Consider the following 54,406-nt stretch of genomic DNA (forward strand, 5'->3'; position numbering starts at 1 on the left):
GCTGCTCCCCGCGCACGCGGGAGTGATCCCGCGCGCTCTTGTTCGGGGTACTGGAGCTCGCGCTGCTCCCCGCGCACGCGGGGGTGATCCCCGGCAGATCAACCACATCGAAGCTGCGATCGACTGCTCCCCTTGCACGCGGGGGTAATCGCGGATCTTGAAGGCGACGCCGGAGCGGCCGACGGTGGGAGGCGTAGCGGCGATGGTACCGCCCTCAGTACCGTCGGCTCGTGCCGTCCATAGCCAAGATCGTTGCAGCGATGCGAAGCAACCAGCAGAACGTTGCCTACAGCGATCTCTACGCGGTGTGCGAGCACTACTTCGGGAAGCCCCGACAGGCCGGCACCTCTCACGCGGTGTTCAAGATGCCCTGGGCGGGTGACCCACGAGTCAATATCCAGAACGACAAAGGCAAGGCCAAGGCATGCCAGGTACGGCAGGTGCTCAAGGCGATCGACAAGAAGGAGGCCGTGTGATGGACCCCGAAACCCATCTTGACATCACCCACTACACCTACCGCGTCACCTGGTCCGCCGAGGATCGTGAGTTCGTCGCGACCTGTGCCGAGTTCCCGTCGCTCTCCTGGCTCGCGTCTTCCCAGATCGAAGCGCTTCAAGGGCTTCAGGACCTGCTGCGCGAGGTGATCGCGGACCTGGCGGAGCAGGGCGAGCAGGTGCCGCAGCCGATCGCCGACCGCAGCTACTCGGGCAAGTTCAACCTCCGCGTCGGCGAGAGCCTGCATCGCGAACTCGCCATCCAGGCTGCCGAGGACGGGATGAGCCTCAACCAGTACGTCATTCGGAAGCTCAGAGCCGCCTGATCATTCCGCGCTCGACGGCGGGTGCGTGGTCGCCGCATGCCGTCGTCGTAGCGTCAGCTCGTGGCGGTACGGTGACCTTCCATGGCCCGATCGGGTCGTGCTCACAGGGAGGTGCGCGATGGGAGCGCCGGACGTGGTGGCCCAGCCGGTCGCCGGGCCCGCCGAGGTCGACCGGCCGCTGTTCACCTTCTGTGACGACGCGACCGGCGAGCGGGTCGACCTGAGCGCCGCTGACCTGGGTGGCTGGGCGGCGCGCACCGCGGGGCTGTTGCGCGACGGCTGCGGGCTGGCCCCGGGCAGCCGGGTCGCGGTGCTGCTGCCGCCGCACTGGCGTACCGCCGCCGTGTTGTTGGGTGCCTGGTCGGTGGGGCTGGCCGTGTCGGTCCGACCCCGGGCCACCGCCGGGCTGCCGGTCCTGGAGCCGGGCGGCGACCGGCCGTACGACGCGGTGTTCGTCACCCCGCAGCGGCTCGACGACTGGCTGGAGGACGTGCCCGACGGGGTGCACCGCTACCTGGTCGGCACCGGGCGCGGCCCGCTGACGGACGTGCCGGTGGGCTGGCTCGACTGGGACGCCGAGGTGCTCCGGCACACCGAGACGCCGCCCGACTACGCGGGCGTCCATCCGGCGGAGGCGGCCACCCCCGACGGCACGAGCTTCGGCGCGTGGGGTCGGCTCGCCCGGGAGGTGGCCGACCAGTTCGGCCTGCGGTCCGGCGACCGGCTGCTGGTCGACGCGGTCGAGCACGAGCAACCACTCAAGTGGCTCCTGGCCCCGCTGTCGGTCGGCGCGTCGGTGGTCGTCTGCGCCAACCTCGACCGGTCCCGCCTCGACGCCCGGGTCGCCGCCGAGGAGATCACCCGGGTGCTCTGACCGACGACGCCATGCCGGGCAGGTGGGGGTATCCGAGCGGCGGGATACCGCCACCTGCCCGGCATCCGGGCAGAGGAGCGGGGCGTCAGCGGCGGCCGAAGACCTTTGCGGCGGGGCCGAGCCGGAGCAGGACCGTCTCGCCCGTGGCGTCCTGGACGCCGTCGTTGTCGGTGATGGCGTACACCTGGCCGTTGCCGGCCACGGTCAGGCCCTCCAGCTTCTCCTGGGTCCAGCCGTTGGTGGCCCGCAGCGCCGGCAGCACGTCGACGGCGAGCGTCTTCGGCAGCACCGCCAGCGGGCCCGGCGCGGCCGGGCCGGCGGGCATCGGCACCGTGTAGACGCGCTTGAGCGCGGCGGCCGGGCCGTTCAGCTTGTCCCGCTCGATGACGGCGAGCCGGTTGCCGACCACGGTCACCTCGGACAGCCCGATCCAGTCGCCGGGGACGCTGGTGGATTCCAGCGGGTAGCCGAACCAGCTCCACGTCCCGGCGGTCACGTCGTACCGGCCGATGCGGGCGACGCCCGCCGGGTCGGTGGACACCTCGCGCTGGAGCACCGCCCAGACGATCTCCCGGCCGTGCCGGTCGGTGCCGGCGGCGACCCCCTCGAAGCCCTGCTTGCCGAGCCCGGCGGCGACCTCCGCCGGCAGGGGCACGGTCTGCCGGGTCCGCCCATCGGCGTCGAGCCGGACCAGCTTGTTCTCCGCGCCCTTGGCGCCCTCGACCGCGAGCCAGAAGCCGCCCTGCGGGCGGGCGAAGATCCCCTCCGCGTCGTAGGCGGCCGGGTTGCCGTCGGCGTCGGTCACGGGCAGGGAGTCGGTGATCACCGCCGGGGACCGGCCGGCGTCGACCGTCAGGATCCGGGTCGGGGTGTACGCCGCGTCGGTGACGCTGTAGAGCTGCTGCGGCTTGCCCGGCGCGGCGGAGAGGGCACCGAGCGCCCCCCAGCCGATCGGTGCGCCCTGCGCGTCGTCGGCCGACACGAGGCTCGGGAAGCCGGGGGTGCCCCCGCCCAGCCGGTAGAGCGACACGGAGGCGCGTACGCCCGCGTCGGCGTCGTCGGTCTCGCTGGAGACCGCGAGCAGCCCCCGCGACGGGATCGGCAGCAGCCCTTCCGGGCCGTTGGTGGTGGGCAGGACCTGCCGGAAGACCGGGGCGGTGGGCCGGCTGAGGTCGTAGACGGCGACGAAGTTGCTCCGCTCCGAGCCGACGAACGCGTACCGCACGCCGCCGTACTCGGCGATCGCCACGCCCTCCGGCTCGGTGCCCTTCTTCGCGGCCCGGTCCTCGTTGTGCAGGCCGTGGCGGACGGCGAGGCGCTCGAAGGTGTTGCCGGCGTCCCAGGCCACCTGGCCGGTGCGGCTGTCGAAGACGGACCAGCCGCGGGTGCCGCCCCGCCAGTCGCCCTCGTTGGCGGTGGCCAGGTAGCGGTCGTCCACCCACGCGACGGCGTCGGGCTCGCGGGGCACGTCGGTGATCGAGCCGGTCAGCTCGATCCGGCCGTCCTTCGCGGTGTCGATGCCGCCGACCGAGGCGGTGCCGGCGCTGAAGGCCCGGGTGACCCGGCCGGTGGGCACGTCCACCAGGACGACGCCGTTGTTCTCCTGCAGGGTGACCGCGAGCTGGTTGCGCCCGTTGATCGAGACGTACTCGGGTTCCGGGTCGGTGGGCTCGGTGATCCCGGCGGCGGCCAGCGCCGGGAGGGCCTGCCCGTCGGCGGCGGTCAGCGGCACGGTCCGCAGCTTCCACCGCTGCGGCGTCGACCTGCCGTCGAGGTCGAGGATCTGCACGAAGCCGGCGGGGGCCTGCGGCAGGTCGCCCTTCTTCCGGCCGGGCGGGGTGGCGTCCTCGTCGCGCTCGTTCTCGATGGCGATCGCCGCGTACCGCTGGTCGTGGCTGATGGCGATCGAGTCCGGCTGGCCGCCGAGGTCGATGCTGCGGACCCGCTGGCGGGTGGCCAGCTCGATGACGTCGAGGCGGCCGGAGGGGGCGGTATAGCTGGCGCTGGTGTTGACGACGACCAGGACGTACCGGCCGAGGACCGCCACCGAGGTGGGCTCGTCCTCGGCGTCGCCGAGCTGGGCGAGGGAGAGCGTGCCGAGCCCGCGCGGCCGGTCCGGGCGGGAGATGTCGAGGAAGCCGATCCGGCGGGCCGCCGCGTCGGTGTAGACCAGGGTGCGGCCGTCGGGGCTGACCGCCGAGATCTCGGCGACGGTCTCCGTCGCCGGGTCCTCGCCGGCCGGCCGGTTCTGGAACACGGGGTAGGTGGCGGTGCGGTCGAAGGTGGGGCCCCCGGCGGGGTGGTGCCGGCCGGCGTCGGCGGGGCCGGCGGCGGCCGTGCCGGTGACGGCCAGCGTGCCGGCGATGGCCAGCGCGGCGGCGGCGATGCCGGCCGTCGGGGTGAGAGTGCGTTTCGGTGTCACGTCGTCCTCCGTCTTATCGCTGCGACGGAGGCTGGCACGCAGGGCCGAGCGGGAGCTGGCCCGGCCGTGAACGGCGGGCGAACAACCTCAGGCCAGGCCCTGCGTGAGGGCCACGACCGGTGAGAGGGGTGGGGCTTCAGCAGGTGGTGTTGCCGCCCGGGACCCAGCCGTCGATCGCCGGGTCTTCGGCGCCGTGGCCGTAGATCCAGACGTCGTCGTCCTCCGCCCACACCTGGCCGTGCCAGCGGAAGCCCCGCCCGGCGGTCAGGGTGCGCAGGACCTGGGCGTGCGGGGCGGCCCGCAGCCAGGTGTTCTGCGTGAGGTTGCAGACGATGCCCCACGCGTCGCTCGCCGAGGCGGCCGTGGGGGCCACGGCGGAGCCGGCGAGAGCGACGGTGGCGACCGTCAGTGCGGACAGGATTCGGCGCTTCACTCGGGTCCCTTCCGGCGGGTGTCGGTGACGGTCCCCAATTGTGCCACTGTGGACGGACGTCGGGGTGCCCGTGCAGGACGACTCGGTCAGGTTGGCGTCAGTCGAGGGCGGCGGCGAACATGCCGGGCTGATAGGCGCCGCCCCGCTGGTGCACGATCACGGCCAGCCGGTTGGCAGCGTTGATCAGGGCGACCAGGCAGACCAGCGCGGCGATCTGGTCGTCGTCGTAGTGCTTGCGCACCTGGGCCCAGGTCTCGTCGGACACGCCCTGGTGGGCGTCGGCGAGCCGGCTGCCCTCCTCGGCGAGCGCCAGCGCGGCCCGCTCCGCCTCCGTGAAGACCGTCGACTCGCGCCAGGCGGCGACCAGGTGCAGCCGGACCTGACTCTCACCGGCGGCGGCCGCCTCCTCGGTGTGCATGTCGATGCACCAGCCGCAGCCGTTGATCTGGCTGGCCCGCAGCGACACCAGCTCCTGCGTGGCCTTCGGCAGCGGCGACTGGTGGATCACCATGCCGGCGTTGGCGAACCGCTTGGCGAACCTCGTGGCCAGCTCGTTGCTGAACAGGTCGAATCGGGTGTCCATGGCTTCCGTCCTTCGCTCGTTCGCTCGTCGCCCCGGAGAGGGGACGAACACGAGATGCCGGCGCCCGGCTCCACGTGACGGCCCGAGCTGGGTGACGATCGCCACAGGCGGAGGTGTCACACGGCGGCGGGGACCGGCGTCTGATGGGCGACCAGCCGAAAGCGAACCGACGCAGCCGAGAACGAACGGGGGCCGACCATGGCGGGCACATCGCAGACCGCAGCCGACGCCGGCCGGGGCGCCGGCTCGCCGGACCCGGCCACCGAGGCGTTCCTCGCCCACCGGAACCTGCTCTTCACCGTCGCGTACGAGCTGCTCGGCTCGGCCGCCGACGCGGAGGACGTCCTGCAGGAGACGTGGCTGCGGTGGGTGGGCGTCGACCTCGGTGTGGTGCGGGACCAGCGCGCCTACCTCGTCCGGATCGCCACCCGCCAGGCGCTCACCCGGCTGCGTGCGCTCGGCCGCCGCCGGGAGTCCTACGTCGGCCCCTGGCTGCCCGAACCACTGCTCACCGCGCCCGACGTGGCCGACGATGTCGCGCTCGCCGACAGCGTCTCGATGGCGATGCTGCTGGTGCTGGAGACCCTCGGGCCGACCGAACGGGCGGTGTTCGTGCTGCGCGAGGTGTTCGACCTCGGGTACGACGAGATCGCCGAAGCCGTCGACAAGAGCCCCGCCGCGGTCCGGCAGATCGCGCATCGGGCCCGGGCGCACGTGGCGGCGCGCCGGCCGCGCCGGGCCGTGTCGGCGGCCGAGACCCGCACCGTGCTCGACGCGTTCCGGCGGGCGGTCGAAACCGGCGACCTGCAACGCCTGCTCGACCTGCTGGCCCCGGACGTCGTCCTGCTCGGCGACGGCGGCGGAGTCAGGCAGGCCGTCCTGCGGCCCATTGTGGGCGCCGACAAGGTCGCCCGCCTGCTCGCCGGCGGGTGGGGCAGGGTTCCCGGTGTCACCTCGCTGCTGCCGACGCAGGTCAACGGCAACCCGGCGCTCGTCATCCGGCTCGACGGGGAACTCGACACCGTGCTGGCCGTGCACGTCGACGACGGCCGCATCGGCGGGCTCTACGCCGTACGCAATCCCGAGAAGCTGTCGCACATGGCGCGGGAGACCAGGCTGAGCCGCTGAGGGCGGATACGCGAGCCGCGTCGTCCTGGTCCGATCTCTGCCCAGCCGGCTGTCCTATGCTCGTCGGGTGAAGGCGGCAGCAGCGGAGATGCGACAGCCCATGCTCGGCGAGATGCTGTCGTCGCTGACCGCCATACCGGCGGAGTCAGTCGAGCATGGCGAGGTCTTCACCCGCCGCTGGGTCGTCGATCTTGTCCTCGACCTGGCCGGCTACACCGCCGACCGTGATCTTGCCGCTCTGGTGGCGGTCGAGCCGGCCTGCGGCGGCGGCGCCTTCCTGGCAGGGATGGCGGCGCGGGTCAGCGCTTCGTGCCGCAAACACGATCGGCCGCTGCTCGATGCGAAGCGGGCGGTACGGGCCTTCGACCTGTTGGCCGTGAACGTGGCGGCCAGCAGGCGGCTGGTGCGGGACGTGCTGGTCGATGGGGGGTGGTCGCTTCCCGACGCACGCGAGGTCGCAACGGCGTGGGTGCGGCAGGCGGACTACCTGCTGGACCCACGCGTCCCGGAAGCCGTGGACTTCGTCGTGGGTAATCCGCCTTACGTCCGGCTGGAGGACGTGCCGGCGGATCGGATGCTCGCCTATCGCGCCGCCTGTCCGACCATGACGGGCCGGTCCGATCTTTACGTCGGCTTCTACGAGCGTGGGCTGCGCTGCCTCGCGCCGGGCGGTGTCCTCGCCTTCATCTGCGCCGATCGCTGGATGCGCAACCAGTATGGCCGGCAACTGCGGGAGCTCATCGCTGCCGGCTACAGCGTCGACGTCACCGTGACCATGCACGACGTCGACGCGTTCGAGGAGCAGGTGTCAGCCTATCCGGCTGTCACGGTGCTACGTCGCGCTGAACAGGGTGTCGCCGCAGTCGTGGACACACGGCGGGGATTTGGGCCGCAGGACGCTCCGGAGCTGGTGGAAGCGATCTGTTCTGCCGAGCCCAGGGTGGGCCTTGATGGTCGTTTCGAGGTCGCTCAGCTACCTCACTGGTTTGCCGGAGGTGACTCCTGGCCGGCGGGATCACCGTCCCGGCTAGCCATGATCGAGACGCTGAACGACCGCTTCCCTGCGCTGGAGGATCCGAGCACCGGAACCCGGGTCGGTATTGGCGTGGCGACAGGTGCCGACAGCGTCTTCATCACCACGGACGCCGATGTCGAGCCGCGTCGGCTGCTGCCGCTGTCGATGGTCAAGGACACGACATCGGGGAGGCACTCCTGGTCCGGCCACTATCTCGTCAATCCTTGGGACGTGGACGGCCAACTCGTGAACCTGGATGCTCTGCCGCGCCTGCGTGCGTATTACCAGCGCCACGCTGCGGCGCTCAAGCGCCGGCACGTCGCTGGCAAGCGTCCCGCGCACTGGTACCGAACCATCGACAAGGTTGACCATTCCCTGGTCGATCGCCCGAAGCTGCTCTTTCCGGACATGAAGGCCGCGATTCATCCCGTCTTGGACGAGGGCGGCTTCTATCCGCATCACAATCTGTACTACATCGTGTCGGACGCCTGGGACCTGCGAGTCCTTGGCGGACTGCTGCTCTCCGGTGTCGCACAGGCCTTTGTGGAGGCTTATGCCGTTAGGATGCGGGGCGGCACCCTTCGATTCCAAGCCCAGTACCTGCGTCGGATCCGTGTCCCGAGGCCCGAGACGATCTCGGCCACCGACCGTGCTGCGCTCGCCGCCGCCTTTGACGAGCGGAATGCCCGAGCGGCGACGGAGGTGGCGCTGCGCGTTTACGGGATTGCGGCCATGGAGGTGTAATCAATGGAACAGCGCTCGCTGGAGGAAGCGGTCCGCAGTTCCTGGGCGGTGCGCGAATCGCAGGCCGCGAAGAAGTTGATCGACGGCAAGATCGACACCGGAGGACGTGGTGCCGTCACCGGCGGGGCACACCTCGACGCCATGACGGAGTTGCTCGGAGGTATTTTCCGAGACGCCGGCTTTCCGCCTGACGCGGTGCGTTGCAGGTCCGGCGTTGAACTGCCCGGCTACTTCCGACCCACCAAGAACTGGGATCTGGTCGTACTGCTCGAAGGTGAACTGGTCGCCGCCATCGAGTTGAAGTCCCATGTCGGCCCGTCGTTCGGAAACAACTTCAACAATCGGGTGGAAGAGGCAATCGGAAGCGCAGCCGACCTGCGGCGAGCGTATGACAACGGCCTACTCGGGCGAACCAAACCATGGCTCGGCTACGTGCTGCTGCTGGAGGAGGCGCCTGGCTCTGTGGGTAAGGGTAGGCCGCGGAGCGGCACCTTTCCGATCGATCCGGCCTTTGCTGACACTTCCTACCTCGACCGATACGTGATTCTCTGCAGGCGTCTGCGGAGCGCCGGCCTGTACGACGCCACCTGCCTTGTCACTTCGTCTCGGCAGGCAGACAGCCCCATCCGGCAGCCCGACCCGGAGATCGGCTATGCCGCCTTCGTCAGCGCCATCATGGCTCGGATCGAGGAAGTGGGCGTCCTGCAGCCGAAGCGCAACTGAGCCGGGGGCTGATGTCGGCGAGGTGGCGGTATCCGGCTGCCGGGATACCGCCACCTCGCCGACATGGAGCCGGTCGCGCGGGCGTCAGTCCACGCTGGGCAGGGGCGGGCCCAGGACGTCGTCGGCGTCCACGATCGTGTACGCGTAGCCCTGCTCCGCCAGGAAGCGCTGCCGGTGCGCCGCGTACTCGGTGTCGATCGTGTCCCGGGAGACGACCGTGTAGAAGTGCGCCTGCCGCCCGTCGGCCTTCGGCCGCAGCACCCGGCCCAGCCGCTGCGCCTCCTCCTGCCGAGACCCGAACGTGCCCGACACCTGGATCGCCACCGCCGCCTCCGGCAGGTCGATCGAGAAGTTGCCGACCTTCGAGATCACCAGCGTGCGCACCTCGCCCGACCGGAACGCGTCGAACAGCCGCTCCCGCTCCTTGTTCGTGGTGGACCCCTGCACGATCGGCGCGTCCAGGTATTCGCCGAGCTGGTGCAGCTGGTCGATGTACCCGCCGATGACGAGCACCTGCTCGTCCGGGTGCCGGTCGACCAGCGCCCGCACCACCGGCAGCTTCGTGCGGGCGGTCGCCGCCATCCGGTAGCGCTCCTCCGCCTCCGCCGTCGCGTACGACATCCGCTCCGCGTCGGTGAGGGTCACCCGCACCTCGGTGCACTGCGCCGGGGCGATCCAGCCCTGCTGCTCGATGTCCTTCCACGGCGCGTCGTACCGCTTGGGGCCGATCAGGCTGAACACGTCGCCCTCCCGGCCGTCCTCGCGGACCAGGGTCGCGGTGAGGCCCAGCCGGCGGCGGGCCTGGAGGTCCGCCGTGAACCGGAAGATCGGCGCGGGCAGCAGGTGCACCTCGTCGTAGACGACCAGGCCCCAGTCGCGCGCGCCGAACAGGTCCAGGTGGGTGAACGCGCCGCCGCGCCGCGAGGTGAGCACCTGGTACGTGGCGATGGTGACCGGCCGGATCTCCTTGCGCTCACCCGAGTACTCGCCGATCTCCTCCTCCGTCAGCGAGGTGCGGGCGATCAGCTCCCGCTTCCACTGCCGGCCGGCGACCGTGTTGGTGACCAGGATCAGGGTGGTGGCCTTCGCCTCGGCCATGGCCGCCGCCCCGACGAGGGTCTTGCCCGCGCCGCAGGGCAGCACCACCACGCCGGACCCGCCGGCCCAGAACGCCTCCACGGCCTCCCGCTGGTACGACCGCAGCGTGAACGGCTTCCCGCCGTCCTTGCCGCCCTCGGCCAGCTCGATGGGGTGCGCCTCGCCGTCGACGTACCCGGCGAGGTCCTCCGCCGGCCAGCCCAGCTTCAGCAGCGCCTGCTTGAGCCGCCCCCGTTCCGACGGGTGCACCGCGATCGTGTCGTCGTCGAGCTTCGCGCCGAGCATCCCGGCCAGCTTCTTGCTCTTGGCGACCTCGATCAGCACCAGCCGGTCGAGGGCGCGCAGCACCAGGCCGTGCGCCGGGTCGTTGGCGAGCTGGAGCCGGCCGTACCGGTCCATCGTCTCGGCCACGTCGACCAGCAGCGCGTGCGGCACCGGGTAGCGGCTGTACTTCAGCAGCGCGTCCACCACGGCCTCGGCGTCGTGGCCGGCGGCGCGGGCGTTCCACAGGCCCAGCGGGGTCAGCCGGTACGTGTGCACGTGCTCCGGCGAGCGTTCCAGCTCGGCGAACGGGGCGATCGCCATCCGGCAGGACTGCGCGTCGGGGTGGTCGATCTCCAGCAGCAGCGTCTTGTCCGACTGCACGATCAGTGGTCCACCGCTCACGCCGGCGTCCTCTCTTTGGCCTGGTCAACGGGCCCCCGCCGGGCGGCTACCCACCCCGGGCCGACCCACCAGTGTTGCACGAAGCCCGAATGGGGCCGAAAATTCGGACACCAGGTGCAACCATTCCGGTACGTCCGGCGTCTAGGCAGTGGGACGACCGACCCGGGGAGGCCTCATGAGACAGGTTCGCTTCAGCGCCCGGGTCGTCGCCCTGGCCGTGGTCACGCTGGTCGGCGTCGGTGCGTGCACGCCCGAACGCCAGGCCGACCCGGGTGGCCGTGGAGGAGGGCTCGCCCAGGCCGGCTCGGCGGAACGGGAAACGGGGGCGGGCGGTTCGTCCGGCTCCGACCAGCGGACCCGGCCGGAGCCGAAGCCCACCCGCACGAAGGCCAAGCCGAAGCCGAAGCCCACCCCGACGAAGGCGAAGCCCAAGCCCGCGCCGGAGCCGACGCCGGCCGGATGCCCGCTGGGCGAGCACCAGCGCGAGGTGGAGACCTACCTCGCCCGGCTGGGCGGTTTCGGGCGGGTGACCGTCGACGGCCGCCAGTCCGCCGCCGACTGCGCCGCCATCAAGAAGTTCCAGCAGCGGTACGACATCCGCCCCGCCGCCGGCCGCGCCGGCCCCACCACGTACGACGTGACGAAGCGCCTCGCCACCACCGACACGAAGCGCTGCAAGGCCGCCTCCTCCGGCACCACGTTCTGCATCGACCTGACCCGGCAGACCACGTGGGCGCTGCGCGGCGGCAAGGTGGTGTGGGGCCCGACGGTGACCCGCACCGGCATGAAGGGCTACGCCACCCCCGCCGGCACGTTCACCATCAACTACCGCAACATCAAGGAGTGGTCCGACCCGTACGAGGTGTGGCTGCCCTACTGGCAGCACTTCACCCAGGGCATGGGCTACCACCAGACCACCACCTACCTGCACGACAAGTCGATCGGCTCGCACGGCTGCGTCAACCTCCTCCCCGCCGACGCCCTCCGCGCCTGGGAGCTGGGCAAGGTCGGCAGCCGGGTCGTCCTCTTCGGCCGCCGGCCCGGCACGTGACCGCCGACGACGAACCCGCGCCGGCCGGCGAGGTCTCGGCGGCGACGCTGCTGGCGTACGCGACCGCCGCCGTGCTCCTCGTCGGCTGGTTCCTCTACGGCTGGCTCGTCCAGCGGCAGGGCTTCGTCGCCTCCGTCGGCGAGTCCGCCGGGGCCGGGTTCGCCCTGCTGCTGGCCGTCTCCGTGGTCGGCACCGTGCGCCGCAGCCGCCGCTGACGCCCCCGTCGGCGGCGACGCCCGACCCGGCGACCGGGTGGCTCAGGAGCCCTCCAGCACCGCCGCGGTGATCCGGTGCAGCGCGAACGTGTGCAGCATCTCCGTGCGCTCGTCCTCGGCGCGCAGGTAGCCCGCTCCGATCGACACCGGCCGGACCAGCCGCGACGCGGTCGCCCCGTGCGCGTCGACGTAACCCACCCAGACCAGCGCCTTGTCCCGCACCGCCTGTTGCAGCACCGCCAGGGCGTCGGAGTGACCGTGCGCCGGGGCCGGGCCGGTGCGCGCCGCCGTGCCGCGTACCACCGCCGGGGCCCGCCGGGCCGCCCGCGCCGCCGCCTCGCCCCGCCGGATCTGCTCCACCACCCCGAGCAGCCGGGGCAGGGCCAGCTTCGGCGACGCCAACGGGTCCACCGTCCGGCCCACCGGGGCCCGCCCCGGGGCCCGCCGGGTCCTCGGCCGCGACAGCACCGCCGCCCCCGACGCGTCCTCGGGCACCGGGGCGTACCCGGCGTCGCGCAACGCCAACAGCATCCGGTTCACCTGGTACGGGGTGACCAGCACCGTCGGGGCCAGCCGCCGGAACGCCAGCGCCTCCAGCCGCCGGTCGGCGAGCACCTCCGCCAGCAGCGCCTCGTCGTCGCTGCGCACGTACCCCCCGGCGGAGCCGACCCGCAGCCCGCCGTGCTTGCGCGCGACGTCGTCCACCAGGTACGTCAGCCCCTGCGGCACGGGTGTGCGGGACCGGCGGCGGAACAGGTCGTGCAGGTCGTCGGCCGAGTAGCCGGCGTCCAGGGCCCGGCGCACGCTGGCCGTGGTGACCCGGTGCACGCTCGCCCCGCCCGCCGACTCGTGCTCGGCCACCACCTCCAGCTCGCCGGCGAGCGCCGGGTCGGGCGGGCCGGGCACCACCACCGTCAGGTCGGCCTGCACCAGGAAGTGGTCGACCGGCGCGGGCAGCAGCCCGTCCAGCGCCCGCACGGCCGTGGACGCGTCCTCGGCGTCGGCGCGCAACCCCAGCGGGTCGTCCCCGCCCCGCTCGTCGGCCTCGGCCACGTCGGCCAGCAGCAGCCGCCCGTACGAGGTGAGCGCCCCCAGCCCCGTCACGCCCAGCCGCGCCGCCTCGACCAGGGCCTCCCGGTGCGCGGCCTCCCGGCCCCGGCTGCGCCGGGGCGCCCGCCAGTCGAGCAGCTCCAGCACCTCCTCCGGGGTGGGCGCGACGGCCGGCTCCAGGTCGGCCAACACCGCCAGCACGGCCCGGCGGGCGGCGGGCGCCCCGGCCCGTTCCGCCTCGGGCGAGAGCGCGCCGATCGGGCGGTCCCGGTCGTCGCGCTGCCCGACGAGGCCCACCTGGCGGGTCATCAGCAGCCACGCCCGGGCCAGCTGCTCCCAGCGCCGGGCCAGCGACATGGCCCGCCACACCTCGTACCCGCCGCTGGGCAGGACCTGCTGGTCGGCGCCGTACCGGGTGGTCGTCGCCCCGGACAGCTCCAGCTCGCCGGCCAGCCCCGCCGCGTACGCCACCTCCAGCAGCAGGGCGGTCGTAGCCTCGTCCAGGGCGAGGGCCTTCGCCAGCCGGCGCAGGTCACGCACCCCGATCCCGCCGGAGCGCAGCACGGGAGCCGGCTCGGCGGAGAGCAGCTCCAGCAGCGCCTCGGTGTGGCGTACCACCTCCATGGTCTGCCCGGCCCCGGCCGAGTCGACGGCCTTCGCCTCGCGCGCGACGGCGGCTACCGGCGGTGGGCTGGTGCGCAGCGGCCCGAGGGGGCCGCTGTCGCGGCGCAGCAGCAGGCCGACCTCGCGGGGCAGCTCCACCGTGCCGGCGGACACCGCCACCAGCAGCCGGCTGTCGACCAGCCAGCGCACCGGCGAACCGGTGGGCGCGCCGCCGTTGGTCGGGTCCGGCGGGACGCTGTCCTCCGCCCCGAGCGGCGGGGCCTGGAGCGCGCCCGGGGGCACGCTGCCCACCGGCGGGCCGGCGGCGAGCCGGTCCAGGATCGCCCGCGCCGACGGGGGCGCGGCCAGCAGCGTGCGGCGCAGCTTCGCCGGGTCCGCGCAGAGGGCCGCCGTGCGCGCATCCAGCTCCGTCGCGGGTCGGCCCAGCCCTGCCGGGTACGGGGCGACCTCGTCGACGCCGTCGACCACGCGCAGGGCGTGCTCGGGCCCGTACAGCAGGAACAGCGCCCGCAGCTTGTGCACCGCGCCCCGGATGGTGGCCGGGGCGGGCGGGCGCGGGCCGGCGGTGGCCATGGCGAGGACGGCCTCGGTGGAGGTGGTGCCGTCGTCCGGGTCCCGGGTGAGCCGGGCGGCGTCGAGGATCTGGAGGGTGAACTGGTCCAGCCCGTCCAGCGCCCGGGCCACCGACACCCGGGACTGGGCCCGGACGGCGAGCGCGGACACGTCGGCCGGCACGGGCACGACGAGGTCCGGCCGCAGCTGGAGCAGGGCGGCCAGGGACTCGTCGGGCAGCGTCCGCAGGTGGTCGGCGAGTGAGGTCGTCATCGTCGTTCCACGCTAGCCCGGGACGGGGCCCGCGCGCCCCTCGGACGTCCGGCTGGACCCGCCGGCCGGGTAGGTTCTCGGCATGCCCCCGCTCACCGTCGGTTTCGACCTCGACATGACCCTCGTCGACTCGCGTCCCGGCATCGCCGCGGCGTACCGGGCGCTGACGGCGCGCACCGGCGTGCCCGTGGACGCCGACGCGGCGGTGTCCCGGCTCGGCCCGCCGCTGCGGGTGGAGATCGCCCGCTGGTTCCCGCCCGAGCAGGTCGAGTCGGCCGTCGAGGCGTACCGCGAGCTGTATCCGGCGTACGCGATCACCCCGACCCTGCCGATGCCCGGCGCGGTCGAGGCCATCGAGGCCGTGCACGCCCACGGCGGCCGGGTCGTGGTCGTCACCTCGAAGCTGGGCCGGCTGGCCCGGCTGCACCTGGACCACCTCGGGCTGGCCGTCGACGAGCTGGCCGGCGACCTGTTCGCCGAGGAGAAGGCGACGGCGCTGCGCGCGCACGGCGCGACCCTGTACGTCGGCGACCACACCGCCGACATGGTCGCCGCGGAGGCGGCGGGCGTGCCGGGCGTGGCGGTCGCCACGGGCCCCTGCTCGGCCGACGAGCTGCGCTCGGCCGGGGCCAGCCTGGTCCTGGCCGACCTCACCGGATTCCCGGCGGCGCTCGCCACCATGATCCGGCTAGCCTTGGAGCAGTAGACGTCTCAAGTGAAGCAGGGGTTCTCAGGTGCCGACGGGTCGAGTGAAGTGGTATGACGCGGCCAAGGGATACGGGTTCGTCACCAGCGACGAGGGTGGCGACGTGTTCCTGCCGAAGGGCGCGCTGCCGGCGGGTGTCACCGACCTCAAGGGTGGTCAGCGGGTCGACTTCAGCGTGGTGGACAGCCGCCGGGGCGCCCAGGCGATGGGGGTCAAGCTGCTGGAGGCCCCGCCGTCGGTGGCGGAGCTGCGCCGCCGGCCGGCGGAGGAGCTGCACGGCCTCGTGGAAGACATGATCAAGGTGCTGGAGGCGAAGGTCCAGCCGGACCTGCGGCGGGGGCGCTTCCCCGACAAGAAGACGGCGCAGAAGATCGCTCAGCTGGTCCACGCGGTGGCGCGCGAGCTGGAGGTCTGAGGGCCGGCGGCCCGGGGCACGAGCCCGGCGTCGGCGGCCCGGCCCAGCAGCGCCTCCACGGCGGCGAACCCCGCGTCCCCCAGGTCCGCGGTGAACTCGTTGACGTAGAGGGCGATGTGCCGGTCCACCACGTCGGGCTCCATCTCCTGCGCGTGGGAGAGCACGTACGGCCGGCCGGCCTCCGGGTCGGCCCACGCCTGGCGTACGGACTCGCGGATCCAGCCGGCCGCCTCGACCGGGTCGACCGCGCCCCGGCGGGCCAGGATCGCGCCGAGCGGGATCGGCAGCCCCGTGTCGCCCTCCCACCACTCACCGAGGTCGACCAGGGCGGTCAGCCCGTGCCGCTGGTAGGTGAAGCGGGCCTCGTGGATCACCAGCCCGGCGTCGTACCGGCCGGCCGCCACCGCCGGCATGATCTCGTGGAACGGGACCACCTCGATCCGCGCCGGCGGGCGCTCGGCCGACCAGAGCCGGAACAGCAGGTACGCCGTGGTCCGGTCCCCGGGCACCGCCACCGTCGCCCCGCTCAGGTCGGCGCTGTCGGGCTGCGCGTTGCCGACCCGTGCAGCGTCGGTCTGCCCGTCGCCGGCCTGCCCGCTGATGGCCCGGTCGGGGCGGGTCAGCACCAGCGGCCCGCAGCCCCGGCCGAGCGCGCCCCCGCAGGGCAGCAGGTGGTAGTCCTCCAGCAGCCACGGCAGCGCCGCGTAGCTCACCTTCACCAGGTCGAACGCGCCCCGCTCGGCGGCGGTGTTCGTGACGTCCACGTCCGCGTAGGTCACCTCGACCGGCGGCGCGCCGGGCACCCGGCCGTGCACCAGGGCGTCGAAGACGAACGTGTCATTGGGGCAGGGCGAGATCGCCAGGGTGAGCACCACGCCCCCACCGTATCCCCGCCCCCGTTCTGTCCCGCCACCCGCTCGGTGCGGGCGCCTGCCGTGCGGCGGCGGTGCTGCCGTGCGGCGGCGGTGCCGGCGGACCTCGGGTACTTCTTCCGCCGGCTAGGCAGCTGATGTCGTGGATGACTCAGCGAACAGGCCGGCCCCGAACAGGCTGGTCCCCGGGCGGGCTGTTGCCGGGCAGGCTGGTCCCGGGCAGCCGGTCCGGGAAGGGCGGTTCCCGACATGCCGGGAATCGTCCTGCCGGCCTCCTTCGCTGCGCGCCGCCTTCCGGCCTTGCGGCCGCGTCGCCCCGCCCCGCGCTGTCCTGCGACCCCGCCGTGCGGCCTCGCCTCGCGCTGTCTTGCGACCCCGCCACGCCGCCTCGCCTCGCGCTGTCTCCTGGGCCTGCCGTGCCGCCTCGCCTTGCGCCGCCCCCTGGCCTGAGCCTGGCAGGTGGCTCCGGTGTCGTGCTCCGGTCCCTGATGTCGTAGGTGACTCAGCTCCCTAGCGAGCGGCACGCAGTATCGGTCCTCAACAGCGAGTGGAGTTATCCACAGGTTGTCCACAGCCCGGCGGGGGTTGTTGATGACCGGCGGGGTGGGCGACAGCATTGAGGCATGGCAGAGACAGCGGACCGGGTCGATCTGGGCGGATCGCTTCGGGCATTGCGTCGCCGCGCGGACCTGAGCCAGCGTGAGCTGGCAGACCTCGCCGGGGTGCCACAGGCGACGTTGGCGCGGATCGAGTCGGGCCGCTCCGGGGACGTCCGGTTCCGGACGGTCGAGCGGCTGGTGCGGGCGGCCGGCGGGCGGGTGGCGATCGGGATACCCGGCGATCAGGCCAGCGACCACACCTGCGACCAGCCCAGCGACCGCACCTGCGTTCAGCCCGGCGACGACCGGGTGCCGGAGGTGGTGCCGGTGCCCGGGGTGCCGCACGACGGGCTGCGGGACGAGGCGGGGCGGCGGTACCCGCCGCACCTGGACGCCTGGGAGGTGCATGGCCCGAAGGACTGGCCGGGTGCCTGGTGGGCGGGGTGGTGGAACCTTCCGCCGCAGCACTGGCCGCGGCGGTTGCCGGCGGCGACGTACGAGCTGAGCCGCGAGCGTCGGGACCGCCGCCGGTGGGGCGAGCGGATCCGCCGCGAGGTGATCGTGCGCCGGGTCACCGACGACGGGTTGCCCGGGACGTGTTGGCGGTTCGTGGCGGAGTTGCCCGACGGCCAGCTGGTCGGGGAGCTGCGCGCCCACGAGCGCGACCCCCGGTTGCTGTACGGCGACCTGATCGACGCCGGTGCGCGGGAGATCGTGCTGGACGGCGTGCTGGTGGCCGGGCCGTGCCGGCTGCTGGGGATCGGGCGGCGGCTGGTGGCGGCGCTGACTGCGGAGATGGAACGGGCCGGGATCCGGGTCGCCCACGCCGTCGCGGACTTCGGCGGTGTCGACCTGCTGCTCGCCTGTGGATACCGGATCGAGGGGCGGGGGCACTACGCGATGCGCCTCGACCGTGCGTGGCTCGGTGCTGCGCTGCTCCCTGGCCCAGCGCCGCTCCAGCCCTAGCCCAGCGCCGCCGCGGCCGCCGTGAGGGCGGCGAACGCCTCGCGCATCCGCCACGCGCTGCGGTCCCGGGGGCCGATCGGGTTGGAGACGGTGCGCAGCTCGGCGAAGGGCACGCCGGCCTGGGCGGCGGCGACCGCCACGCCGTACCCCTCCATGGCCTCGGCCACCGCGTCGGGGTGCCGGTCGGCGAGCGCGGCGGTGCCGGCGGCGGTGCCGGTGACCGTGCTGACGGTGAGCACCGCGCCGACCGTCGCCGCCGGCAGGACCGCGCGCAGGGCCGCCAGCAGGCCCGGGTCGGCGGGCACGGCGGTGCCGGTGCCGAGCAGCTCGGGGGGCATGCCGAGCTGGTCCACCGGGATGAAGCCCGTCGGCGACTCGGCACCGAGGTCGGCGGCGACGCTGCGGCTCGCCAGCACCGTCGCGCCCACGGCCGCCCGGCCGACGAAGCCACCGGCGATGCCCGCGCTGACCACGGCCCGGTACGGGCGGCCGGCGGCCTCCGCGAGCGCCAGCAGCCGGGCGGTGGCCGCCCCGGCGACGGCCGGACCCACCCCCACGGGCACCACGGTCACCCCGGCGGCGGCCGGCGAGGTCCCGGCCGGCGCAGCCGCGGGTGGGGTGGCCCCGGGCGAGGAGGCGGGGAGGCCGGCGCGGATCGCCTCGGCCTCGGCCGGCACCGCCGTCACCACGAGGAGGCCGGCCTCGCCGAGCAGGCCGGCCTCGCCGAGCAGGCCGGCCTCGCCGAGCAGGCCGGCCTCGCCGATCCGGACGGTCGGGCCGGTCACGCCCGTCCCGCCGGTCACGCGAGGGGTTCCCGGCGGGCCTCGTCGTCGGCCGCGCCCGCTCCGCCGGCGCCGGCGACCGCGGAGGACGGCCGGTAGACGTGGTAGCCGGGCGGGGCGGAGGAGGCGGGTGCGGGTGAGGTGGGGGCGATGTCCGTCATCGGGTCGTGGTCGGTCACCGGGTCGTGCATCACCGGGTCGGGTGTCACCGGTCCGTGCGCCGTCGGGTCGTCGGCTGCCGGGCGGTCCCCAGGAGCCGACTTCCCGGCGGGATCCCCGACCGGCTCGTCGGCCAGCTCGTCGTCGCCGAGCGGACGGCCGAGCAGCCGCTGGTCGCGGAGCTTTCCGGCGACGTACGCGCCCCGGGCGGCGGCGAGCACGCCCACGCCGGCGGCCACGGCGATGCCCAGCCGGCCGTCGAACGGGACCAGGCCGAGCGCGCCGCCGGCCACGAAGGCGAGCATCAGCGCCGTCTCCGAGTGGGCGAACGAGCTGGCCCGCAGCCGCTCCGGGATGCGTTCCTGGATGGAGGCGTCGACCGCGAGCTTCGCCACGCCGCTGGCCAGCGTGGCGACCAGGCAGAGCAGGGCCACCATCGGCAGCGAGAACTGGATCGTGGCGAGAACGGCCGTGCCGGCCACGATGATCGTGCTGCTGGACTGGATCGCGGTGGGGCGGTGGATGCGCAGTCGGGTGCCGACCGCGGTGGCCAGGAAGCTGCCGACCGCCAGCGCACCGCCGACGAGGCCGAGCGCCATCTCCGCGCTCAGCTCGCGCCCGAAGAAGTCGGTGGTCAGGTCGCCCTTCTTCAGCGCGAAGGCGAGGAAGAGCAGCAGGAAGCCGTAGACGACGCGGAGCAGCGCCGCGCCGAGCAGGCTGGCGATGACGAGGCGGCCGGACGGGCGGCCACGCCCCAGCGGGCGGTCCCCGGCGGCCCGCCGGCCCAGGGAGCGCAGCGGGCGGGGCACCCGCTCGGGCGGCTCGGAGTCGGCCCGGGGCGGCAGCCGCAACGCGATCACCATGCCGACCAGGAAGAGCACCGAGGCGACCCGCAGCGGCCACTGCGGCCCGAACCAGAACGCGGCCAGCCCGAGCGGGGCGACGAGGGCGCCGGCCACCGTGCCGTAGACGCTGGCCCGCGCGCCGACCTGGGACAGGCCGAGCCCCTCGGGCAGCAGCCGGGGCACGGCCGCCGAGCGGGCCACGCCGTACGCCCGGGAGAGCGCGAGCACCCCGAAGGCCGCCGGGTAGAGGCCGAAGCCGTGCATGTAGTCGGAGATCAGCCAGGCCAGGAAGGCACGGCCGAGCATGGTGGCGGCGAGCGCGTACCGTCGGCCGTGCCGGAAGTGGTCCAGCAGCGGGCCGACCACCGGCGCGAGCATCGCGAACGGCACCATCGTGACCAGCAGGTAGAGCGCGACCTTGCTGCGCGCCTCGCCGAGGGGGACGTTGAAGAAGATCGTCCCGGCGAGGCCGATCGCGATCAGCGTGTCTCCCGCGCAGGAGAGGGCGTGCAGGTCGAACAGGCGCACCATGCCGACCTCGCCGCCCGCGCCCCGGGCCCGGGCCGAGCCGGCCTGGCGGGTCATCCAGCGCCCGCCGCGGGCGGAGCCGCGCAGCACGAGGCGGCCGGCCCGGATGCCGGTGCCGACGGTCCGCCCCAGCATGGACCGATCGGAGCGGGAGAACAACGGCATGTGCACCATCCTCGCCCATGCCCCCCACCTCCGCGCCAGCACCGCCGGAGAACGACCTTGCGGGGAGTGCCTGTCGGTCTTCGGCACCCATGGGGAACAATGGTCGGGTGACCAGGCCCGCCTCCGCACGTGCCGCCCGCCTCGACCAGGTCTGCGCCGCCGCCGTCGAGGTGGCCCGCGACGCCATCACCGAGGTGGAGCCCTCCGACGTCGGCGACCACCTCCAGGCCGTCGCCGAGGGGGACCGGGTCGTCACCCACTACTTCGAGTGCCGGCTGTCCGGCTACCGGGGCTGGCGGTGGGCGGTCACCGTGACCCGGGTGCCGCGCAGCCGCAAGGTCACCGTCTGCGAGACGGTCCTGCTGCCGGGCTCGGACGCGCTGCTCGCGCCGGGCTGGCTGCCCTGGCAGGAGCGGCTCAAGCCGGGCGACCTGGGCCCGGGTGACCTCCTGCCGACCCTGCCCGACGACGAGCGGCTCGCCCCGGGGTACGTCCTGTCCGACGACCCGGCGGTGGAGGAGACCGCCTGGGAGTTGGGCCTCGGTCGGCCGCGGGTGCTGTCCCGGGAGGGGCGCAGCGAGGCCGCGCAGCGCTGGTACGACGGCGACCACGGCCCGTCGGCGCCGATCTCCACCGCCGCCCCGGCCGCCGCCCGCTGCGGCACGTGCGGCTTCTACCTGCCGCTGGCCGGCGCGTTGCGGCAGGCGTTCGGGGCGTGCGGCAACTTCTACGCCCCCGACGACGGTCGGGTGGTCAGCGCCGACCACGGCTGCGGCGCGCACTCGGAGACGCTGGTCGAGACGCCCGACAGCCCGGTCGACGAGTTGCCCACGGTCTACGACGACAGCGCCGTCGAGGCGATGTCGGTGAGCCGGGCCCCGGGCTCGGTGGAGGCGGCGGAGCCGGGCGAGCCGTACGGCCACCCGTGACCGGGCGGGCTCAGCTTCGGGTGTCGGCGGGCTGACCGGCCTGCGCGGCGGCGCGACGGCGACGCCGGTTGGCGTCGTGACGCATCATCACGGCGAGACCGGGGAAGCCCCAGAGGAAACCGGCCAGGCAGATCCAGAGCCAGTCCTGGCGGCCGTGCTCGGTCAGCCAGCCACGGAAGAAGAGCAGCAGCACCAGGCCGGCGACCGCCCAGGCGACCAGCCCGGCGACCGCGAACGGCACCATCGGCGGGTCGAGCGGCTCGGGCCGCGGCGGTTGCTCCTGTCGCACGGGGGCAAGCGTACGCGATCAACCTTCCCAGTTGACCGCGTGATCTGCGACGATGCGCGCACCAGACGGATGATCACCTGCGAGGACCAGATGGCCATTGCGCCGCCGGACAACGGCACTCCACCCGATCCCGCTCACCCCCGCAACGCCTTCGACCGCTTCTTCGAGATCACCGCGCGCGGCTCGACACCGGGCCGGGAGGTGCGGGGCGGCCTGGCGACGTTCTTCACGATGGCGTACATCGTGGTGCTCAACCCGCTGATCATCGGCAGCGCCGTCGACGGAGACGGCAAGAAGCTGGCGATCCCGGCGCTGGCCGCCGCGACGGCGCTCGTCGCGGGCCTGATGACGATCCTGATGGGGGTGGTCGGCCGGTTCCCGATGGCGCTGGCCGCCGGCCTGGGCGTGAACGCGCTGGTGGCGTACGAGATCGCCCCGCAGATGACCTGGGCCGACGCGATGGGCCTGGTGGTGATCGAGGGTGTGCTGATCGCGATCCTGGTGCTCACCGGCCTGCGTACGGCGGTGTTCCGCTCGGTGCCCACACAGCTCAAGACCGCGATCGGCGTCGGCATCGGCCTCTTCCTGACGATCATCGGCCTGGTCGACGCCGGCTTCGTCCGGCGGGTGCCGGACGCGGCGAACACGACGGTCCCGGTGGGGCTGGGCATCGGCGGCAAGATCGTGAGCTGGCCGATGCTGGTCTTCGTGGTGGGCCTGCTGGTCACGATCGTGCTGGTGGTGCGCCGGGTGCGCGGCGCGATCCTGATCGGCATCCTCGCCTCGACCGTGCTGGCGATCGTGGTGGAGGCCGTGGCGAACGTCGGCCCGTCCTTCGTCGACGGCAAGCCCAACCCCAAGGGCTGGTCGCTGAACGTGCCGGAGCTGCCGAAGACGGTCGTGGACGTGCCCGACCTGTCGCTGCTGGGCAACTTCAACGTGCTGGACTCGTGGACCCGGGTCGGCTGGCTGGTGCCGCTGATGTTCGTGTTCACGCTGCTGATCACGGACTTCTTCGACACGATGGGCACGATGGTCGCGATCGGCCAGGAGGGGGACATGCTCGACGAGCGGGGCACCCCGCCGCGGGCCAAGGAGATCCTGCTGGTCGACTCGATCGCCGCGGCTGCGGGTGGCGCGGCGAGCGTCTCCAGCAACACGTCGTACATCGAGAGCGCCGCCGGTGTCGCGGAGGGCGCCCGCACGGGCGTGGCCAACCTGGTCACGGGCGCGTTGTTCCTGCTGGCGATGTTCCTCGCGCCGCTGGCGGTGGTGGTGCCGTTCGAGGCGGCGTCGACGGCGCTGGTGGTGGTCGGCTTCCTGATGATGACGGCGGTGCGGACGATCGACTGGACCGACTACGAGATCGCGATCCCGGCGTTCCTCACGATCACCCTGATGCCGTTCACGTACTCGATCTCCAACGGCATCGGCGCGGGCGTCATCTCGTACGTGATCGTGAAGCTGGCGAAGGGGAAGGCCCGCGAGGTCCACCCCCTGCTGTACGCGGTGGCGGCGCTGTTCGTCCTGTACTTCCTGCGCGGGCCGATCGAGTCGGTCGTACTCTGACGCCCCACGTGTCCCGGGGGTCGGGGTGCCGGACCGGTACCCCGGCTTCCGGGGCGCACACCCCCTGGTGAGCATGGTCATAACGGCTGTCGTTAGCCAGGCTCATTAGTTAGGCTAACTATCGTGACGGAGCGGACGGTGACGGCGAGACGCGTGCCACCGGCGCAGCTGGCTCCCCAGCTGCGTGATGCGATCACCCGGCTCAACCGGCGGGTCCGACAGGCCCGACCGGTCGGCGACCTGACGGTCACCCAGCTCTCCGCGCTCACCAGCCTCGTGCTGGCGGGCGCGCTGACGCCCCGGGAACTGGCCGATGTCGAACGGGTGCAACCGCCGACGATGACCAAGATCGTCGCGAAGCTGGAGGAACGCGGCCTCGTGGGCCGCACCCCCCACCCGACCGACGGCCGGCAGGTCATCCTCTCGGCGACCGAGGGCGGCCGGGCCGTGCTCGACCAGTTCGAGCGGGCCCGCAACGAGTGGCTGGCCAGCCGGCTGGCCGAGCTGCCCGAGACCGACCGGGAGACCCTGCAACGGGCTGCCGAGATCCTGCAGCAGCTCGCCCGCGCCTGACGCGCCGCGCCCACCGGGGCGCGCCGCCGCCTGGTCCGCGCCGTCCGCCGTCGATGAGGCGTACGAGCGAGGAGGCGCATCCAGGGTGCAGGCGAAGCTGAGCGCGATGTTCCAGTCACTGCAGGTCCGCAACTACCGGCTCTTCGCGTCCGGGCAGCTGATCAAACTGATCGGCGTCTGGATGATGTTCATCGCCCAGGACTGGCTCGTCCTCGAACTCTCCGACGACTCCGCCACCGCCCTCGGCGTGGTCACCGCCCTCCAGTTCACCCCCGTGCTGCTGCTCACCCTGCTCTCCGGGCGGCTCGCCGACCGGTACGACAAGCGCCTGCTGCTCTTCGTCGCGAACGCGTTCTGGACGGTGCTGTCGTTCGGGATGAGCCTGCTGGTGCTCACCGGCCTCGTCCAGCTCTGGCACGTCTTCGTCTTCGCCGCCCTGCTCGGCGTCGCCAACGCGGTGGAGACGCCCGTGCGGCAGGCGTTCGTCTCCGAACTCGTCGGCACGTCGCTGCTGCCCAACGCGCTGTCGCTCAACGCGGCCGTGTTCAACTCGGCCCGCATCGTCGGCCCCGCCGTCGCCGGCCTGGCCATCGCCGCCGTCGACGTCGGCCCGGTCTTCCTGTTCACCGCGCTCAGCTCGCTCGGCCCCCTGGCCACCGTGGTCCGGATGCGCCCCGCCGAGCTGCACCGCAAGGACCTCCTCCCCGTCGCCGAGAGGGACTCCGCCCGGGTCGTCGACGGCCTGCGCTACGTCGCCCGCCGCCCCGACCTGCTGCTGCCGATGGCCGTGATGTCGGTGATCGGGATGAGCCTGTTCAACTTCCAGCTCACCCTCGCCGCCCTGGCCAAGACCGTGTTCAAGACGGGTGCCGCCTCGTTCGGCCTGTTCAGCACGGCGCTGGCCGTCGGTGCGCTCGTCGGGGCGCTGGCCGGCACCGGGCGGCGCAGCCGCCCCTCGGTGTGGCTGGTGCTCGGCGCGGCGGTCGGCTGCGCCGTCTTCGGCACCCTGGTCGGGCTCGCCCCGGCGTACTGGATGGTGGTGGCGTTGCTGCTGCCCGCCGGGTTCTTCATGGTCTTCTTCGCCCAGTCGGCCAACCAGCGGGTGCAGCTCGGCACCGACGCCGCGTTCCGGGGCCGGGTCATGGCGCTGTGGGTGCTGGTGTTCCTCGGCACCAACCCGGTCGGCGCGCCGATCATCGGCTGGGTGGCCGAGCGGTTCGGCGCCGGGGCGAGCATCTGGATCGGCGGGCTGATCTCGCTGGCCACCGCCCTGCTGGCGCTCGCCTGGCAGTTGCGCCGCTCGGGGGCCCGGCTACGCCTGCGGGTGCTCCCGTCCCCCCGCTTCTACGTGGTGGAGCGGGGAGCGGGGAGAGGCCCCCTGCTGACGCCAAGCAATTGAATCTGGTGAATGTCAATAAACCGGTGGCGGCGAGGCTCGCGGCAGCATAGCGTCGATACGTGGAGGTAGGCCGAGCGATGCTCCTTGCCCTGGCGTTCGTCGCTGTCGCGAGTCTTCCGGTCGCCTTTGCGCTGGTGTTCTGCGCCGACGAGATCATCGACCGGGTCGCCTGCGGCTATGCCGAGTGGCGCGAACGACGCCAGGAACGCCGCACCATCGCCCAGCTGGACCGGGCCGTCGACGCCGAGGGGCTGACCCGAGGCATCGACCTCACCGAGTTCGACCGGGAGGACCGACGGTCCCTCCAGCAGATCGCCGCCGACCTGCACCGGTTCGCCGGGCACCGGGTCAACCCGGGCGGCCGGGCGGTGATCTGGCACGCCGCCGTCGTCGACGCGTACGACGAGCACCTGAGGGCCGCCTGCCGCTGCCTGGGGCTCCCCGAGCACCTGGGCGAGCTGGAGGGCGTCGACCGGCAGATCGAGCGGGTCCGGGTCGAGGGGATGCTGCACGCGGCCGGTCTCACCCTGCCCGCCGCCCGGCCCCGACACCGCCAGCGGCACCGCTGACCCCCGCCGAGCCCCCGGTGACCGGCACCGTCGTGCCCGCCGCCGGGATGCGGCTCTTCGTCGCGGTCTTCCCGTCACCCGAGGCCGTCGCCGACCTGAGCGCCGAGGTGGCCCGGCTCCGGGTCGGCCGTGCGGCGGCGGCCGGCACCAACGTCAGGCTCGCCGACCCGGCGCGGGCGCACCTCACCGTCGCCTTCCTCGGCCAGGTCGACGCGGGCCGCCTCGTCGACGTCGAGCACGCCCTCGACATCGCCGCCGAGGCGTTCCGCACCCGCGATCTGCCGGCGGCCGAACGACCGGCGGGCGGCGGGACCGGGCCGGCCGTGCTGCGGCTCGGCGGCGGGACCAGGCCGGCCGTGCTGCGGCTCGGCGGCGGGGGCAGCTTCGGCCGGGGCCGGTTCACGGTCCTCTGGGTGGACGTGCGCGGCGACGTCGAGGCGTTGCGCGTCCTGGCCCGGTTGGTCCGGTCGGGGCTGCGCCGGGGCCGGCTGCCGTACGACGAGAAGCCGTTCACCCCGCACCTCACCATCGCCCGCCCCGGCGACCGGATCGACCGCGCCGACGTGGCCGCCGACCGGGAGGCCCTGCACGACTACCTGGGTCCGCCGTGGCCGGCCGCCGAGCTGGTGCTGGTCCGCAGCCACCAGGGCCCGCAGCCGACGTACGACCGGGTGGCCGCCTGGCCGATCTGACCGGGACCGGCGGCTGGGTCGGGCCCTGGCCGGGTCGGGCCCCGGTCGGGTCGGGCCGGTGGGGCCGGGCCGGGCCGGTGGGGCCCGCCATGTCGGCGACATGGCGGCTTCCCGCCTTGGGGATACCGCCATGTCGCCGACATGGTGCCGCGCCGCCCGGCGGGGCGCCCAGCGTCGGCGCGTGCCGAGCGCGTCCGGCGACCGGGCGGCGCGTGCCCGGCGACCGCGCGCCTACCAGGCCCACGCCTCCGGGCCCGGGCCGCCCTTGCCCACCGGCGGGAACAGCTCGTCGAGCCGGGCCAGCGCCGCCTCGTCGATGCGGACGTCCAGCGCGCCCAGCGACCGGTCGAGCTGGTCGATGGTGCGCGGGCCGATGATCGGGGCCGTCACCCCGGGCCGGGAGAGCAGCCAGCCGAGCGCCACGTCCGCCGGGTCGTGGCCGAGGTCGGCGCAGAACTTCTCGTACGCCTCGATGGTCGGCCGGTGCTCGGCCAGGCCCTCGGCGGCGCGGCCTGCGGCGCTGCGGGCGGCCCCGCCCTCGGCCATCTTGCGCAGCGCCCCCGACAGCAGCCCGCCGTGCAGCGGTGACCAGGGGATGATGCCGAGGCCGTAGTGCTGGGCGGCCGGGACCACCTCCAGCTCGACGGCCCGGGTCAGCAGGTTGTAGATGGACTGTTCGGAGACGAGGCCGAGGAAGTTGCGCCGCTGCGCCGCCGCCTGTGCCTGCCCGATGTGCCAACCGGCGAAGTTGGACGATCCGACGTAGACGACCTTGCCCTGGGCGACCAGGGTCTCCATCGCCTGCCAGATCTCCTCCCACGGGGTGGCCCGGGAGACGTGGTGCATCTGGTAGAGGTCGATGACGTCGGTCTGGAGCCGGCGCAGCGAATCCTCGCAGGCCCGGATGATGTGCCGGGCGGAGAGCCCCTGCTCGTTGGGCCAGTCGCCCATCTTGCCGTAGACCTTGGTGGCCAGCACCACCTTCTCCCGCCGGCCGCCGCCCTGGGCGAACCAGCGGCCGATGATCTGCTCGGTGATGCCCTCGCCGGTCTGCCAGCCGTAGATGTTGGCGGTGTCGAAGAAGTTGATGCCGTGCTCAAGCGCCCGGTCCATGACGGCGTAGCTGTCCGGCTCGCTGGTCTGCGGACCGAAGTTCATCGTGCCGAGGCAGAGCCGGCTCACCGACAGACCGGTGCGTCCCAGATTCGTGTACTCCATACGACCCACCCTGCCACGGCGGGATGCCGACTGCCTGCCGCCGCCGGGCGGTGCGCGGGGAACGCGTGCCGCCCGGCGCAGGCGGGTGGGTCAGGAGGACTCGCGGGCCGCCGGGCCGCTGCCGAACAGCACGTCGTCCCAGCTCGGCAGGCGCTTGCGCGGCTTGCCGGACGCGTCGGTGGACTCGCCGCCGGAGGCCGCCGCGGCAGCGCCCGTGCGGCGGGGCCGGAGCACCGCCAGCGACGGCACGGCCGGGACCTCCTTGGGCGCGTCCGAGTCGTCGTCGAACGCCGAGCCCTGGCCGCCGCCGAGCAGGGCCGCCGCCCCGCCGCCGACCGGCCGCTGCCGGGGCGCGTCCGACCCGGCCAGCGCCGCCGGCGTACGCGGCTCCAGGCCGCGACCGGACGTCGAACCGAGCGGCCGGTCCAGGGAGGCGAGCAGGGCGTCCCGCCCGGCGCGGATCGGGTCGCGCCCCGGGCGGCTGTGGTCGCCGGCCGCCGAGGGCAGCCCGTGCCCGCCCCGGCTCGGCTCGCCGCGCGAAGGGCCGGGCAGCGCGTGGCCGCCGCGCTCGGGTGCCGGCTCCTGGCCGAGGATCGGCGTGGGGCGCTCGGCGCAGAGGTATTGCGCCATGTCGTCGTGCGGGACGACGTGCTGCCGGGTCTTGTCCAGGTCCCAGACCGCCTGCGCGGTGGCCTTGCCCGACGGCCAGGTGGCGATGATCCGCCAGGTGCCGTCGTCGCGGCGGTAGGCGTCCCAGGAGATCTTCTCGGTGTCGATCCCGTGCTGGGCCAGCCGGCCGTTGACCACCTCGGCCAGGGGGGTCGGCTTCTCCGCGCCCTTGAGGCGGGTGCGCCGGGCGTGCTGGGCGAGCATCGCCCGCTCCTGGAGCACCGGGCCCGCGTAGCGCAGCACGCGGTCGACCGGGACGCCCGCGATGCGGGCCACGTCCTCGGCGGACTCGCCGGAACGGATCTTGGCCTGGATGTCGCGCGGGGACAGCGACGGCAAGGGGTGGTCGGTGGTGTTCGGCACCACGGCGAGCGGGGGCGCGCCCGGCTCGGCGTGCAGGGCGCCGGCGATCCGCTCGTCGATGGGCAGGGCGAGCAGCCGCCCGACCTCGTCGGCGAGCACCAGAGCCTGGCCGTCCTCGGAGAGGGCGACGAAGCGTACTGGGCGCATGAGCGTTGCCTCCGTCCCGCTTCGCTGGCCGCACGCCACGGGTCGGCCACCCGGGCGTCCCGCACCACGGTACGCCCATCCGCAACCCGGTGGGGGATGCGACACCCGCATGTCGCGGATGAGCTGCGAAGATGATCACACTGGGTGGCCGGCGGCGGTGCGGCGGCCACCCAGTGTGACGATGCCTCAGAGCCGCTCGACCACGTAGTCGATCGAGGCGGTCAGCGCCTCCACGTCGGACGGCTCGACGGCCGGGTAGAGCGCGATGCGCAGCTGGTTGCGGCCCAGCTTCCGGTAGGGCTCGGTGTCGACGATGCCGTTGGCCCGCAGCGCCTTGGCGATCGCCGCCGCGTCCACCCCGTCGGCGAAGTCGATGGTGGCGACCACGTTGGAGCGCAGCGCCGGGTCGGTGACGAACGGGGTCGCCACGGCGGAGCGCTCGGCCCAGCCGTACACGATGCCGGCGCTCTCGGCCGTGCGCTTGGCCGCCCAGGCCAGGCCGCCCTGCTCGTTCATCCAGTCGGTCTGCTCGGCGGCCAGGAAGATGGTGGCCAGCGCCGGGGTGTTGTAGGTCTGCTCCAGCCGCGAGTTGTCGATCGCGGTGACCAGGTCGAGGAACGCCGGGATGTAGCGGCCCGACGCCTTGATCTCGGCGGCCCGGTCCAGGGCGGCCGGCGACATCAGGGCCAGCCAGAGGCCGCCGTCGGAGGCGAAGCACTTCTGCGGGGCGAAGTAGTAGACGTCGGTCTCGGCGACGTCCACCGCCAGGCCGCCGGCCGCCGAGGTCGCGTCGACCAGCAGCAGCGAGCCCTCGTCGGCCCCGGCGACCCGGCTGATCGGCACCGCGACGCCGGTGGAGGTCTCGTTCTGCGGCAGCCCGTACGCGTCGACGCCGGCCTCGGCGACCAGCGCCGGGGCGCTGCCCGGCTCGGCCTTGCGCACGGTGGGCTCGCCGAGGAACGGGGCGTCCTTGACCGACTTGACGAACTTCGCGCCGAACTCGCCGAAGCTGGCGAACTGCGCCCGGTCGCGGATCAGGCCGAACGTCGCGACCTCCCAGAAGGCGGTGGTGCCGCCGTTGCCGAGGATCACCTCGTAGCCCTCGGGGAGGGAGTAGAACTCGGCGATGCCGCGCCGCAGCCGGGCGACCTGGTCGCGGACGGTCTTCTGCCGGTGCGAGGTGCCCAGGAAGCCCGTCGCCGCGTCGGCGAGGGCGGAGACGGCCGCCGGACGGACCTTGGACGGCCCGCAGCCGAACCGCCCGTCGGCGGGCTTGATGTCGTCGGGAATCCGGATGGTCGGTGCGTCAGCCACGGTTGTCGAGATCCTTCCGCGTGGGCGGGGCCCGGTCACAGGTGGTGGTCGGGCGCGGAGGACGGACGCGTGCGCGGGACGCACGGGCGGCCGGATCCGAGCCCGGTGCGGCGGCACTGCCGAGCCCCCATCCTCGCACCCGGGGCGGCCCGGACACCCGAGGGTCCCGCCGCCGGAGCTGAGGCGTATGACACATCCGCCCGGTTACGTCGCCACCCCGCCCCCGGTTACGCGGGGCCGGACGGACCTTCTGGTACGCGGAGCGGCCCCGCCGAACCGGCGGGGCCCCTTCCGTCGTCGCGTCGACGGGTGGATCGGACGGGCGTCGCGCACCCAGGTGGTGGGTGTTAACAGGGGGCCCCTGCTATGCAGAAAGCGTTAACAGGGTGCCCTTCCTTGCACTGATCACACGCCGTGCGGGATGGCGTCCCAGCCCTCGACCTGCTGCGGCTTGCGGCTGCCCGGCCCGACGTAGCGGGCCGACGGGCGGACCAGCCGCTGGAGCTTCTTCTGCTCCAGGATGTGCGCGCTCCAGCCGCCCATCCGGGCGCAGGTGAACATCGAGGTGAACATGTGCGCGGGCACCTCGGCGAAGTCGAGCACGACGGCCGACCAGAACTCGACGTTCGTGGCGAGCACCCGGTCGGGGCGGCGGGCCTGCAGCTCGGCCAGGGCCGCCTTCTCCAGCGCCTCGGCGATCTCGAAGCGCGGCGCGCCCAGCTCCTTGGCGGTGCGGCGCAGCACGCGGGCGCGCGGGTCCTCGGCCCGGTAGACCCGGTGGCCGAAGCCCATCAGCCGCTCGCCCCGGTCGAGGACGCCCTTGACGTACCCCTCGGCGTCGCCGCTGCGCTCGACGGCCTCCAGCATGCTGAGCACCCGCGACGGCGCGCCGCCGTGCAGGGGGCCGGAGAGCGCGCCGATGCCGGAGGAGATGCAGGCGGCGGCGTCGGCGCCGGTGGAGGCGACGATCCGGGCGGTGAAGGTGGAGGCGTTCAGGCCGTGCTCGGCGGCCGAGATGAAGTAGGCGTCGACGGCCTTCACGTGGCGGGGGTCGGGCTCGCCGCGCCAGCGCTTCATGAAGCGCTCGACGATCGTCTCCGCCTTGTCGATCTCCTTCTGCGGCACGGCCGGCAGGCCCAGGCCGCGCGCGGACTGGGCGACGAAGGAGAGCGCGGTGACCGACACCCGGGCGAGGTCCTCGCGGGCCTGGGAGTCGGAGATGTCGAGGAGCTGGCTGAGCCCCCAGTACGGGGCGAGCATCGCGACGGCGGACTGCACGTCGACCCGGATGTCGCCGGAGTGCACGGGCACCGGGAACGGCTCCGCCGGCGGCAGGCCGGGGCCGAACCGGCCGTCGACCAGCAGCGCCCAGACGTTGCCGAAGGAGACCTGACCGATCAGATCCTCGATGTCCACGCCGCGGTAGCGCAGGGCACCGCCCTCGCGGTCGGGCTCGGCGATCTCGGTCTCGAAGGCTACGACGCCCTCCAGGCCCGGTTTGAAGTCGGCCATTCTTACTCCTGGATCTGCTCGATGCGCCCGCCTGGGCTCATCCGGCCCGGCCGGCCGAGCGCCTTAGGCGACCCTCAGGGACGTGTTCGTGACATCTTGCCTGGTGGGTAACCGGCTGCGCGACCCGCGACGACTGTGCTGCACGCGACATCCCCGCCGGTGGACAAAGGTGCGGGGTCGATGAGACTGGGCGGTAGGGGCTGGCCAGCGTCGCCGAGGGTGACGGGGCCACCGAAGGGGAGGGTAGCTGTGACGGGTGACACACCCGGCCCGGCCGGCATGCGTAACGAGTACGCCGCCGACCTGGGCCTTTCCGAGGCTGATCTGGCCGCCGACTGGCACGCCCAGTTCGCCCGCTGGTTCGCCGACGCGGTGGCGTCCGGGCTGCCCGAGCCGAACGCGATGGTGCTCGGCACCGCCGACGCCGCCGGCCGCCCCAGCGGGCGCACCGTCCTGCTCAAGGGGTACGACCCGCAGGGCTTCGTCCTGTTCACCAACCACGGCTCGCGCAAGGGCACCGAGGCGCTGGCCAACCCGTACGCCAGCCTGGTCTTTCCCTGGTTTCCCAGCCAGCGGCAGGTGGTGGTCGCCGGGCGGATCGAGCCCGTCGACCGGGCCGAGACCGAGGCGTACTTCGCCAGCCGGCCGCGCGGCTCGCAGCTCGGCGCGTGGGCCAGCGAGCAGTCGCGGGTGATCGGCGACCGGGCCGCGCTGGACGCCGGCTACCGGGTGGTGGCCGAGCGGTTCGCCGACGTGGACCCGGTGCCCGCGCCCCCGCACTGGGGCGGCCTGCGGGTGCGCCCCGAGACGGTGGAGTTCTGGCAGGGCCGGGCCAGCCGGCTGCACGACCGGCTGCGGTTCCGCCGCACCGCGCCCGACCCGGGGCCGGCCGACGACGGCCGGTGGGTGGTGGAGCGGCTCGCCCCGTGACCGCCGTCAAGGAGACCCGGCCGCGCGGGGCGCGCCGCTGGGCGATCGACCTGCGCCCGCTGCGGGTGCCCGTCTACCGCCGGATCTGGGTCGGCAACAGCGTCGCGATGCTCGGCTTCCAGTTCACGGCCGTGGCCGTGCCGGTGGAGATGTTCGCGCTGACCCGGGACTCGTTCTGGGTCGGGCTGCTCGGCGTGGCCGCGTTCCTGCCGCTGCTGGTCTTCGGGCTGTGGGGCGGCGCGGTCGCCGACGCCCGGGACCGGCGCGCGGTGCTGCTGGTCAGCCAGGCGGTGCTGTGGGCGTCGATGGTGGGGCTGCTGGCCCAGGCCGTGTTCCGGGTGGGCAGCCCGGTGCTGCTGCTGGTCCTGGTGGCGTTGCAGTCGGTCGGGTTCGCGGTCAGCGGGGCGGCCCGCACCGCGAGCATCCCCCGGCTCGTCCCGGCCGAGCTGGTCCCGGCCGCGAGCACCCTGAACTTCACCACCCACACCGCCGCGTCCGTGCTGGGGCCGCTGCTGGCCGGGCTGATCTTCGCGGCCTGGGAGGTCGGGGTCGCGCTGCCCATCGCGTACGGCGTGGACACGGTCTTCTTCACGGCGGCGGTCTGGGCGACGCTGCGGATGCCGGCGCTGCCGCCGGAGCCCGACCCCGACGGCGACGGCTCGCCCCGCCGGGCCGGGCTGGCCAGCGTCGTCGACGGGCTGCGCTACCTGGCCACCACGCCGGTGCTGCTGCTCTCCTTCGCCATCGACCTCATCGCGATGGTGCTGGCGATGCCCCGGGCGCTGTTCCCCGAGATCGCCGAGGAACGCTTCGGCGGCGGCGCGGCCGTCGGCTGGCTGTTCAGCGCCATCGCCATCGGGTCGATGCTCGGTGGGCTCACGTCCGGCTGGATCGGCCGGCTCCACCGGCAGGGGGTGGCGCTGGTGTGCGCCGTCGTCGGCTGGGGGCTGGCCATCGCCGCCGCCGGGCTGGCCCGCCAGCTCTGGCTGGTGGTCGGGCTGCTCGCCGTGGCCGGCGCGGCCGACCTGGTCAGCGCCGTGCTGCGGCAGACGATGCTGCTGGTGCACGCGCCGGACCGGATGCGGGGCCGGCTCCAGGGCGTCAACACGGTGGTGGTGGCGGGCGGGCCCCGCCTCGGCGACCTGCGGGCGGGCACGATGGCCGCCGGTTTCGGCACCGGCGTCGCCTGGGTCGGTGGCGGCCTCGCCGCGGCGGTGCTCGCGCTGCTGCTGGCGGCCGTCTTCCCGGCCCTGGTGCGCTACCGGGCGGCCACGTCGGGGGCGCCGTCCGAGGCGCGCGGCTGACCGTCCGGCCGCCGGTGACGGGCAGGCACCGGCGGCCGGGCGGGGTGCGCGCGGTGACGGACCGCGCACCCCGTGCACAGAGGTGACCGACTAAGGTCACCGGCATGCAGAACGCCGCACCCCGCCCGCCGTCAGGCACCCAGTGGACCATTTCCGCCGCCGGCCACGAGGCCGTGCTCGTCGAGGTCGGCGGCGGCCTGCGGACGTACCGGCACGACGGCGTCGACTACGTCGACGGGTTCGCCGCCGACGAGCTCTGCCCCGGCGGGGCCGGGCAGGTGCTGGCCCCCTGGCCGAACCGGATCCGCGACGGCCAGTACGCCTTCGGCGGCCGGGAGTTCCAGCTCACGCTGACCGAGCCGAGCCGGGGCGCGGCCCTGCACGGCCTGGTCAACTGGGTGCCGTGGCACCTCGTCGAGCAGTCCGACGACGCCGTGACCCTCGGCTACGACCTGCCCGCGCAGCCGGGCTACCCGTGGGCGCTGCGGCTGCGCAACCGCTACTCGGTCGGCCCGGACGGCCTGCGCATCGACCACGAGGCCACCAACGTCAGCGGGGAGCCCTGCCCGTTCGGCTTCTCGATGCACCCCTACCTGCAACTGCCCGGGGTGGCGGTGGACGACCTCGCCCTGCGGGTGCCGGCGAAGCTGCGGGTGCAGGTGGACGGTCGGCTGCTGCCGGTCGGGGCGACCCCGGTCGCCGGCACCGAGTACGACTACACCAGCCCCCGGCGGATCGGCCACGCGGTGCTCGACACGGCGTTCGGCGACGTGGTCCGCGACGCCGACGGCGGCTCCTCGGTGACCCTGGCCGCCCCGGACGACGCGGCGGCCGTCACCGTCTGGGCGGACCGCGAGTTCGGCTGGTGGCAGGTCTTCTCCGGGGACACCCTGACCGGCGAGCGGCACCGCCGCTCGGTGGCGATCGAGCCGATGACCTGCCCGCCGGACGCGTACCGCTCGGGCAAGGACGTGATCACCCTGGAGCCGGGCGACACCTGGCGGGGCACCATGGGCATCCGGCCCGGGGCCCGGTAGCAGGGGGAGCAGGCGGCGTGGAGTTCGCCGAGGTGCTCCGGCGACGCCGGATGGTGCGCAACTACGACCCGGACCGCCCCGTCCCGCCGGAGGTGGTGCAGCGGCTGCTCGACCACGCCGTGCGGGCCCCGTCGGCCGGGTTCGCCCAGGGCTGGGGGTTCCTGGTGCTGGAGGAGCCGGCGGACCGGGAACGCTTCTGGGCGGCGACCACCCCGGACGGCGGCGGGCGCGAGCGGTGGCTGGCCGGGATGCGGCGGGCCCCGCTGATCGTCGTGCCGCACGCCAACCGCTCGGCGTACCTGGAGCGGTACGCCGAGCCGGACAAGGGCTGGACGGACCGCGCGCAGGAGCGCTGGCCGGTGCCGTACTGGTATGTCGACACCGGCTTTGCCGCCCTGCTGATGCTGCTCACCGCCGTGGACGAGGGGCTGGGCGCGTGTTTCTTCGGCATCCCGCCGCAGCGCACGCAGGCGTACCGGGGGGCGTTCGGGGTGCCGGCGGAGTACGACCCGGTCGGGGCGCTCACCGTCGGCTACCGGGCGCCGGACCACCGGTCGCCGTCGTTGCGGCGGGGGCGTCGCCCGGTCGACGAGGTGGTCCGGCGGGGACGCTGGAGCTGACGCCGGGGGGCGTCGGCGGCCCGGCTCGCCGTCGGAGGGAAGGTGTCGGCGGCCCGGCCCGGCGTCGCCGGGCGGGGTTGACCAACAGTGGTCGCGAAAGCGACATGAGGGAGTAAAACGCGGTGTGGCGGGGGCGGCTACGCTGGCACGGTCATCGGTGCCGTGCCGCGCGGTGCCACGCCGCGATCCGACCCGGCGCGGTGGGTCGGAACGGTGAGGGGGAGGGGAGCGTGCCGTCGTGATCTTCAGAGCGGTCCGGGACGGGCGTCCCTATCCGGAGCACAACCTGACGCTCAAGCAGTGGGCGGAGATCCCGCCGCGTCCGCTGCGGCTGGACCAGTTGATCACCACCAAGCGTGAGCTGGCGCTGGACAAGTTGCTCGCCGAGGACTCCACCTTCTACGGGGACCTGTTCCCGCACGTGGTGCAGTGGAACAGCGGGCTCTACCTGGAGGACGGGCTGCACCGCGCGCTGCGCGCCGCGCTCCAGCAGCGCAACCAGATCCACGCCCGGGTGCTGGTGCTGGCCGGTCAGCACGAGTGACCCGCTCCTGAGGCTTCGTTAGGGTGGCGGGATGACTCCTGTCGACCTGCTGGACCTGGACTCCCTCCTCGACGACGAGGAACGCCAGATCCGGTCCGTCGTGCGCCGGCTGGTCGACGACCGGGTCCGGCCGCACGTCGCCGACTGGTACGAGCGGGGCCACGTCCCGGCCCGCGAGCTGGCCCGGGAGTTCGGCCGGCTCGGCCTCCTCGGCATGCACCTGACGGGGTACGGCTGCGCCGGCTCCACCGCCGTCGCGTACGGGCTGGCCTGCCTGGAGCTGGAGGCCGGTGACTCCGGCGTGCGGTCCCTGGTCTCGGTGCAGGGTTCGCTGGCCATGTACGCGATCTGGCGCTACGGCAGCGAGGAGCAGAAGCAGCGCTGGCTGCCCGCCATGGCGACCGGCGAGGCGATCGGCTGCTTCGGGCTGACCGAGCCCGACCACGGCTCCGACCCGGCGTCGATGGCCACCCGGGCCCGCCGCGACGGCGACGACTGGCTGCTGCACGGCGGCAAGATGTGGATCACCAACGCGCCGGTCGCCGACGTCGCCGTGATCTGGGCCCGCGCCGAGGAGGGGGTGCGCGGGTTCGCCGTACCCCTGGACTCGCCCGGGGTGTCGGTGCGCGAGATCCGGCGCAAGATGTCGCTGCGCGCCTCCGTCACCGGCGAGATCGCGCTCGACGACGTCCGGCTCCCGGCGGACGCGCTGCTGCCCGGCGCGGCCGGGCTCAAGGCCCCGCTGAGCTGCCTCACCGAGGCCCGGCACGGCATCGTCTGGGGCGCGCTCGGCGCGGCCCGCGACTGCCTGGAGACCACCCTGGCGTACGCGGGCACGCGCACCCAGTTCGGCCGGCCGCTCGCCGGCTTCCAGCTCACCCAGGCCAAGCTCGCCGACATGGCGGTCGAATGGCAGAAGGGTTTCCTGCTGGCCCTGCACCTGGGGCGGCTCGCCGACGCCGGGAAGCTGCGCCCCGAGCAGGTCAGCGTGGGCAAGCTGAACAACGTGCGGGAGGCGCTGGCCATCGCCCGGCAGTGCCGCACGATCCTCGGCGCGAACGGCGTCTCCGGGGAATACCCGATCATGCGGCACGCCAACAACCTGGAGAGCGTGCTCACCTACGAGGGCACCTCCGAGATCCACCAGCTCGTCATCGGGCAGCGGCTGACGGGGCTCTCCGCGTTCGCCTGACCTGTCCTGCGGGGTGGGGGTTCGCCGGGGCCCGCCCGCTCCGGGCGGTCAGGCTTGATCCCTGCGCGGGCGGGCCCCGGCGAACCCCTGACGTGGTCCCGGTCCGTCCGAGCGTGCACGCTCGGCTCATCCCCGGGCGCGGGCCCAGGACAGGAAGCGCTCGGTCAGCTCGGCCGGCGTCGCACCGGGCGTCAGCCGCGCGAGCTGCTCCTCGGCCTCGACCTTGAGGGTGGCCAGGTGGATCAGCAGGGCCATGCGGTTGCCCCGGTACTCCGTCAGCAGCGACAGCCGCGCCGTGCCGCAGGGCCACGGGTGGCCGCAGGCGCGGCACAGCCAGATCGGGCGTACGGGCAGGTGCGGGCGGGGAATGCGGGCCATGGGTTGCCCCTCTCCGTCGACTCTGGAGAGGGGGCCGCCCGATCCTGTCACGCAGGCAGGACCCGGACGGCCCCCTCGACGAACGCGCCCGCCGGGGTCACCCCTCCACCGGCCGCGCCGTCCTGCCACCACTCTGCTGACAGTTGCGGAGCGAACACACTGCGTTGCACTATGTCTTTCGGGCGTGCGGGACGTTGCGGGAGGTCAAGGGATGAACAGGGCAGTGCAGGTGGCGATGGCCGAAACCGGGCACACGGCCGAGAGTCTGGCAGCCGAGATAGGCGTTGACCCGAAGACGGCGGCCCGATGGGCGAGCCGCGGACGGATTCCCCAAACCAGGCATCGCGCCAAGGTCGCGCAACTGCTAGGCAGGGACGTACTGGAGCTGTGGCCGGACGTACTGCGCCGGAAGGAGCCGGCCTGGTTCCGCCCGTGGACCGAGATCGAACGCGAGGCCACCGGCCTGCGATGGTACGAATCCGCCGTTCTGCCAGGGCTCCTCCAGACGGAGGCCTACGCCCGGGCAGTTCTCTCCAGTGGCCCGCTGTGCGCCGAGGCGGACGACCATGTCGAGTCTCGTCTCCGGCGGCAGGCGGCGGTCTTCGACCGCCCTCGTCCCCCGATGACGGTCTTTGTAATCGACCAGGCGGCGCTGCTCCGAGGCCATCCCGAGGTGATGGATGCCCAGCTCGACCACCTCGTGACCATGGCGCAGCGCCCCGGCGTCATGGTGCACGTGCTGCCGCTGAGCGCCGGCCTTCATGCGGGTCAGGCGGGGCCGTTCATCATCGCGACCACGCCTGATGATGAGGACGTCGGTTACCTCGATGATCAGGCGGCCGGGCGCATCACCAACGACGTTGCTCCACTCTGGGCGGTCTGGGATACCGTCAGGTCAGTCTCGTTGCCGCGAGACCAGACCATCGATTTGCTGAGGGCGAGAGCATGGATGATCTGATCGGCGCGCGGTGGCGGAAGTCCACCCGCAGCAGTTCCAACGGCGGCGCATGCGTCGAGGTTGCCGACAACCTTCCGGGCGTCGTGGGCGTACGCGATTCGAAGGACCCGGCCGGGCCGGCGCTCGCGTTCGGGCCGGTCGCGTGGCGCGCGTTCGTCGCGCACGTCCCCGAGCGGGCCTGAGCCGCCACGGGCGTGACGCGCCTGTTTCGTGCTCGGGGCGGGCGCTTGCCGTTGGGCTTCGGGACCTCGTCCGCCGTCACGATGCGGTGGGTTCTGCCTCGTCGTAGGCCCGCCGGGCCGCCTCGATGGCGCCCAGGTGACCGTCGGCCCAGTCGAGGAGGGCGTCGACCGGCGACCGGAGGGTCTTGCCCAGCGGCGTGATCCGGTATTCGACGGCGACCGGCCGCGACGAGAGGACGCGACGCTCGACGATGCCGTTGCGTTCGAGTCGGCGCAGGGTCGCGCTCAGCGACTTCTGGCTGACGGCCGGGATCGCCTGGCGCAGCTCGTTGAACCGTGAGGGTCGTTCGCAGAGGGTGTTGAGCACCTCCAGCGACCACTTGTCGAGGACCTGGTCCAGGAGTTCACGGTGTGCCGGCGTGACGTCGAGGCGTTCCGCCGTGCCGGGGTCGGTATCTGCCATGACACCTAGTCTCGTTGAAGTTTCCTCCAAGCACCAGGTATCAAGGTGATACCAGGTTGGTGCGAGGAAGGATGTGCGATGAGTGTCCAGCTCTTCTCCCCCACGGGCATGATGCAGCCCGTTCCCTACCACCACGTCGCGGTCGCGTCGGGGTCGCGCCACGTCCACGTGGCCGGCCAGATCGGCCGCGACGAGGCAGGGCGGCCGGTCGCGTCCGGTGACCTCCGGGGGCAGGTCGCCCAGGCGCTCCGCAACACGGCCCACGGTCTCTCCGGTGCCGGCGCAAGCTTCTCGGACGTCGTCCGCCTGACGTTCTACGTCACGAACTGGGCGCCGGAGCGGATCGGCGACTTCATGGCCGGCGTCGACGACGTCGCGGGGGAACTCGGCCTGCCGCAGCCTCTGCCCCCGGCGTCGCTCATCGGTGTGGACTACCTCTTCGAGCCCGACGTCGAGGTCGAGGTCGAGGCGACGGCGATCGTCGACTGACCGTGCGCCTGCCCTGACGGCTCGGTGCCTCTGACGGGACGTGAATCTTGGAGGATTCCGGCCCCCAGAGGGGCCATCGGCTTCCAAGATCTCCTAACTGGGCGAGGCGTCGTCGGGGAAGAAGATCTCCTCGATGGGCTGCGCGAACAGCGCCGCGAGGGCGAAGGCCAACGGCAGGGACGGGTCGTAGCGCCCTGTTTCGATCGCGTTGATGGTCTGCCGGGCGACGCCGACTTGTTCGGCGAGGTCGGCCTGCGACCAGTCGCGCTCGGCTCGTAGGACCTTGAGTCGGTTCCGCACGTCGTTACCGGAACCTGCGGGAGACGAACCCGGACGACAGGCCCCACAGCATGACCATCGCCGGGCCGATCCAGATCGCGCTGAGCCGGGGAAGCCCGGCGTTCTCCAGGAACCCGTAGCAGAAGCTGATCAGCGCGCTGGCGCCGAACGCGATCGCCAACGCCTCAAGCTGGATGCGGCGCTGCAACTCGTCGATGTCGCGCAGGTAGCGGACGAAGGCGATCACGAGCCCGACGGCCGGCAGGACCGGCAGCGGCGCGATGACGTAGCGCAGCAGGCTGTCGTCGGGCAGGGCGCGCAGGCCGATCAGGGTGCCCACCAGGACGCCGACGTAGGCCGCCATGGCGGCGGTGAGGTTGCGCGCGTAGCGCTTGATGGGGGTGCTCATGACGTGAAATATCAAGCACGCGCGACTTCATGTCAAGGGTGATTGTCATTAAGTCGCGCGGGCTTGTCTCACGCTTCATCGTCGAGCACGGTCCCGTGGCCGGGGCGGGCGCAGCCGGGAAGGGGCGTCACCACTGGCGGCGCGTGGTCGCCTTCGCGCCGCTGACCAGGGTTGCCGGCGGGACGTCGTCGGCCACGACCGCGCCAGCGGCGACCACGGCGTCCCGGCCGATGCTGACGCCGGGCAGGATCGTGGCACCCGCGCCGATCCACACGTTCTCCGCCACGTCGATGGGCGCGCCGGTGAGATACAGCCGCCGTTCCTCGGGGTCGACCGGGTGGCCACTGGTGATGATCGTGACCCGCGCCGGCAGCGGCCTGCCGAGGATCTGCGCGAACAGCTCCGCCTTGCCTGCCTCGTCCTCGAAGGGCAGCACGTTCAGGCGGGAGGTCAGCTCGGTGACCCGCAGGACCCGGGCGGCCATGGCCTGGAACTCGGCGCTGTGGATCCGCATGATGTGGTCGCTGGGCACCCATGACCTCTTTCCCGGTGCGGAAACCGACTGAGAACCACCTGCCTAGCGGTCACCGTAGTGGTACCGGCAGGCGATGATCTCGACGTCGTTCTTGGTGATCCGATACACCAGCCGGTGTTCGCGATCGATCCGGCGGGACCAGTAGCCGGACAGCTCCCCCCGAAGGGGCTCCGGCTTGCCGATTCCTTCGTGTTCGTTGCGCATCACGTCGGCGATGAGGTCGTTGATCCGCTTGACCAGCTTGCGATCGGTGTGGCTGAGGTACTGGTTCCATGCTGTCGCCGTGAAGACCAGCCTCACGCGACGTCCCGCATGGTGGCTGGGTCGATCAGTTCCCGCTCGGCCGCGTCACCCGCCTCAAGCTCCGCGATCGATCGGCGCAGAGCGGCGGCGTTACTCGGGCTGCGTAGGAGGTACTCGGTTTCCTTCATCGCCTCGTACTCTGCGAGCGGCACTATGACCACCGGCTCGTGGCCCGACCGGGTCACCACGACCTCTTCCGCGTCGTTGATGACGCTGTCGAGTTCGGCGGCCAGGTTCTGCCGAAGCTGGGTGAAGTTCACAGTCCTCATGATCACCTCCGGTTAAGTACAGAAAACTGTACCTCAAGTGGGCGGCTTGCCCTGACTCGCCTCGGTGATCAAGAAGTTTGCGTCACGGTGGGGCGCCAGCCTGACGCAAACCTCTTGATCACCGGGCCGGGGCCGGGGCGGGGGCGGGGCGTTGGCGGGCGGGTGTCGCACGGGGGCCGTAACGTCATCCGCAGACGATGTTCGATCGAGGATGGTGAGCGATGTCCCACGACGGTGAGGTCGACCGGCCCGCCCCCAAGGGCCCCTCCGGGCCCGCCCGGGGGTTGCTCGTGGTGCTTGGCGCGGCGGCGGTGGCCGTGGTCGTGCTGCTCGGCGCGCAGGCCACCAACGTGTTCCCCGACTTCCGCAACCCCTTCGCCAAGGAGCAGACCGACCGCAGCCAGCCACCGCTGCTCAAGTCGATCCAGGATCTCAGCCGCTACGTCGCGGCCGAGGGCAACTTCCAGGTCGTGGTCGACCTGCAGAACGACCGCGACAACGTGCCGGAGTTCCTGCTCAACCAGCGCACCCTCTTCGTCGGGGCGGGCAGCGTGGAGGCGTACGTCGACTTCACCAAGATCGGTGAGGGGGCGGTGGTCGTCTCGCCCGACGGGAAGTCCGTCGAGGTGAAGCTGCCCGCGCCGCAGCTCGGCCAGACCAACCTCGACATGGAGAAGAGCTATGTGGTGACGGAGCAGCGCGGCCTGCTCAACCGGATCAACGACCTGGTCAAGGGCGACCCGAACCGCCAGCAGCAGGTCTACAAGCTGGCCGAGGACCGGATCACGGCAGCCGCCCGCGACAGCGGCCTGACCGACCGGGCGCAGGAGAACACCAACAAGATGCTGGAGGGCCTGCTGCGCTCCCTCGGCTACGAGAAGGTGACCGTCACCTACGTCGCGCCCTGACCCGCCAGCGCGCAGAGCCGCGCGAACACCAGCGCGCACAGCGAACGAACGCCCGCCCCCGGGGGGAGCCGGGGCGGGCGTTCTCGTGCGGCGGGTCAGTAGCGGGTGGTGGCGGCGTAGCGGTCCTCGTTCGGCATGAGCACCCACAGCACCAGGTAGACGATCACCTGGGTGCCGGGCAGCAGCAGCGACAGCAGGAACAGCAGCCGGACCAGGTTGGCGGACGTGTTGAACCGGCGGGCCAGGCCGACGCAGACGCCGGCGAGCATGCGCCCCTCGCGGGGCCGGACCAGTTTGCGACTCATCGTCGTACTCCCACTCTGCGGCGTGCCCGCCGCCTCTGACTCAACGGTAGGAACCGCCGTTGCACCCGCCCTCCGTCGCGAGGGGGATCCCGGTACCCCTGACCCGTAGGTGCTTACCCGGGCGGGCCCGCCCCGACGCACCGAGCAGGGAGGCGGGCGGCGGGTAGGCTCGCCCGTCGGGTCCGTACAAGGGCGTACGACGGCGAGGAAGTGCACATGATCAGCGTTTTCGACCTCTTCAGCGTGGGCATCGGCCCGTCCAGCTCGCACACGGTGGGACCGATGCGGGCGGCCCGCACGTTCGTGGCCGGGCTCAAGGCCGACGGCCTGCTCGCCGGCGTCGTCCGGGTGCGCGCCGAGCTTTTCGGCTCGCTGGGCGCCACCGGTCACGGCCACGGCAGCGGCCCGGCCGTGCTGCTCGGGCTGGAGGGCGAGGCCCCGGAGACCGTCGACACCGACACCGTCGCCCCGCGGGTGGCCGCGATCCGCGCCGGGCGGCGGCTGACCCTGCTCGGCGCGCAGGAGGTCGACTTCGACCCGGACCGGGACTTGGTGCTGCACCGCCGCCGGTCGCTGCCGTACCACCCGAACGGGATGACCTTCGCCGCGTACGACGGGGGCGGGGCGCTCCTGCGCGAGCGGACGTACTACTCCGTCGGCGGTGGGTTCGTGGTCGACGAGGCGGCGGCCGGGGCGGACCGGATCGTGCCCGACACCACCCGCGTGCGGTTTCCGTTCGGCACCGGGGCGGAGCTGCTGGCGGTCAGCGCCGGCAACGGGCTGTCGATCAGCGAGGTGATGCTGGCCAACGAGCTGGCCCGCCGCACCGAGGGCGAGGTGCGGGCCGGGTTGCTGGACATCTGGCGGGTGATGCGGGAGTGCGTCGAGAACGGGTGCGCCCGCGACGGCGTACTCCCCGGGGGGTTGAAGGTGCGGCGGCGGGCCGCCGAGCTGCGGCGCGGCCTGGAGGCGGACGCCGCGAGCGCCGACCCGCTGCGGGTGATGGACTGGGTGACCCTGTTCGCGCTCGCGGTCAACGAGGAGAACGCGGCCGGCGGGCGGGTGGTGACCGCGCCGACCAACGGCGCGGCCGGCATCATCCCGGCGGTGCTGCACTACTACACCCGGTTCGTGCCGGGGGCGGACGAGGCGGGCGTGGTCCGGTTCCTGCTGGCGGCCGGGGCGATCGGCGTGCTGTTCAAGGAGAACGCGTCGATCTCCGGGGCCGAGGTGGGCTGCCAGGGCGAGGTCGGCTCGGCGTGCTCGATGGCCGCCGCCGGGCTGGCCGAGGCGCTCGGCGGCACCCCGGAGCAGGTGGAGAACGCGGCCGAGATCGGCATGGAGCACAACCTGGGGCTGACCTGTGACCCGGTCGGGGGCCTGGTGCAGATCCCCTGCATCGAGCGGAACGCGGTGGCTAGCATCAAGGCGATCACTGCGGCCCGGCTGGCGCTGCGCGGCGACGGGGTGCACCACGTCTCGCTGGACAAGGTGATCAAGACGATGCGCGAGACGGGCGCCGACATGAAGGTCAAGTACAAGGAGACGGCGCGGGGCGGCCTGGCCGTCAACGTGATCGAGTGTTGAGCGGGCGAGGAGGCGGGCGGTGACGTCTGGCGTCCGGGCGGCCGGCCCGCACGGGCCCGTGGCCCGCCTGTGGGCGCACCGCAACTCGCTGCGCATCCTCGTCCGCCGCGACCTCGCGGTGAAATACCAGCAGTCGGTGCTGGGCTACTTCTGGTCGCTGATCGAGCCGCTGGGCATGGGCGCGATCTACTGGTTCGTCTTCGGGGTGCTCTATTCCGGCGACACGAGCCGGCACCTGGGGCAGGCCGCCGGGTCGTACCCGCTGTTCCTGATCACCGGCATCTTCGCCTGGATGTGGACCAGTTCGGCGCTGAGTGAGGCGACCAACGCGCTCACCGGCCAGGCCCGGCTGATCACCACGATGAACGTGCCGCGCCAGGTGTTCCCCATCGGCCGGATCACCGGCCGGTTCGCCGAGTACGCCGCCGGCCTGCCGATCCTGGCCGCCATCGCCGTCGCGTACGCGGTGCGCGGCGAGGTGCACCCGGGCTGGTCGGTGCTCGCCCTGCCGCTGGCCGTGGCCGTGCAGGCGGTGCTGCTGGTCGGGCTGGCGCTGCTGCTGTCGGCGCTGAACGTGCTGATGCGCGACATCGAGCGGTTCATGCGGCTGGTGATCCGGGTGCTGTTCTACGCCACCCCGATCATCTACCCCCTGAGCCTCGTGCAGGAGTCGACGCTGCCGGGGTGGGTGAAGACCGCGTACGAGCTGAACCCGCTGGTCGGCATCTTCCAGCTGCACCACGCCGTGTGGTACCCGGACCAGTTCCCCGACGCCCGGCTGCTCGTCACCACGGTCGTGGTGAGCGTGCTCGTGCTGGTGGCCGGCTGGTGGGCGTTCCGGCGGCTCGAACCCGCCGTGCTCAAGGAGCTGTGATGGCCGCCGATCCGATCATCGAGGCGGACGAGCTCGGCATCCGGTTCGTCCGCAACCGGCGGCGGCAGCTGCGCCTGCGCGAGTTCTTCATCCGCCCCGGCGGCCGGGGCACCGACGGCCGGCCCGCCGACGGGCGGTTCTGGCCGCTGCGGGACGTGTCGTTCCGCGTCGCGCCCGGCGAGACGCTCGGGGTGGTGGGCCGCAACGGCACCGGCAAGAGCACCCTGCTGCGGCTGATCGCCGGGGTGCTCATCCCCGACGAGGGGAGCATCCGGGTGCGCGGCGACGTGGCCCCGCTGCTGGAGCTCTCGGCCGGCTTCTCCAACGACCTGACTGGGCGGGAGAACCTCTACCTCGTCGGCGGTCTGCACGGCCTGTCGGCGCGTTACCTGCGGAAACACTTTCATGAGATCGTCTCCTTCGCCGGCGAGCAGGTGGAACGGGCCATCGACACGGCGGTGCGGCACTACTCGTCGGGGATGAAGGTCCGCCTCGGCTTCGCGATCATCTCCCACCTCCCGCACCCGATCCTGCTCATGGACGAGGTGACGGCGGTCGGGGACGCGGAGTTCCGCGAGAAGTGCTATGCGACGATCGAGAGATTGCTTCGGGAGGGACGCACACTCGTGCTGGTGTCACACAACGAAAAGGATCTGACCCGGTTCTGCCGTCGGGGGCTCTACCTCGACGCCGGGCGGCTGACCGTCGACGGGACGATCGCCGAGGCGCTCGACGCGTACCACGCCGCGGTCGCGCGGTGACCGTCGCGATCGTGCTCGCCGCCGGAACGCCGGCCGCGGGCCAGCCGACACGCGCCGGTGCCCAGGCAGGGGTCGGGGACACCCTCGCCGACCGGCTCGCCGAGCAGTGGCACCGGGCCGGGGCGACCCACGTGCGGCGCGCCGCGAACCTGACCGAGCTGGCGACGCTTGTCGACGCCGCGACCGGGCCGGTGATCGTCAGCGGGACGGACCTGGTGGCGCACACCGCCGTACTGCGGCACCTGGCCACCAGCCCGGTGGGCCCGACGGTGGCCCTGGTGCTGACCGACCCGCCGGCCCCCGGCCAGGCCGTGGTGCGCGAGGAGCGCGGCCAGGTCGTCGACGCCGGCCCGGACGGGCGGCTCGACGGCGGGCAGACCGGGGTGTTCGGCGGCGCGCTGCGGGTGGGCCGCGACGACCTGCCCGCGCTGGCCGCCGCCGCCCGCGCCGCCGTCGCGGGCACGCCGATCGCCGGCACCGACCCGGCCGCCGTCGCGGGCACGCCGCCGGCCGCCGGGCCCGAGGCGGCCGGGTCCGCCGTGGACCGGCTGTTCACCGGCCTCACCGCGCTGGGCACGCTGACGTTCGCCCATCGGGTACGCCTGCTCGTCGCCCACCGGGTCGCCGACCCGGCCGGGCTGGCCGCCGCCGAGGCCGCCGTCGCCGCCGTCGACGAGGACCGGGCCGAGCTGCGGCTGTCGGTGAAGGAGAAGGACGACTTCTTCACCACGTTCTTCGTCAGCACCTGGTCGCCGTACGTGACGAAGGCGTCGGCGAAGCTCGGCCTGACGCCGACCGGGGTCACCGCGATCTCGGTGCTGTTCGCGGCCGTCGCGGCGGTGCTGTTCGGCGTCGGCGGCCGGCCGGCGCTGGTCACCGGCGCGGTGCTGCTCTACCTCGGCTTCATGCTGGACTGCGTCGACGGGCAGCTCGCCCGCTACACCCGGCACTTCAGCGCGTGGGGCGGCTGGCTGGACACGATGGCCGACCGGGCCAAGGAATACCTGGTCTATGCCGGCCTCGGCTATGGCGCGACGGCCGCCGGGTTCCGCTACGGCTGGGCGCTGGCCGTGGCCGCGATGACGTTGCAGACCGTCCGGCACATGACCGACACGTGGTACGGGGTGCTGCACGACGAGGCGGCCCGCCGGCCGAAGGCGGTCGGCGGGGGCGGCGGCGGGATCGGCGACCGGCTGAACGCCGCGTCGACCCGGGTGCAGGCCGACACGGGCTCGCTGTCGTACTGGCTCAAGCGCACGGTGGTGTTCCCGATCGGGGAGCGGTGGGCGCTGATCGCGCTGACGGTGGCGCTGTTCGGGCCGCTGGTCAGCCTCGTCGCCGTGTTGACCTGGGGGGTGTTGGCGTTCGCGTACACGGGTGCGCTGCGCACGCTGCGGGCCCGCTGGATGTGGGTGCCGGTGCTGGACACGGTCGACGCGACCCTGCACCGCGACGACGGGCCGATCGCGGCCCGGTTCCCGGTGCTGCGGCCGATGGGCCCGCTGACCCTGGCGGTGCTCGGGGCGCTCGGCCCGGCGGCGCTGCTGGTCGCGGCGGGGCTGCGGGTGCGTGCCGGCGACGAGGCGGGTGGGCTGGCCTGGGCGGCGCCGGTGGCGCTGCTGGTGCTGCTGGTCGCCGCGCTCGGGGCGGGGGCGGCGCACAACGGCCCGCTGGACTGGCTGGTGCCGGCGGCGCTGCGGGCCGGCGAATACCTGTTCGCCATCGCCGTCGGCGTGGTCGGCGGGGCCCCCGCGTGGGTGGTCTTCGGGTACGTCTTCGTGCTCACCCTGCACCACTACGACCTGACCGCCCGGCTGGAGAAGCGGCAGGCGGCCCCGCCGCTGCACGGTGCCACGCTGGGCTGGGAGGGGCGCTCGGCGGTGCTTGCGGTAGCGGCTTTCGCCGGTTTCGCGGGGATTGCCATGGCTACACTCGGTGCGTACCTGCTCGTGGTTTTCGTCGGGAGCGTGGTCCTGGCCTGGGTCGTCCTGCCCGCCCGCGCCCGGCGGGGCGTGGGGGTCCCGGCGGGCGGCGAGGTCCGCCAGCCGGGCTGACGTGAGGGGCCGGCCGATGACGCTGATCAGCTTCGTCGTACCGGCCTACCGGGTGCAGGCGTACCTGAGCGAGTGCCTCGACTCGATCCTCGGCCAGCCGTTCGACGACGTCGAGGTCATCGGCGTCGACGACCACTCGCCGGACGGCAGCGGCGACATCCTCGCCGACTACGCGGCCCGGGACCACCGGGTGCACGCCGTCCGGCTCGACGACAACGTCGGCCTCGGTCCGGCCCGCAACATCGGGCTGGACCGGGCCGGCGGCGAGTACGTCTGGTTCGTCGACGGCGACGACTGGCTCGCCCCCGACTGCCTCGCCGAGGTGGCCGCCCGGCTGCGCCGGACCCGCCCCGACGTGCTGCTCGTCGACCACGTGCGGGTGCGCTGGGACGGGCGGGCCACCCGCAGCGCGCTGGCCGACGTCCTCCCCACCCCGCCCGGCGAGGAGACGTTCCGGCTGGCCGAGCGGCCGGAAACGCTGCGGCTGCTGCACACCGCCTGGAATAAGCTGGTGCGGCGGGAGTTCCTCGTCGACCTCGGGCTGCGCTTCGAACCCGGCTGGTACGAGGACGTCGCGTTCAGCTATCCGCTGCTGCTGGCCGCCGAGCGGATCGGGGTGCTCGACCGGGTCTGCCTCAACTACCGGCAGCGCCGGGCCGGGGCGATCACCCGCACCCGGGGCGACCGGCACTTCGAGGTCTTCGTCCAGTGGCACCGGGTGTTCCGGTGGATGGACGGGCGGACGCCGCCGGTCGACGGCCTGCGGCCGGCGGTCTTCGAGCGGATGATCTGGCACTACCTGACCGTGCTCGGCAACGGCGAGCGGATCGCCCCCGAGCTGCGGTCGGCCTTCTTCGACCGGATCGCCGCCGACCACGCCCGCTGGCTGCCGCCCGGCGGCTACCCGGCCCCGCCCGGCGTGGAGGGGCTCAAGCACCGGCTGGTCGCCGCCGGCCGGTGGCGGACGTTCAGCGCGCTGCGGGCCGCCAACCAGGCCCGGGAGGTCGCCGGGCGGCAGGTCCGCAGGGGCAGACCCGCTGCCCGCCGGGCCGCCCGGCTGGGCCGCGACGCGGTGCTGCGCGAGTACTACCTGGCGGAGCTGCGCCGGCCGCTCGACCCGTACCTCGCCGTCTACGCGGCCTACTGGTTCCGGGGGTACGCCTGCAACCCGGCCGCGATCTACGAGGCGGCCCGCCGGCTGGCCCCGCAGGTGCGCGGGGTGTGGATCGTCCGGCGGGACCGGGTCGCGTCCCTGCCGCCCGGGGTGGAGTACGTCGTCGCCGGCACCCGCGAGTACCACCGCGTGCTGGCGCGGGCGACGTGGCTGGTCAACAACGTGAACTTCCCCGACTTCGTGCGCAAGCGCCCCGGGTCGGTGCACGTGCAGACCCACCACGGCACCCCCGTGAAGGTGATGGGGCTGGACCAGCAGCGGTACCCGTTCGGCGCGGTCGGGATGGACTTCGCGAAGCTGCTGCGCCGGGTTGACCGCTGGGACTACAGCGTCTCGGCGAACAGCTTCTCCACGCAGATGTGGGAGCGGGCGTACCCGGCCGCGTACACCACGCTGGAGGTGGGCTACCCGCGCAACGACCGGCTGGTCACCGCCACCGACACCGAGGTGCGCGAGGTGCGCGCCCGGCTCGGCCTCGCCGCGGGCGACCGGGTCGTGCTGTACGCCCCGACGCACCGCGAGCACCTGCCCGGCTACCGGCCGCCGTTCGACCCGGAGCTGCTGCGCGACGCGCTCGGCCCGGCCGGGGTGCTGCTGATGCGCAGCCACTACTTCGCCGACCGGGACCGGCGGCGGCCGGTCCCCGGTTCCGGGGCGGCCCCCGGGCCGGCGCGGGTGCGTGACGTCAGCGGGCACGACCGGGTGGAGGACCTCTACCTCGCCGCCGACGTGCTGGTCACCGACTACTCATCGGCGATGTTCGACTACGCCGTGCTGGACCGGCCGATCGTGGTCTACGCGCCGGACTGGGAGGCGTACCGGCTGGCCCGGGGTGTCTACCTGGACCTGCTGGCCGAGCCTCCCGGCGCGGTGACCACCAGCTTCCCCGGCCTGCTGGACCTGTTCCGCTCCGGCGCGGTCTACGCCGAGCCCGCCACGGCGGCCCGCCGCCGGTTCCGGGAGCGGTTCTGTGCCCTGGAGGACGGGCACGCCGCCGAGCGGGTCGTCCGGCGGGTGTTCCTGGGGGAAGTCGGCTGAACCGCAGGATCATGTAATAGGTCTGTCACGAGCCGAACATGGCACGTTTACCCGATGTGCGGCGTCCATGATCCTGGTCACATTCATTCGGGGTTCAACCGAGGGGCTGGGGAGGAGACGGTGACAACCGTCGCGCTCAAGGATGTGACCAAGGTGTTTCAGGACGGCACAGTAGCCGTCGACAAGATAAACCTGGGCGTGAACGACGGGGAGTTCATGGTCCTGCTCGGCCCGTCGGGTTGTGGGAAGTCGACGGTGCTGCGGATGATCGCGGGCCTGGAGGACCCGACCGCCGGTGCGGTGCTGCTCGACGGCGAGCTGGCCAACGACCTGCCGCCCCGGGACCGGAAGATCGCCATGGTCTTCCAGGACTTCGCCCTCTACCCGCACATGACGGTGGGCGACAACATCGGCTTCCCCCTGCGGCTGGCCGGGGTGGACCCGTCGCCGCGCGGGGAACGGGTCGCCGACGTGGCCAGCGCGCTGGGCATCGGCGACGTGCTGGGCCGCAAGCCCAGCCAGCTCTCGGGCGGGCAGCGCCAGCGGGTCGCCATGGGCCGGGCCATCGTCCGCCGGCCCGGCCTGTTCCTGATGGACGAGCCCCTGTCGAACCTCGACAGCGGCCTGCGGGCGGAGCTGCGCGCGGAGATCTCCGCCCTCACCCGCGAGCTGGGCGTCACCACCATCTACGTCACCCACGACCAGGCCGAGGCGCTCACCATGGCCGACCGGGTGGCGATCATGCGCAAGGGCGTCCTCCAGGACGTCGGCACCCCCACCCAGGTGTACGGGCGGCCGGCGACCCTCTACGTCGCCGCGTTCCTCGGCAGCCCGAGGATGAACCTGCTGGAGGCGTCGGTCTACGTCCACCTCGACCGGTACGTCGCGCTGAACCTCGGCGAGCAGTCGCTCTACCTGCCGTGGGACGACATCCGCAGCCGGGCCGTCGCGCACTACCACGGCGAGCGGATCGTGGTCGGGATGCGGGCCGAGGCGCTCACCCCGGTCGCGCCGGACACCCCCGGGCACGTCCTGCAGGGCCGGATCCGCTACCTGGAGCACCACGGCCACGAGTCGCTGGCGTTCCTCGACATCGGGGCCACCGCGATCGTGGTCGACGAGATGGGCAACCGCGCCGAGGAGACCAGCGGCGGCCAGCGCGGGCTGCGCCGGTTCGGGCAGGTCATGCAGCGGCTCACCGGGCGCTCCGGTGACGCCGAGGAGGCCCCCGCCGAGCCGGCCCGGGGCGGCGGCGGCAACCGCACCAGCGTGCTCAACGACCCGGGCCGGCACCACCGCCGCCCCGCCGAGCTGGCGGTGCGGCTCGCCCCGTACCCGGCGGTCAGCGCCGGGCACCCGCTGGCCATCTCCGTACGCATGGACGCCCTGCACTTCTTCGACGAGCGCGGCGACCGGATCGACGTGGGCTGGCGCTGAGCGGCCCGTTCCGATCCGCTCCGGCGCGGAGCGGGGTGGCGGGCGGGGCGGGCGGTGCCCTACGGTCAGCGGACCTCGTCCACTGAGCACAGTGTGAGAAAGGGGTCAGCCCGTGTCGGGTGACCGTCCGAGCCCGCTCGTCATCGAGCGCATCCTGCGCGACCGGCAGGGCATCTGGCAGCAGATCGTGGCCGACCGCGACCTCAACGGCCTCACGCTGCGCATGCTGGCCAGCTCCGGCGTCGCCCTGGCCTGCTACGGGGCGGTGCTGGGGGCGTTCCACAGCGTGCTGATGGCGCTGACGTCGGCGGTCAAGCTGCCACTGCTGTTCCTGGTCACCCTCGCCATCTGCCTGCCCACGCTCTACCTGTTCAACCTCGTGTTCGGGGCCCGGCTGTCGGTGCGGCAGTCGCTGGCGCTGGTGATGGTGGCGATCACCGTCACCTCGATGCTGGCCGTGGCGTTCGCGCCGATCAGCCTGTTCTTCCTGATCACCGCCCCGGACTACGGCTTCTTCAAGCTGCTCAACGTCGCGATCCTGACGCTGAGCGCGGTGGTCGGGCTGCGCTTCCTGACCGGCGGGATGCAGGTGCTCAACGCCCACGGCCTGCTCGCCCCGGCTGCCCCGGCCCTTGTCCCGGCCGCGCCGGCTCTGGCGGTGCCGGCTGTTCAGGTGACGCCGCAGGCCGTCGGTCAGCCCGCCGCCGAGCCGGTGGCGGTCGGCGCGAACGGCGCGAGCGCCGCGACCCCGGCGGTCCCGGCCACTCCGGCAGTTCCCGCCGCCCCGGCCACTCCGCCAGTTCCCGCCGGCCCGGCTGCCGCCGCTCCGGCGAACGGGGCCGCCGAGCCCGCCGCGCCCGTACCCGTCGCGGTCGGCGTCCCGCCGCAGCAGATGGTGGCCGGGCAGCACCTGGTGCCGGCCGGGCCGGGCCTGCTCCCGCCCGGGTACCCGGCGCAGCAGCACCGGCCGTGGCCGTACCCGGCGGCCCGCCCCGCACCGGACGCGCAGCGCCCGGCCAGCATGACCCTGCTGTACGTGTGGATCCTGCTGTTCGGCTTCGTCGGCACCCAGCTCGCCTGGACGCTGCGCCCGTTCTTCGGCAGCCCCGGCGAGGGATTCGCGCTGTTCCGCAGCATCGAGGGCAACTTCTACGCCGAAATCATCCGCACCCTCGGCAACCTCTTCTGACGCCCGTCCGCGCCACCGGTGACCCGGTCATGGGGGGTCGGGGGTGGGTGGGCGGCGACGGTACGGGCCCCAGGCGACGAAGCGGGCGTACAGGTCGGCGGGGGCGGGGCCGTCGTCGGGGTTGAGCCGGTAGAGGTCCGGGGCCGCCTCGTAGAACATCCCGCACAGGTAGATCGACAGGCCGATCGCGTTGCCCGCGTAGTCCGCCTTGAGCAGCAACCGCGCCTCGGCGCACGGCCACGGCTGCCCGCACGCCCGGCAGCACCACAGTGGGCGCAGCGGGGTGTGCGGCGTGGCGTGCGGCGGGTACGCCCGGGGGCGGTCCGCCGCCGGCCCGTCACCGGGCTGCGGAAGCTGGTGGCTGATCACGTACGTCTCCTCTCTCGCCGGGAGGGGCCCGCCCCGCCGGGGGAATGGCGGGGCGGGCCCGTGCGGTCGCGCCGCGTTCCCGGGGGTGGAAGCGGCAGCGGCCCCGCTGTGTGACAGTCTGCTGATCGCGGTACTACTCTCAGAAGTCTTTCCGCTCCCACCAGCCCGGCCGTCCGGATCGGCCGGGGCGTGCGTGCAGAGGTGTGCAGATGAGCCATCGGATCCCCATGTTGGAGCTGTTCGCCGGCGAGCTGCGCCGCCTGCGGACGGGCGCGGGCCTGTCGCAGGAGGCCCTCGGTGAGCGGGTGAACTACTCGGCGTCGCTGGTGGCGGCGGTCGAGCAGTGCCGCCGCCCGCCCCGGGAGGAGTTCACCCAGCGGTGCGACGACACGCTGGGCGGCGAGGGGCTGCTGGTGCGCATCCGGGACACGCTGGTGCGGGAGAGCCTCATGCCGTGGTTCCGCGAGTGGGTGACCATCGAGCAGGAGGCCACCACGCTGCGCAGCTTCGAGCCGCTGGTCGTGCCGGGCCTGCTCCAGACCGAGGGGTACGCCCGCGCGCTCTACGAGGGCGCGGCCCAGCTCGTCGGCGAGGCGATCGAACCGCCCCTCGCCGCGCGGCTGGCCCGGCAGGCGGTGCTCGACCGGCCCGCCCCGCCGCAGCTCGTGGCCGTGCTCGATTACACCGTGCTGGAACGCCCCGTCGGCGGGCCCGCCGTGATGCGCGAGCAGTTGCGGCACCTGGTCGAGATGGGCCGCCGCCCCCGGGTGCACCTGCACCTGGTGCCGCGCGGCACCGGCGCGTACCCGGGGCTCAACGGCGCGTTCGTGCTCGCCACCCTGCCCGAGGCGAACGACGTCGGTTACCTGGACAACCAGTTGCAGGGCACCATCGTGGAGCGCACAGTGGACATACACTCGCTGCGGCAGGTGTGGGAGTCCGTGCGGGCGGAGGCGCTGCCGCACGGTGCCACGCTCACGGCGATCACGGAGGCGGCAGAGGCATGGACCTGACCGGCGCGACCTGGCGCAAGAGCTCCCGCAGCAGCGGCAACCAGGGCAACTGCGTGGAGGTGGCCGACAACCTGCCGGGGGCGGTCGCGGTGCGCGACAGCAAGGACCGGCGGGGCCCGGTGCTGGTGTTCGCCCCGGCGAGCTGGGCGGCGTTTGTCGTCCACGCGAAGCACCGCTGAGGCCGATCGGCGCTGGGCCGTTGGCCGCCTGGGCCGTTGGCCGCCTGGGCCGTTGGCCAGCCGAATGCTTCCCGC

General features: G+C 73.4%; 58 protein-coding genes. 36 read left to right on the forward strand and 22 right to left on the reverse strand.

Going from position 1 to position 54,406, the window contains the following annotated elements:
* Positions 1-230: 230 nt before the first annotated feature.
* From GA0070558_RS21115 to GA0070558_RS21125, 3 genes are all read left to right on the forward strand, one after another.
* Positions 231-476: a toxin HicA gene (locus GA0070558_RS21115; RefSeq protein ID WP_256092053.1), complete on the forward strand. Its 246-nt coding sequence runs from the start codon at positions 231-233 to the stop codon at positions 474-476.
* Complete coding sequence (locus GA0070558_RS21120; protein WP_091283100.1) at positions 476-820, forward strand: type II toxin-antitoxin system HicB family antitoxin; 345 nt, start codon at positions 476-478, stop codon at positions 818-820. Before GA0070558_RS21115 ends, GA0070558_RS21120 begins: the two co-directional genes overlap by 1 nt.
* Positions 821-938: 118 nt before the next feature.
* The gene (locus tag GA0070558_RS21125) at positions 939-1,694 is read left to right on the forward strand and encodes a TIGR03089 family protein (RefSeq protein ID WP_091282968.1); all 756 of its coding nucleotides are present in this window, start codon (positions 939-941) and stop codon (positions 1,692-1,694) included.
* Between the two features lie 85 nt (positions 1,695-1,779).
* Here the strand turns inward: GA0070558_RS21125 and GA0070558_RS21130 are convergent, their stop codons facing one another.
* From GA0070558_RS21130 to GA0070558_RS21140, 3 genes are all read right to left on the reverse strand, one after another.
* Positions 1,780-4,116: an esterase-like activity of phytase family protein gene (locus GA0070558_RS21130; RefSeq protein WP_091282970.1), complete on the reverse strand. Its 2,337-nt coding sequence runs from the start codon at positions 4,114-4,116 to the stop codon at positions 1,780-1,782.
* 136 nt (positions 4,117-4,252) lie between these two features.
* Positions 4,253-4,549 (reverse strand): hypothetical protein, encoded by a 297-nt coding sequence (locus GA0070558_RS21135; protein WP_074475262.1) that lies wholly within the window; start codon positions 4,547-4,549, stop codon positions 4,253-4,255.
* A 97-nt stretch (positions 4,550-4,646) separates the two neighbouring features.
* A complete protein-coding gene (locus tag GA0070558_RS21140; RefSeq protein WP_091282972.1) occupies positions 4,647-5,132 on the reverse strand; it encodes a carboxymuconolactone decarboxylase family protein in 486 nt (161 codons plus the stop codon).
* 198 nt (positions 5,133-5,330) lie between these two features.
* Between GA0070558_RS21140 and GA0070558_RS21145 the strand changes: the two genes are divergently transcribed.
* The 3 genes from GA0070558_RS21145 to GA0070558_RS21155 all read left to right on the forward strand — a co-directional run bounded on the left by GA0070558_RS21145 (position 5,331) and on the right by GA0070558_RS21155 (position 8,742).
* Positions 5,331-6,260: an RNA polymerase sigma-70 factor gene (locus GA0070558_RS21145; RefSeq protein ID WP_091282974.1), complete on the forward strand. Its 930-nt coding sequence runs from the start codon at positions 5,331-5,333 to the stop codon at positions 6,258-6,260.
* Between the two features lie 67 nt (positions 6,261-6,327).
* Complete coding sequence (locus tag GA0070558_RS21150; RefSeq protein WP_256092054.1) at positions 6,328-8,019, forward strand: Eco57I restriction-modification methylase domain-containing protein; 1,692 nt, start codon at positions 6,328-6,330, stop codon at positions 8,017-8,019.
* A gap of 3 nt (positions 8,020-8,022) precedes the next feature.
* Positions 8,023-8,742, forward strand: a complete 720-nt coding sequence (locus tag GA0070558_RS21155) for a PaeR7I family type II restriction endonuclease (RefSeq protein ID WP_091282978.1) — start codon at positions 8,023-8,025, stop codon at positions 8,740-8,742.
* An 84-nt stretch (positions 8,743-8,826) separates the two neighbouring features.
* On the opposite strand, the gene GA0070558_RS21160 is transcribed toward GA0070558_RS21155, so the two are convergent.
* Positions 8,827-10,506: a DNA repair helicase XPB gene (locus GA0070558_RS21160; RefSeq protein ID WP_077935768.1), complete on the reverse strand. Its 1,680-nt coding sequence runs from the start codon at positions 10,504-10,506 to the stop codon at positions 8,827-8,829.
* Positions 10,507-10,681: 175 nt separating this feature from the next.
* Between GA0070558_RS21160 and GA0070558_RS21165 the strand changes: the two genes are divergently transcribed.
* On the forward strand, positions 10,682-11,557 hold the full coding sequence (locus tag GA0070558_RS21165) for a L,D-transpeptidase family protein (protein ID WP_091282980.1): 876 nt from the start codon (positions 10,682-10,684) through the stop codon (positions 11,555-11,557).
* The gene (locus tag GA0070558_RS21170) at positions 11,554-11,772 is read left to right on the forward strand and encodes a hypothetical protein (RefSeq protein WP_077935770.1); all 219 of its coding nucleotides are present in this window, start codon (positions 11,554-11,556) and stop codon (positions 11,770-11,772) included. The genes GA0070558_RS21165 and GA0070558_RS21170 overlap by 4 nt, the downstream gene beginning before the upstream one ends.
* Before the next feature lie 42 nt (positions 11,773-11,814).
* On the opposite strand, the gene GA0070558_RS21175 is transcribed toward GA0070558_RS21170, so the two are convergent.
* Positions 11,815-14,271, reverse strand: coding sequence for a helicase-associated domain-containing protein (locus GA0070558_RS21175; RefSeq protein WP_091282982.1), 2,457 nt, complete (start codon positions 14,269-14,271; stop codon positions 11,815-11,817).
* 82 nt (positions 14,272-14,353) lie between these two features.
* Here GA0070558_RS21175 and GA0070558_RS21180 point away from each other — a divergent pair, with 82 nt between their 5' ends.
* Complete coding sequence (locus tag GA0070558_RS21180) at positions 14,354-14,977, forward strand: HAD family hydrolase (RefSeq protein WP_091282984.1); 624 nt, start codon at positions 14,354-14,356, stop codon at positions 14,975-14,977.
* Between the two features lie 28 nt (positions 14,978-15,005).
* The gene (locus GA0070558_RS21185) at positions 15,006-15,392 is read left to right on the forward strand and encodes a cold-shock protein (protein WP_007074225.1); all 387 of its coding nucleotides are present in this window, start codon (positions 15,006-15,008) and stop codon (positions 15,390-15,392) included.
* Here the strand turns inward: GA0070558_RS21185 and GA0070558_RS21190 are convergent.
* Positions 15,353-16,267 carry a 1,4-dihydroxy-6-naphtoate synthase gene (locus GA0070558_RS21190; RefSeq protein ID WP_091282986.1) on the reverse strand — a complete coding sequence of 305 codons (915 nt, stop codon included), beginning with the start codon at positions 16,265-16,267 and terminating at the stop codon, positions 15,353-15,355. The two genes, GA0070558_RS21185 and GA0070558_RS21190, sit on opposite strands and share 40 nt — an antisense overlap.
* A gap of 620 nt (positions 16,268-16,887) precedes the next feature.
* Here GA0070558_RS21190 and GA0070558_RS21195 point away from each other — a divergent pair.
* Positions 16,888-17,829, forward strand: coding sequence for a GNAT family N-acetyltransferase (locus GA0070558_RS21195; protein WP_141722276.1), 942 nt, complete (start codon positions 16,888-16,890; stop codon positions 17,827-17,829).
* Here the strand turns inward: GA0070558_RS21195 and GA0070558_RS21200 are convergent.
* Entirely contained in the window at positions 17,826-18,542 is a 717-nt protein-coding gene (locus tag GA0070558_RS21200) for a futalosine hydrolase (protein ID WP_091283102.1), read from the reverse strand. The genes GA0070558_RS21195 and GA0070558_RS21200 overlap by 4 nt on opposite strands.
* A gap of 86 nt (positions 18,543-18,628) precedes the next feature.
* Entirely contained in the window at positions 18,629-20,308 is a 1,680-nt protein-coding gene (locus GA0070558_RS21205) for an MFS transporter (RefSeq protein WP_091282988.1), read from the reverse strand.
* Positions 20,309-20,397: 89 nt separating this feature from the next.
* On the opposite strand from GA0070558_RS21205, the gene GA0070558_RS21210 reads away from it, so the two are divergent.
* Positions 20,398-21,237, forward strand: a complete 840-nt coding sequence (locus GA0070558_RS21210) for a DUF3027 domain-containing protein (RefSeq protein WP_091282990.1) — start codon at positions 20,398-20,400, stop codon at positions 21,235-21,237.
* A gap of 10 nt (positions 21,238-21,247) precedes the next feature.
* Here GA0070558_RS21210 and GA0070558_RS21215 read toward each other — a convergent pair whose 3' ends face one another.
* Entirely contained in the window at positions 21,248-21,526 is a 279-nt protein-coding gene (locus tag GA0070558_RS21215) for a DUF2530 domain-containing protein (RefSeq protein ID WP_091282992.1), read from the reverse strand.
* Positions 21,527-21,616: 90 nt separating this feature from the next.
* Between GA0070558_RS21215 and GA0070558_RS21220 the strand changes: the two genes are divergently transcribed.
* From GA0070558_RS21220 to GA0070558_RS21240, 5 genes are all read left to right on the forward strand, one after another.
* Entirely contained in the window at positions 21,617-23,095 is a 1,479-nt protein-coding gene (locus GA0070558_RS21220; protein WP_091283104.1) for an NCS2 family permease, read from the forward strand.
* 123 nt (positions 23,096-23,218) lie between these two features.
* Positions 23,219-23,668 carry a MarR family winged helix-turn-helix transcriptional regulator gene (locus GA0070558_RS21225; protein WP_176734295.1) on the forward strand — a complete coding sequence of 150 codons (450 nt, stop codon included), beginning with the start codon at positions 23,219-23,221 and terminating at the stop codon, positions 23,666-23,668.
* A gap of 85 nt (positions 23,669-23,753) precedes the next feature.
* On the forward strand, positions 23,754-25,067 hold the full coding sequence (locus GA0070558_RS21230; protein WP_091282994.1) for an MFS transporter: 1,314 nt from the start codon (positions 23,754-23,756) through the stop codon (positions 25,065-25,067).
* 59 nt (positions 25,068-25,126) lie between these two features.
* The gene (locus GA0070558_RS21235) at positions 25,127-25,636 is read left to right on the forward strand and encodes a hypothetical protein (RefSeq protein WP_091282996.1); all 510 of its coding nucleotides are present in this window, start codon (positions 25,127-25,129) and stop codon (positions 25,634-25,636) included.
* 47 nt (positions 25,637-25,683) lie between these two features.
* Complete coding sequence (locus tag GA0070558_RS21240) at positions 25,684-26,328, forward strand: 2'-5' RNA ligase family protein (protein ID WP_091283106.1); 645 nt, start codon at positions 25,684-25,686, stop codon at positions 26,326-26,328.
* A 231-nt stretch (positions 26,329-26,559) separates the two neighbouring features.
* Here the strand turns inward: GA0070558_RS21240 and GA0070558_RS21245 are convergent, their stop codons facing one another.
* The 4 genes from GA0070558_RS21245 to GA0070558_RS21260 all read right to left on the reverse strand — a co-directional run bounded on the left by GA0070558_RS21245 (position 26,560) and on the right by GA0070558_RS21260 (position 31,551).
* The gene (locus GA0070558_RS21245; protein ID WP_091282998.1) at positions 26,560-27,546 is read right to left on the reverse strand and encodes an aldo/keto reductase; all 987 of its coding nucleotides are present in this window, start codon (positions 27,544-27,546) and stop codon (positions 26,560-26,562) included.
* Between the two features lie 90 nt (positions 27,547-27,636).
* The gene (sepH, locus tag GA0070558_RS21250; protein ID WP_077935783.1) at positions 27,637-28,725 is read right to left on the reverse strand and encodes a septation protein SepH; all 1,089 of its coding nucleotides are present in this window, start codon (positions 28,723-28,725) and stop codon (positions 27,637-27,639) included.
* Positions 28,726-28,911: 186 nt separating this feature from the next.
* Complete coding sequence (gene serC / locus GA0070558_RS21255) at positions 28,912-30,039, reverse strand: phosphoserine transaminase (RefSeq protein ID WP_091283000.1); 1,128 nt, start codon at positions 30,037-30,039, stop codon at positions 28,912-28,914.
* A 405-nt stretch (positions 30,040-30,444) separates the two neighbouring features.
* Positions 30,445-31,551: a citrate synthase 2 gene (locus GA0070558_RS21260; RefSeq protein ID WP_077935784.1), complete on the reverse strand. Its 1,107-nt coding sequence runs from the start codon at positions 31,549-31,551 to the stop codon at positions 30,445-30,447.
* Between the two features lie 279 nt (positions 31,552-31,830).
* On the opposite strand from GA0070558_RS21260, the gene pdxH reads away from it, so the two are divergent.
* The 6 genes from pdxH (at position 31,831) to GA0070558_RS21290 (ending at position 37,178) form a co-directional block, all read left to right on the forward strand.
* Positions 31,831-32,481 carry a pyridoxamine 5'-phosphate oxidase gene (gene pdxH, locus GA0070558_RS21265; RefSeq protein ID WP_176734300.1) on the forward strand — a complete coding sequence of 217 codons (651 nt, stop codon included), beginning with the start codon at positions 31,831-31,833 and terminating at the stop codon, positions 32,479-32,481.
* Positions 32,478-33,785 (forward strand): MFS transporter, encoded by a 1,308-nt coding sequence (locus GA0070558_RS21270; protein WP_077935786.1) that lies wholly within the window; start codon positions 32,478-32,480, stop codon positions 33,783-33,785. Before pdxH ends, GA0070558_RS21270 begins: the two co-directional genes overlap by 4 nt.
* Positions 33,786-33,889: 104 nt before the next feature.
* Entirely contained in the window at positions 33,890-34,822 is a 933-nt protein-coding gene (locus GA0070558_RS21275; protein ID WP_077935787.1) for an aldose 1-epimerase family protein, read from the forward strand.
* Positions 34,823-34,839: 17 nt separating this feature from the next.
* Complete coding sequence (locus tag GA0070558_RS21280) at positions 34,840-35,442, forward strand: nitroreductase family protein (RefSeq protein ID WP_091283004.1); 603 nt, start codon at positions 34,840-34,842, stop codon at positions 35,440-35,442.
* A 238-nt stretch (positions 35,443-35,680) separates the two neighbouring features.
* Positions 35,681-35,986, forward strand: coding sequence for a type II toxin-antitoxin system VapB family antitoxin (locus GA0070558_RS21285; protein ID WP_043961565.1), 306 nt, complete (start codon positions 35,681-35,683; stop codon positions 35,984-35,986).
* A 31-nt stretch (positions 35,987-36,017) separates the two neighbouring features.
* Entirely contained in the window at positions 36,018-37,178 is a 1,161-nt protein-coding gene (locus GA0070558_RS21290) for an acyl-CoA dehydrogenase family protein (protein WP_091283006.1), read from the forward strand.
* A gap of 126 nt (positions 37,179-37,304) precedes the next feature.
* Here the strand turns inward: GA0070558_RS21290 and GA0070558_RS21295 are convergent, their stop codons facing one another.
* The gene (locus GA0070558_RS21295; RefSeq protein WP_091283008.1) at positions 37,305-37,556 is read right to left on the reverse strand and encodes a flavin reductase; all 252 of its coding nucleotides are present in this window, start codon (positions 37,554-37,556) and stop codon (positions 37,305-37,307) included.
* 211 nt (positions 37,557-37,767) lie between these two features.
* Here GA0070558_RS21295 and GA0070558_RS21300 point away from each other — a divergent pair, with 211 nt between their 5' ends.
* Positions 37,768-38,514, forward strand: coding sequence for a Scr1 family TA system antitoxin-like transcriptional regulator (locus GA0070558_RS21300; protein ID WP_091283010.1), 747 nt, complete (start codon positions 37,768-37,770; stop codon positions 38,512-38,514).
* The gene (locus GA0070558_RS21305) at positions 38,502-38,696 is read left to right on the forward strand and encodes a DUF397 domain-containing protein (RefSeq protein ID WP_091283012.1); all 195 of its coding nucleotides are present in this window, start codon (positions 38,502-38,504) and stop codon (positions 38,694-38,696) included. Before GA0070558_RS21300 ends, GA0070558_RS21305 begins: the two co-directional genes overlap by 13 nt.
* A 76-nt stretch (positions 38,697-38,772) precedes the next feature.
* On the opposite strand, the gene GA0070558_RS21310 is transcribed toward GA0070558_RS21305, so the two are convergent.
* Positions 38,773-39,159 carry a winged helix-turn-helix transcriptional regulator gene (locus GA0070558_RS21310; protein WP_091283014.1) on the reverse strand — a complete coding sequence of 129 codons (387 nt, stop codon included), beginning with the start codon at positions 39,157-39,159 and terminating at the stop codon, positions 38,773-38,775.
* 78 nt (positions 39,160-39,237) lie between these two features.
* Between GA0070558_RS21310 and GA0070558_RS21315 the strand changes: the two genes are divergently transcribed.
* Positions 39,238-39,648, forward strand: coding sequence for a RidA family protein (locus GA0070558_RS21315; RefSeq protein WP_091283016.1), 411 nt, complete (start codon positions 39,238-39,240; stop codon positions 39,646-39,648).
* 93 nt (positions 39,649-39,741) lie between these two features.
* Here the strand turns inward: GA0070558_RS21315 and GA0070558_RS21320 are convergent, their stop codons facing one another.
* From GA0070558_RS21320 to GA0070558_RS21340, 5 genes are all read right to left on the reverse strand, one after another.
* Positions 39,742-39,948, reverse strand: a complete 207-nt coding sequence (locus GA0070558_RS21320) for a helix-turn-helix transcriptional regulator (RefSeq protein ID WP_091283018.1) — start codon at positions 39,946-39,948, stop codon at positions 39,742-39,744.
* A 4-nt stretch (positions 39,949-39,952) separates the two neighbouring features.
* Positions 39,953-40,336 carry a hypothetical protein gene (locus GA0070558_RS21325; RefSeq protein WP_077935794.1) on the reverse strand — a complete coding sequence of 128 codons (384 nt, stop codon included), beginning with the start codon at positions 40,334-40,336 and terminating at the stop codon, positions 39,953-39,955.
* 127 nt (positions 40,337-40,463) lie between these two features.
* Entirely contained in the window at positions 40,464-40,868 is a 405-nt protein-coding gene (locus GA0070558_RS21330; RefSeq protein ID WP_176734296.1) for a DapH/DapD/GlmU-related protein, read from the reverse strand.
* 45 nt (positions 40,869-40,913) lie between these two features.
* Positions 40,914-41,171, reverse strand: coding sequence for a Txe/YoeB family addiction module toxin (locus GA0070558_RS21335; RefSeq protein WP_077935795.1), 258 nt, complete (start codon positions 41,169-41,171; stop codon positions 40,914-40,916).
* Positions 41,168-41,443, reverse strand: a complete 276-nt coding sequence (locus GA0070558_RS21340) for a type II toxin-antitoxin system Phd/YefM family antitoxin (protein WP_077935799.1) — start codon at positions 41,441-41,443, stop codon at positions 41,168-41,170. The genes GA0070558_RS21335 and GA0070558_RS21340 overlap by 4 nt, the downstream gene beginning before the upstream one ends.
* A 221-nt stretch (positions 41,444-41,664) precedes the next feature.
* Here GA0070558_RS21340 and GA0070558_RS21345 point away from each other — a divergent pair, with 221 nt between their 5' ends.
* Positions 41,665-42,351 carry a DUF4230 domain-containing protein gene (locus tag GA0070558_RS21345; RefSeq protein ID WP_077935800.1) on the forward strand — a complete coding sequence of 229 codons (687 nt, stop codon included), beginning with the start codon at positions 41,665-41,667 and terminating at the stop codon, positions 42,349-42,351.
* Between the two features lie 95 nt (positions 42,352-42,446).
* Here the strand turns inward: GA0070558_RS21345 and GA0070558_RS21350 are convergent, their stop codons facing one another.
* A complete protein-coding gene (locus GA0070558_RS21350; protein ID WP_043961571.1) occupies positions 42,447-42,656 on the reverse strand; it encodes a PspC domain-containing protein in 210 nt (69 codons plus the stop codon).
* A gap of 216 nt (positions 42,657-42,872) precedes the next feature.
* On the opposite strand from GA0070558_RS21350, the gene GA0070558_RS21355 reads away from it, so the two are divergent.
* From GA0070558_RS21355 to GA0070558_RS21385, 7 genes are all read left to right on the forward strand, one after another.
* Positions 42,873-44,243: an L-serine ammonia-lyase gene (locus GA0070558_RS21355; RefSeq protein WP_091283020.1), complete on the forward strand. Its 1,371-nt coding sequence runs from the start codon at positions 42,873-42,875 to the stop codon at positions 44,241-44,243.
* Between the two features lie 58 nt (positions 44,244-44,301).
* Entirely contained in the window at positions 44,302-45,117 is an 816-nt protein-coding gene (locus GA0070558_RS21360) for an ABC transporter permease (RefSeq protein ID WP_091283110.1), read from the forward strand.
* Complete coding sequence (locus GA0070558_RS21365) at positions 45,117-45,878, forward strand: ABC transporter ATP-binding protein (protein WP_091283022.1); 762 nt, start codon at positions 45,117-45,119, stop codon at positions 45,876-45,878. The genes GA0070558_RS21360 and GA0070558_RS21365 overlap by 1 nt, the downstream gene beginning before the upstream one ends.
* A gap of 131 nt (positions 45,879-46,009) precedes the next feature.
* Positions 46,010-47,932, forward strand: coding sequence for a DUF5941 domain-containing protein (locus GA0070558_RS21370; RefSeq protein WP_256092058.1), 1,923 nt, complete (start codon positions 46,010-46,012; stop codon positions 47,930-47,932).
* A 16-nt stretch (positions 47,933-47,948) separates the two neighbouring features.
* A complete protein-coding gene (locus GA0070558_RS21375) occupies positions 47,949-50,144 on the forward strand; it encodes a bifunctional glycosyltransferase/CDP-glycerol:glycerophosphate glycerophosphotransferase (RefSeq protein WP_091283026.1) in 2,196 nt (731 codons plus the stop codon).
* Between the two features lie 120 nt (positions 50,145-50,264).
* On the forward strand, positions 50,265-51,581 hold the full coding sequence (locus GA0070558_RS21380) for an ABC transporter ATP-binding protein (protein WP_091283027.1): 1,317 nt from the start codon (positions 50,265-50,267) through the stop codon (positions 51,579-51,581).
* Positions 51,582-51,693: 112 nt separating this feature from the next.
* The gene (locus GA0070558_RS21385; RefSeq protein ID WP_091283029.1) at positions 51,694-52,770 is read left to right on the forward strand and encodes a hypothetical protein; all 1,077 of its coding nucleotides are present in this window, start codon (positions 51,694-51,696) and stop codon (positions 52,768-52,770) included.
* 27 nt (positions 52,771-52,797) lie between these two features.
* On the opposite strand, the gene GA0070558_RS21390 is transcribed toward GA0070558_RS21385, so the two are convergent.
* Complete coding sequence (locus tag GA0070558_RS21390; RefSeq protein ID WP_091283031.1) at positions 52,798-53,139, reverse strand: hypothetical protein; 342 nt, start codon at positions 53,137-53,139, stop codon at positions 52,798-52,800.
* 209 nt (positions 53,140-53,348) lie between these two features.
* On the opposite strand from GA0070558_RS21390, the gene GA0070558_RS21395 reads away from it, so the two are divergent.
* Positions 53,349-54,152, forward strand: coding sequence for a helix-turn-helix domain-containing protein (locus GA0070558_RS21395; RefSeq protein WP_091283033.1), 804 nt, complete (start codon positions 53,349-53,351; stop codon positions 54,150-54,152).
* The gene (locus GA0070558_RS21400; RefSeq protein WP_091283035.1) at positions 54,143-54,331 is read left to right on the forward strand and encodes a DUF397 domain-containing protein; all 189 of its coding nucleotides are present in this window, start codon (positions 54,143-54,145) and stop codon (positions 54,329-54,331) included. The genes GA0070558_RS21395 and GA0070558_RS21400 overlap by 10 nt, the downstream gene beginning before the upstream one ends.
* The last annotated feature ends 75 nt before the right edge of the window (positions 54,332-54,406 follow it).

The sequence above is a fragment of the Micromonospora haikouensis genome, from assembly GCF_900091595.1.
Taxonomy (GTDB): Bacteria; Actinomycetota; Actinomycetes; order Mycobacteriales; family Micromonosporaceae; genus Micromonospora; species Micromonospora haikouensis.

What these genes read in the sequence shown, in the direction of transcription:
- GA0070558_RS21205 (WP_091282988.1), bottom strand. Translation starts at nt 20,308, where the DNA reads ATGCCGTTGTTCTCCCGCTCCGATCGGTCCATGCTGGGGCGGACCGTC.
- GA0070558_RS21145 (WP_091282974.1), top strand. Translation starts at nt 5,331, where the DNA reads ATGGCGGGCACATCGCAGACCGCAGCCGACGCCGGCCGGGGCGCCGGC.
- GA0070558_RS21275 (WP_077935787.1), top strand. Translation starts at nt 33,890, where the DNA reads ATGCAGAACGCCGCACCCCGCCCGCCGTCAGGCACCCAGTGGACCATT.
- GA0070558_RS21345 (WP_077935800.1), top strand. Translation starts at nt 41,665, where the DNA reads ATGTCCCACGACGGTGAGGTCGACCGGCCCGCCCCCAAGGGCCCCTCC.
- GA0070558_RS21350 (WP_043961571.1), bottom strand. Translation starts at nt 42,656, where the DNA reads ATGAGTCGCAAACTGGTCCGGCCCCGCGAGGGGCGCATGCTCGCCGGC.
- GA0070558_RS21310 (WP_091283014.1), bottom strand. Translation starts at nt 39,159, where the DNA reads ATGGCAGATACCGACCCCGGCACGGCGGAACGCCTCGACGTCACGCCG.
- GA0070558_RS21245 (WP_091282998.1), bottom strand. Translation starts at nt 27,546, where the DNA reads ATGGAGTACACGAATCTGGGACGCACCGGTCTGTCGGTGAGCCGGCTC.
- GA0070558_RS21375 (WP_091283026.1), top strand. Translation starts at nt 47,949, where the DNA reads ATGACGCTGATCAGCTTCGTCGTACCGGCCTACCGGGTGCAGGCGTAC.
- GA0070558_RS21195 (WP_141722276.1), top strand. Translation starts at nt 16,888, where the DNA reads ATGGCAGAGACAGCGGACCGGGTCGATCTGGGCGGATCGCTTCGGGCA.
- GA0070558_RS21140 (WP_091282972.1), bottom strand. Translation starts at nt 5,132, where the DNA reads ATGGACACCCGATTCGACCTGTTCAGCAACGAGCTGGCCACGAGGTTC.
- GA0070558_RS21355 (WP_091283020.1), top strand. Translation starts at nt 42,873, where the DNA reads ATGATCAGCGTTTTCGACCTCTTCAGCGTGGGCATCGGCCCGTCCAGC.
- GA0070558_RS21175 (WP_091282982.1), bottom strand. Translation starts at nt 14,271, where the DNA reads ATGACGACCTCACTCGCCGACCACCTGCGGACGCTGCCCGACGAGTCC.
- GA0070558_RS21260 (WP_077935784.1), bottom strand. Translation starts at nt 31,551, where the DNA reads ATGGCCGACTTCAAACCGGGCCTGGAGGGCGTCGTAGCCTTCGAGACC.
- GA0070558_RS21365 (WP_091283022.1), top strand. Translation starts at nt 45,117, where the DNA reads ATGGCCGCCGATCCGATCATCGAGGCGGACGAGCTCGGCATCCGGTTC.
- GA0070558_RS21340 (WP_077935799.1), bottom strand. Translation starts at nt 41,443, where the DNA reads ATGAGGACTGTGAACTTCACCCAGCTTCGGCAGAACCTGGCCGCCGAA.
- GA0070558_RS21395 (WP_091283033.1), top strand. Translation starts at nt 53,349, where the DNA reads ATGAGCCATCGGATCCCCATGTTGGAGCTGTTCGCCGGCGAGCTGCGC.
- GA0070558_RS21155 (WP_091282978.1), top strand. Translation starts at nt 8,023, where the DNA reads ATGGAACAGCGCTCGCTGGAGGAAGCGGTCCGCAGTTCCTGGGCGGTG.
- GA0070558_RS21165 (WP_091282980.1), top strand. Translation starts at nt 10,682, where the DNA reads ATGAGACAGGTTCGCTTCAGCGCCCGGGTCGTCGCCCTGGCCGTGGTC.
- GA0070558_RS21400 (WP_091283035.1), top strand. Translation starts at nt 54,143, where the DNA reads ATGGACCTGACCGGCGCGACCTGGCGCAAGAGCTCCCGCAGCAGCGGC.
- GA0070558_RS21290 (WP_091283006.1), top strand. Translation starts at nt 36,018, where the DNA reads ATGACTCCTGTCGACCTGCTGGACCTGGACTCCCTCCTCGACGACGAG.
- GA0070558_RS21305 (WP_091283012.1), top strand. Translation starts at nt 38,502, where the DNA reads ATGGATGATCTGATCGGCGCGCGGTGGCGGAAGTCCACCCGCAGCAGT.
- pdxH (WP_176734300.1), top strand. Translation starts at nt 31,831, where the DNA reads ATGCGTAACGAGTACGCCGCCGACCTGGGCCTTTCCGAGGCTGATCTG.
- GA0070558_RS21325 (WP_077935794.1), bottom strand. Translation starts at nt 40,336, where the DNA reads ATGAGCACCCCCATCAAGCGCTACGCGCGCAACCTCACCGCCGCCATG.
- GA0070558_RS21120 (WP_091283100.1), top strand. Translation starts at nt 476, where the DNA reads ATGGACCCCGAAACCCATCTTGACATCACCCACTACACCTACCGCGTC.
- GA0070558_RS21295 (WP_091283008.1), bottom strand. Translation starts at nt 37,556, where the DNA reads ATGGCCCGCATTCCCCGCCCGCACCTGCCCGTACGCCCGATCTGGCTG.
- GA0070558_RS21180 (WP_091282984.1), top strand. Translation starts at nt 14,354, where the DNA reads ATGCCCCCGCTCACCGTCGGTTTCGACCTCGACATGACCCTCGTCGAC.
- GA0070558_RS21240 (WP_091283106.1), top strand. Translation starts at nt 25,684, where the DNA reads ATGCGGCTCTTCGTCGCGGTCTTCCCGTCACCCGAGGCCGTCGCCGAC.
- GA0070558_RS21125 (WP_091282968.1), top strand. Translation starts at nt 939, where the DNA reads ATGGGAGCGCCGGACGTGGTGGCCCAGCCGGTCGCCGGGCCCGCCGAG.
- sepH (WP_077935783.1), bottom strand. Translation starts at nt 28,725, where the DNA reads ATGCGCCCAGTACGCTTCGTCGCCCTCTCCGAGGACGGCCAGGCTCTG.
- GA0070558_RS21220 (WP_091283104.1), top strand. Translation starts at nt 21,617, where the DNA reads ATGGCCATTGCGCCGCCGGACAACGGCACTCCACCCGATCCCGCTCAC.
- GA0070558_RS21300 (WP_091283010.1), top strand. Translation starts at nt 37,768, where the DNA reads ATGAACAGGGCAGTGCAGGTGGCGATGGCCGAAACCGGGCACACGGCC.
- GA0070558_RS21210 (WP_091282990.1), top strand. Translation starts at nt 20,398, where the DNA reads ATGGGGAACAATGGTCGGGTGACCAGGCCCGCCTCCGCACGTGCCGCC.
- GA0070558_RS21315 (WP_091283016.1), top strand. Translation starts at nt 39,238, where the DNA reads ATGAGTGTCCAGCTCTTCTCCCCCACGGGCATGATGCAGCCCGTTCCC.